The 57,671-nt window shown below is 63.4% G+C and carries 48 protein-coding genes (3 of these 48 cut by a window edge); 32 read left to right on the top strand and 16 right to left on the bottom strand.

The features are described from left to right. Positions 1-45: the 3' end of a translesion DNA synthesis-associated protein ImuA gene (gene imuA, locus FQ746_RS26070; protein WP_144112659.1), read on the top strand. It extends 666 nt beyond the left edge of the window; only the last 45 of its 711 coding nucleotides appear in the window; its start codon lies off the left edge, out of view; the stop codon is at positions 43-45. Next, positions 1-1,447: the 3' portion of a Y-family DNA polymerase gene (locus tag FQ746_RS26065; protein ID WP_186310837.1), read on the top strand. The gene continues 26 nt to the left of window position 1, outside the view; only the last 1,447 of its 1,473 coding nucleotides appear in the window; its start codon lies beyond the left edge, outside the window; it ends in the stop codon at positions 1,445-1,447. The genes imuA and FQ746_RS26065 overlap by 71 nt, the downstream gene beginning before the upstream one ends. 18 nt (positions 1,448-1,465) lie before the next feature. Beyond that, positions 1,466-4,615: an error-prone DNA polymerase gene (locus FQ746_RS26060; RefSeq protein ID WP_144112657.1), complete on the top strand. Its 3,150-nt coding sequence runs from the start codon at positions 1,466-1,468 to the stop codon at positions 4,613-4,615. Positions 4,616-4,662: 47 nt separating this feature from the next. Continuing rightward, the gene (locus FQ746_RS26055) at positions 4,663-5,622 is read left to right on the top strand and encodes an SOS response-associated peptidase family protein (RefSeq protein ID WP_144112656.1); all 960 of its coding nucleotides are present in this window, start codon (positions 4,663-4,665) and stop codon (positions 5,620-5,622) included. Between the two features lie 33 nt (positions 5,623-5,655). Here FQ746_RS26055 and FQ746_RS26050 read toward each other — a convergent pair whose 3' ends face one another. Beyond that, the gene (locus FQ746_RS26050; RefSeq protein ID WP_144112655.1) at positions 5,656-6,354 is read right to left on the bottom strand and encodes an aspartate/glutamate racemase family protein; all 699 of its coding nucleotides are present in this window, start codon (positions 6,352-6,354) and stop codon (positions 5,656-5,658) included. Between the two features lie 275 nt (positions 6,355-6,629). Between FQ746_RS26050 and FQ746_RS26045 the strand changes: the two genes are divergently transcribed. Beyond that, positions 6,630-7,922 carry an amidohydrolase family protein gene (locus tag FQ746_RS26045; RefSeq protein WP_144112654.1) on the top strand — a complete coding sequence of 431 codons (1,293 nt, stop codon included), beginning with the start codon at positions 6,630-6,632 and terminating at the stop codon, positions 7,920-7,922. 92 nt (positions 7,923-8,014) lie between these two features. Here the strand turns inward: FQ746_RS26045 and FQ746_RS26040 are convergent, their stop codons facing one another. Further along, positions 8,015-10,123 (bottom strand): M3 family metallopeptidase, encoded by a 2,109-nt coding sequence (locus FQ746_RS26040; RefSeq protein WP_144112653.1) that lies wholly within the window; start codon positions 10,121-10,123, stop codon positions 8,015-8,017. Between the two features lie 305 nt (positions 10,124-10,428). On the opposite strand from FQ746_RS26040, the gene FQ746_RS26035 reads away from it, so the two are divergent. Further along, positions 10,429-11,529 (top strand): acyltransferase family protein, encoded by a 1,101-nt coding sequence (locus FQ746_RS26035; RefSeq protein WP_144112652.1) that lies wholly within the window; start codon positions 10,429-10,431, stop codon positions 11,527-11,529. Positions 11,530-11,589: 60 nt separating this feature from the next. Here the strand turns inward: FQ746_RS26035 and folD are convergent, their stop codons facing one another. The 3 genes from folD to fixL all read right to left on the bottom strand — a co-directional run bounded on the left by folD (position 11,590) and on the right by fixL (position 15,845). Then, entirely contained in the window at positions 11,590-12,468 is an 879-nt protein-coding gene (gene folD / locus FQ746_RS26030; RefSeq protein WP_144112651.1) for a bifunctional methylenetetrahydrofolate dehydrogenase/methenyltetrahydrofolate cyclohydrolase FolD, read from the bottom strand. Positions 12,469-12,687: 219 nt separating this feature from the next. After that, a complete protein-coding gene (gene fixJ / locus FQ746_RS26025) occupies positions 12,688-13,332 on the bottom strand; it encodes an oxygen response regulator transcription factor FixJ (protein WP_144112650.1) in 645 nt (214 codons plus the stop codon). Beyond that, the gene (gene fixL / locus FQ746_RS26020; protein WP_144112775.1) at positions 13,329-15,845 is read right to left on the bottom strand and encodes an oxygen sensor histidine kinase FixL; all 2,517 of its coding nucleotides are present in this window, start codon (positions 15,843-15,845) and stop codon (positions 13,329-13,331) included. Before fixL ends, fixJ begins: the two co-directional genes overlap by 4 nt. A gap of 276 nt (positions 15,846-16,121) precedes the next feature. Between fixL and aceE the strand changes: the two genes are divergently transcribed. The 3 genes from aceE to lpdA all read left to right on the top strand — a co-directional run bounded on the left by aceE (position 16,122) and on the right by lpdA (position 22,529). Further along, positions 16,122-18,818, top strand: a complete 2,697-nt coding sequence (gene aceE / locus FQ746_RS26015; RefSeq protein WP_144112649.1) for a pyruvate dehydrogenase (acetyl-transferring), homodimeric type — start codon at positions 16,122-16,124, stop codon at positions 18,816-18,818. 84 nt (positions 18,819-18,902) lie between these two features. Next, a complete protein-coding gene (gene aceF, locus FQ746_RS26010; RefSeq protein WP_144112648.1) occupies positions 18,903-20,564 on the top strand; it encodes a dihydrolipoyllysine-residue acetyltransferase in 1,662 nt (553 codons plus the stop codon). A 150-nt stretch (positions 20,565-20,714) separates the two neighbouring features. Next, positions 20,715-22,529: a dihydrolipoyl dehydrogenase gene (gene lpdA / locus FQ746_RS26005; RefSeq protein ID WP_144112647.1), complete on the top strand. Its 1,815-nt coding sequence runs from the start codon at positions 20,715-20,717 to the stop codon at positions 22,527-22,529. A gap of 264 nt (positions 22,530-22,793) precedes the next feature. Here the strand turns inward: lpdA and FQ746_RS26000 are convergent, their stop codons facing one another. Further along, positions 22,794-23,366: a phasin family protein gene (locus FQ746_RS26000; RefSeq protein ID WP_144112646.1), complete on the bottom strand. Its 573-nt coding sequence runs from the start codon at positions 23,364-23,366 to the stop codon at positions 22,794-22,796. 691 nt (positions 23,367-24,057) lie between these two features. Here FQ746_RS26000 and pbpG point away from each other — a divergent pair. Continuing rightward, complete coding sequence (gene pbpG, locus FQ746_RS25995) at positions 24,058-25,257, top strand: D-alanyl-D-alanine endopeptidase (protein WP_144112645.1); 1,200 nt, start codon at positions 24,058-24,060, stop codon at positions 25,255-25,257. Between the two features lie 109 nt (positions 25,258-25,366). Here pbpG and FQ746_RS25990 read toward each other — a convergent pair whose 3' ends face one another. Beyond that, positions 25,367-26,173 carry an IclR family transcriptional regulator gene (locus FQ746_RS25990; protein ID WP_144112644.1) on the bottom strand — a complete coding sequence of 269 codons (807 nt, stop codon included), beginning with the start codon at positions 26,171-26,173 and terminating at the stop codon, positions 25,367-25,369. 179 nt (positions 26,174-26,352) lie between these two features. Between FQ746_RS25990 and FQ746_RS25985 the strand changes: the two genes are divergently transcribed. Together FQ746_RS25985 and FQ746_RS25980 are read left to right on the top strand one after the other, a co-directional pair. Beyond that, the gene (locus FQ746_RS25985) at positions 26,353-27,084 is read left to right on the top strand and encodes a (Fe-S)-binding protein (protein WP_144112643.1); all 732 of its coding nucleotides are present in this window, start codon (positions 26,353-26,355) and stop codon (positions 27,082-27,084) included. A gap of 3 nt (positions 27,085-27,087) precedes the next feature. Then, entirely contained in the window at positions 27,088-28,503 is a 1,416-nt protein-coding gene (locus FQ746_RS25980) for a lactate utilization protein B (protein ID WP_144112642.1), read from the top strand. 44 nt (positions 28,504-28,547) lie between these two features. Here FQ746_RS25980 and FQ746_RS25975 read toward each other — a convergent pair whose 3' ends face one another. After that, the gene (locus tag FQ746_RS25975) at positions 28,548-29,123 is read right to left on the bottom strand and encodes a hypothetical protein (protein ID WP_144112641.1); all 576 of its coding nucleotides are present in this window, start codon (positions 29,121-29,123) and stop codon (positions 28,548-28,550) included. A 223-nt stretch (positions 29,124-29,346) separates the two neighbouring features. On the opposite strand from FQ746_RS25975, the gene FQ746_RS25970 reads away from it, so the two are divergent. The 10 genes from FQ746_RS25970 (at position 29,347) to iscX (ending at position 36,491) form a co-directional block, all read left to right on the top strand. Next, the gene (locus tag FQ746_RS25970) at positions 29,347-29,586 is read left to right on the top strand and encodes a hypothetical protein (RefSeq protein WP_144112640.1); all 240 of its coding nucleotides are present in this window, start codon (positions 29,347-29,349) and stop codon (positions 29,584-29,586) included. A 112-nt stretch (positions 29,587-29,698) separates the two neighbouring features. Then, a complete protein-coding gene (locus FQ746_RS25965) occupies positions 29,699-30,196 on the top strand; it encodes a low molecular weight protein-tyrosine-phosphatase (RefSeq protein WP_144112639.1) in 498 nt (165 codons plus the stop codon). A 132-nt stretch (positions 30,197-30,328) separates the two neighbouring features. Next, positions 30,329-30,859, top strand: a complete 531-nt coding sequence (iscR, locus tag FQ746_RS25960; protein ID WP_144112638.1) for a Fe-S cluster assembly transcriptional regulator IscR — start codon at positions 30,329-30,331, stop codon at positions 30,857-30,859. Positions 30,860-30,948: 89 nt separating this feature from the next. After that, a complete protein-coding gene (locus FQ746_RS25955) occupies positions 30,949-32,172 on the top strand; it encodes an IscS subfamily cysteine desulfurase (protein WP_144112637.1) in 1,224 nt (407 codons plus the stop codon). Between the two features lie 63 nt (positions 32,173-32,235). Continuing rightward, positions 32,236-32,652: a Fe-S cluster assembly scaffold IscU gene (gene iscU / locus FQ746_RS25950; RefSeq protein WP_144112636.1), complete on the top strand. Its 417-nt coding sequence runs from the start codon at positions 32,236-32,238 to the stop codon at positions 32,650-32,652. A gap of 112 nt (positions 32,653-32,764) precedes the next feature. Continuing rightward, a complete protein-coding gene (iscA, locus tag FQ746_RS25945; protein ID WP_144112635.1) occupies positions 32,765-33,088 on the top strand; it encodes an iron-sulfur cluster assembly protein IscA in 324 nt (107 codons plus the stop codon). 155 nt (positions 33,089-33,243) lie between these two features. Further along, on the top strand, positions 33,244-33,771 hold the full coding sequence (gene hscB, locus FQ746_RS25940) for a Fe-S protein assembly co-chaperone HscB (RefSeq protein ID WP_144112634.1): 528 nt from the start codon (positions 33,244-33,246) through the stop codon (positions 33,769-33,771). Positions 33,772-33,913: 142 nt separating this feature from the next. Continuing rightward, positions 33,914-35,785 (top strand): Fe-S protein assembly chaperone HscA, encoded by a 1,872-nt coding sequence (hscA, locus tag FQ746_RS25935; RefSeq protein ID WP_144112633.1) that lies wholly within the window; start codon positions 33,914-33,916, stop codon positions 35,783-35,785. Positions 35,786-35,936: 151 nt separating this feature from the next. Beyond that, complete coding sequence (gene fdx / locus FQ746_RS25930; RefSeq protein ID WP_144112632.1) at positions 35,937-36,278, top strand: ISC system 2Fe-2S type ferredoxin; 342 nt, start codon at positions 35,937-35,939, stop codon at positions 36,276-36,278. Between the two features lie 15 nt (positions 36,279-36,293). Continuing rightward, positions 36,294-36,491 (top strand): Fe-S cluster assembly protein IscX, encoded by a 198-nt coding sequence (iscX, locus tag FQ746_RS25925; protein WP_074764412.1) that lies wholly within the window; start codon positions 36,294-36,296, stop codon positions 36,489-36,491. Between the two features lie 91 nt (positions 36,492-36,582). Here the strand turns inward: iscX and FQ746_RS25920 are convergent, their stop codons facing one another. The 5 genes from FQ746_RS25920 to FQ746_RS25900 form a co-directional block, all read right to left on the bottom strand. Continuing rightward, positions 36,583-37,269, bottom strand: a complete 687-nt coding sequence (locus tag FQ746_RS25920; protein WP_144112631.1) for a glycine zipper 2TM domain-containing protein — start codon at positions 37,267-37,269, stop codon at positions 36,583-36,585. A 252-nt stretch (positions 37,270-37,521) separates the two neighbouring features. After that, positions 37,522-39,063, bottom strand: coding sequence for a lysine--tRNA ligase (gene lysS / locus FQ746_RS25915; protein ID WP_144112774.1), 1,542 nt, complete (start codon positions 39,061-39,063; stop codon positions 37,522-37,524). Positions 39,064-39,192: 129 nt separating this feature from the next. Then, positions 39,193-40,297 (bottom strand): peptide chain release factor 2 gene (gene prfB, locus FQ746_RS25910; RefSeq protein WP_144112630.1). Its coding sequence is split into 2 segments (ribosomal slippage): positions 39,193-40,215 and positions 40,217-40,297, totalling 1,104 coding nucleotides; the frame shifts between segments, so codons are not numbered across the junction. A gap of 128 nt (positions 40,298-40,425) precedes the next feature. Continuing rightward, a complete protein-coding gene (gene recJ / locus FQ746_RS25905; RefSeq protein ID WP_144112629.1) occupies positions 40,426-42,132 on the bottom strand; it encodes a single-stranded-DNA-specific exonuclease RecJ in 1,707 nt (568 codons plus the stop codon). A 40-nt stretch (positions 42,133-42,172) separates the two neighbouring features. Continuing rightward, on the bottom strand, positions 42,173-43,291 hold the full coding sequence (locus FQ746_RS25900; RefSeq protein WP_144112628.1) for a regulator: 1,119 nt from the start codon (positions 43,289-43,291) through the stop codon (positions 42,173-42,175). Positions 43,292-43,588: 297 nt separating this feature from the next. Between FQ746_RS25900 and FQ746_RS25895 the strand changes: the two genes are divergently transcribed. From FQ746_RS25895 to ftsB, 9 genes are all read left to right on the top strand, one after another. Next, positions 43,589-44,842, top strand: coding sequence for a lipoprotein-releasing ABC transporter permease subunit (locus tag FQ746_RS25895; RefSeq protein ID WP_144112627.1), 1,254 nt, complete (start codon positions 43,589-43,591; stop codon positions 44,840-44,842). Further along, positions 44,835-45,578 carry a lipoprotein-releasing ABC transporter ATP-binding protein LolD gene (gene lolD, locus FQ746_RS25890; RefSeq protein WP_186310835.1) on the top strand — a complete coding sequence of 248 codons (744 nt, stop codon included), beginning with the start codon at positions 44,835-44,837 and terminating at the stop codon, positions 45,576-45,578. The genes FQ746_RS25895 and lolD overlap by 8 nt, the downstream gene beginning before the upstream one ends. A 12-nt stretch (positions 45,579-45,590) precedes the next feature. Continuing rightward, on the top strand, positions 45,591-46,379 hold the full coding sequence (locus FQ746_RS25885; protein ID WP_144112626.1) for a TatD family hydrolase: 789 nt from the start codon (positions 45,591-45,593) through the stop codon (positions 46,377-46,379). Between the two features lie 116 nt (positions 46,380-46,495). Next, positions 46,496-49,123, top strand: a complete 2,628-nt coding sequence (locus FQ746_RS25880; RefSeq protein ID WP_144112625.1) for a DNA internalization-related competence protein ComEC/Rec2 — start codon at positions 46,496-46,498, stop codon at positions 49,121-49,123. Between the two features lie 53 nt (positions 49,124-49,176). After that, complete coding sequence (locus FQ746_RS25875) at positions 49,177-49,980, top strand: alpha/beta fold hydrolase (protein ID WP_144112624.1); 804 nt, start codon at positions 49,177-49,179, stop codon at positions 49,978-49,980. Positions 49,981-50,110: 130 nt separating this feature from the next. Continuing rightward, entirely contained in the window at positions 50,111-51,784 is a 1,674-nt protein-coding gene (locus FQ746_RS25870; protein ID WP_144112623.1) for a CTP synthase, read from the top strand. Then, a complete protein-coding gene (gene kdsA / locus FQ746_RS25865) occupies positions 51,781-52,635 on the top strand; it encodes a 3-deoxy-8-phosphooctulonate synthase (RefSeq protein ID WP_144112622.1) in 855 nt (284 codons plus the stop codon). Before FQ746_RS25870 ends, kdsA begins: the two co-directional genes overlap by 4 nt. A gap of 113 nt (positions 52,636-52,748) precedes the next feature. After that, positions 52,749-54,032, top strand: a complete 1,284-nt coding sequence (gene eno, locus FQ746_RS25860; RefSeq protein WP_097389692.1) for a phosphopyruvate hydratase — start codon at positions 52,749-52,751, stop codon at positions 54,030-54,032. A 106-nt stretch (positions 54,033-54,138) separates the two neighbouring features. Continuing rightward, positions 54,139-54,570, top strand: a complete 432-nt coding sequence (ftsB, locus tag FQ746_RS25855) for a cell division protein FtsB (RefSeq protein WP_144112621.1) — start codon at positions 54,139-54,141, stop codon at positions 54,568-54,570. A gap of 89 nt (positions 54,571-54,659) precedes the next feature. Here ftsB and FQ746_RS25850 read toward each other — a convergent pair whose 3' ends face one another. The 3 genes from FQ746_RS25850 to FQ746_RS25840 form a co-directional block, all read right to left on the bottom strand. Beyond that, the gene (locus FQ746_RS25850) at positions 54,660-55,046 is read right to left on the bottom strand and encodes a hypothetical protein (RefSeq protein ID WP_144112620.1); all 387 of its coding nucleotides are present in this window, start codon (positions 55,044-55,046) and stop codon (positions 54,660-54,662) included. Between the two features lie 48 nt (positions 55,047-55,094). Further along, positions 55,095-56,045 (bottom strand): Hsp33 family molecular chaperone HslO, encoded by a 951-nt coding sequence (hslO, locus tag FQ746_RS25845; protein WP_144112619.1) that lies wholly within the window; start codon positions 56,043-56,045, stop codon positions 55,095-55,097. 64 nt (positions 56,046-56,109) lie between these two features. Then, positions 56,110-56,634: a gamma carbonic anhydrase family protein gene (locus tag FQ746_RS25840; RefSeq protein WP_144112772.1), complete on the bottom strand. Its 525-nt coding sequence runs from the start codon at positions 56,632-56,634 to the stop codon at positions 56,110-56,112. A 268-nt stretch (positions 56,635-56,902) separates the two neighbouring features. Here FQ746_RS25840 and FQ746_RS25835 point away from each other — a divergent pair, with 268 nt between their 5' ends. After that, positions 56,903-57,671, top strand: the 5' portion of a protein-coding gene (locus FQ746_RS25835) for a ferritin-like domain-containing protein (protein ID WP_144112618.1). The gene runs 152 nt beyond the window's last position; the window shows 769 of its 921 coding nt (coding positions 1-769); its start codon is at positions 56,903-56,905; its stop codon lies beyond the right edge, outside the window.

The following is a 57,671-nucleotide window of genomic DNA, read 5'->3' as shown; positions in this document are numbered from 1 at the left end:
GCCCCGGTTGCAACTCGAGGTCTTCCGGCCAAGGTGGCTGCCTGAGCCCGAGCACGGCAGCGTGGTGCTCGAGCGCGACAAGGTGCTGATTGCGGACGGCGTCGCAAGGTCGGCGGGTATCCGCCCCGGCATGAAACGCGGCGGCGTGCTGACGCTCGCGCCGGAGGTCGACATGCACGAACGCGACCCGGCTCGCGAACACGCCGCGCAACGCGAAGTCGCGGTGGCGCTCATGCAGTTCTCGCCCGACGTGGCCGTGCTCGACGAAGCCGTCGTGGTGGCCGACATCGGCGCGAGCCTGCGTCTGTTCGGCGGGCTGCTTGCGATCTGCCGGCAGGCGAAAGCCATTCTGGCGGCGTTGGGCTTCACCGCGCGCATCAGCGCGGCGCCCACCGGGCAGGGCGCGTGGCTGCTCGCCAAACACCGCAACCGGCGGGTGTTGAAACTCGACTCGCTCGACCGGCAACTGTCCGCCTTGTCGTTGCTATCTGTCCCGGAAATAAGACCGTTCGCAGACTGGTTCACGGGACTCGGCTGCGGATCGATCGCCGATGTCCGCAGGCTGCCGCGCGCGGGCTTGCAGCGTCGTTGCGGCGAGCATCTGCTCGATTCGCTCGATCGCGCATTCGGCACGGCGCCCGAGTTGTTCGACTGGCTGGAATTGCCGCCGACCTTTGCCGCGCGGATCGAAATGCCGGATCGCATCGAACACGCGGAGGCGGCGCTGTTCGGTGCGCATCGGCTGATCGTGCAGCTTTGCGGCTGGCTGTGCGCGAAACAACTGGCGCTGACGGGCGCGACGCTGTTTCTGGAGCACGAGCGCGGCAGGCACGCGATCGAGCCCACCTCGATCTCGATCGCGCTCGGCGAGCCGACCTGGCGGGAAGAACACCTGGTGCGTCTGATCAAGGAGCGGCTCGGTCGCATCGAGGAACTGAGTGCGCCGATCATCGCGCTGCGGCTCGTCGCCGCCACGGTTCAGCCGGCCATTCCCGAGTCCGACACGCTGTTTCCCGAGCCGGGCGGCACGGCCGAGGATCACGCCCGGCTGGTCGAACTGCTGGTCGCGCGGCTAGGCGAGGACAACGTGCTGCGGCCCGCGCCGACCGCCGATTACCGGCCGGAAATCGCGAACCGCTGGGTGCCGGTGGCGAGCGCGTCGAAAGGCACGGCGCTGCCGCACGGACTTCCGCGGCCCACCTGGCTGCTGGAAAAACCGGTGCGCCTGCTGATGCGCCAGCATCGCCCGTTCTATGGCTCGCCGCTTCGCATGGTGTCGCCGGGCGAACGCATCGAGTCCGGCTGGTTCGACGGCGAACTGATGACGCGCGATTACTTCGTCGCGCAAGGTGTGGACCAAAGCTGTTTCTGGATCTATCGCGAGCGCGTCAGCAGCCGCGACGCCGAAGACGACCAGCGGTGGTTTCTCCACGGCCTGTTCGGTTAGCGCGCCGGATAACCCGCCATGGATGCCACTTTCTCCACGCTGCCGGATTACGCGGAACTGTTCTGCTTTTCCAATTTCACGTTTCTGCATGGCGCGTCGCATGCGGAAGAACTGGCGCAGCGCGCGGCGCAACTCGGCTATGCCGCGCTGGCGATGACCGACGAATGCTCGCTCGCCGGCGTCGTGCGGGCCCACGTCGCGGCGAAGGAGTCGAAGCTGCCGTTTATCGTCGGTTCCTATTTCCGCCTGACCCACGCCGACGGGTCGCCGGCTTTCGGACTGATCCTGCTCGCCAGAAACCGCGAGGGATACGGCAACCTGTCCGAACTGATCACGCTGGCGCGCACCCGCGCGCCGAAGGGCGAGTACCGGCTTTCGCCCCACGATCTCTCGCGGCCGGACAAGGAGAACCGGCATCTGCTCGGCATGCCGGATTGTCTGGCGATCCTCGTGCCCGACTTCCCGGCGAAAGAGGACGTGCTGGACGCGCACCTCGAATGGCTCGACGAGACATTCACCGGTCGCGCCTGGGTAGGGCTGGTGCTGCATCAGCGCGCGATGGACGACATCCATCGCGGCGCGGTCGAGTTCGTCGCCCGCAATCGGGACGTGCCGGTCGTGGCGCTGGGTCATGTCGTCATGCACGTGCGCTCGCGCAAGCCGTTGCAGGACACGATGACGGCGATCCGCGTGCGCAAGCCCGTGCACGAATGCGGCTACGAGCTCGCGCCGAATGCCGAACAGCATCTGCGTTCCCGATTGCGGCTCGCCAATCTCTATCCGGACGACGCGCTCGCCGCGACGCTCGACATTGCCAGCCGCTGCACGTTCTCGCTGGACGAGTTGCGCTACGAGTATCCCGACGAACTGGTGCCGTTCGGCATCACGCCGACCGCGTATCTTCGCCAGGAGACTTACATCGGCGCGCAGCGGCGCTTTCCAGCGGGCATCCCGCACAAGGTTCAGGAGCAGCTCGAACACGAACTGGAACTGATCGCCGAGCTCGAATACGAGCCATATTTTCTGACCGTGTACGACATCGTGCGTTTCGCGCGCAGCCAGCACATTCTGTGTCAGGGACGCGGCTCGGCGGCGAATAGCGCGGTCTGCTATTGCCTCGGCGTGACCGAGGTCGATCCGGCGCGCGGCAACATGCTGTTCGAGCGGTTCATCTCGAAGGAGCGCGGCGAGCCGCCCGATATCGACGTCGATTTCGAGCATCAGCGGCGCGAAGAAGTCATCCAGTACATCTACGGCAAGTACGGGCGCGATCGCGCGGCGATTGCGGCAGCGGTCTCCACTTACCGGCCGCGCGGCGCGTTGCGCGAGACGGGCAAGGCGCTCGGTGTCGATCCGCAGATCGTGGACGCGGTGGCGAAGTCGCATCACTGGTTCGATACGAGTCAGGACCTGCTCAAGCGCTTCACGGAGTCGGGCCTCGATCCGGACAAGCCGCTGATTCAGGCGTGGGCCCGGCTCGCGTCGCAGTTGCTGAATTTTCCGCGTCATCTGTCGCAACACTCGGGCGGCTTCGTCATTAGTCGCGGCAAGCTCACGCGGCTCGTGCCGGTCGAGAATGCCGCAATGGTGGATCGCTCGGTCATCGAGTGGGACAAGGACGATCTGGAATCGCTTGGATTGCTCAAGATCGACGTGCTCGCGCTCGGCATGCTGTCGGCGATCCGGCGCGCGCTCGATCTCGTGTCGGAAAAGCGCGGCGAGCGTTTCGAGATGCAGGACATTCCGGCCGAGGACGAGGCGACCTACGACATGATTTCGGCGGCCGACACGGTCGGCGTGTTCCAGATCGAATCGCGCGCGCAGATGAGCATGCTGCCGCGCATGAAGCCGCGCAGGTTCTACGACCTCGTGATCGAAGTCGCCATCGTGCGGCCGGGGCCGATCCAGGGCGGCGCGGTGCATCCGTATTTGCAGCGTCGCCAGGGCTTCGAGCCGGTCAGCTACCCGAGCCCCGCACTCGAAACCGCCTTGGGTCGAACGCTCGGCGTGCCGATTTTCCAGGAGCAGGTGATGCAGGTCGCGATTCTGGCAGCGGGTTTTACCGCCGGCGAAGCGGACCAGTTACGCCGCGCGATGGCGGCCTGGAAACGCAAAGGCGGTCTGGAAAAATACTACGACCGCATCGTGCTCGGCATGCAGCAGCGCGGCTATCAACTCGCGTTCGCGGAGGCGATTTTCGAGCAGATCAAAGGCTTCGGCGAGTACGGTTTTCCCGAGAGTCACGCGGCCAGTTTCGCGCTGCTGGTCTACGCGAGCAGCTGGCTCAAATGTCATGAGCCGGAGGCGTTTCTGGCCGCGATGCTGAACAGTCAGCCAATGGGTTTCTATTCGCCGTCGCAACTGGTTCAGGATGCGCACCGGCACGGCGTCGAGGTGCTGCCGGTCGACGTGACCGTCAGCGGTTGGGACTCGTCGCTCGAATATGGCGAAGGCGCGGCGCAACCCGCGGTGCGGCTCGGTCTTTCGTTGCTGCGCGGCATGAAAGACGGTGCAGCGGAGCGGATTGAAAACGCGCGCGCGGTTCGTCCCTTCACGACCGTCAACGACCTCGCGCGGCGCGCGCAACTGGACCGCAAAGACCTGCACGTTCTCGCCGACGCCAATGCGCTGGCGTCGCTCGCGGGCAATCGCCGCGAGGCGCTCTGGCAATCGGTCGCGGCCGTGCCGGACAAGGACATGCTGTGCGCCGCCGCGATCGACGACGAGACGCCGGAGCTGGGCGCGCCGACCGAAGCCAACGACCTGGTCGCCGATTACCGCTCGTTCGGGTTGACGCTCGGCCGGCATCCGCTGGCGTTGCTCAGGCCGCAATTGCAGGCGAACCGCCTGATGCCGGCCTCGACGCTGCGCACGTATCGCGACGGACGGCTCGCGCGAGGCTGCGGGCTCGTGACCGTGCGCCAGCGTCCCGGAACCGCCAAGGGCGTGATGTTCGTCACGCTCGAAGACGAGACGGGTAACGTCAACGTGATCGTGTGGCCGGGTCTGCTGGAAAAGCAGCGCAAGGAAGCGCTCGGCTCGAGCCTGCTCGCCGTGTACGGGACGTGGCAGTCGCAAGGGGAAGTGCGCCACCTCGTGGCGCACTTCCTGGTCGATATGTCTCATCTGCTGGGCGGCCTGCACTCGGTAAGCCGGGACTTTTTCTAGCCGGATGCGGGTTGTCGGTATCATCGGACCAGCGAACGGAGGCGTCCATGTGCTATTCGGCTCAGATTCAGGCGGACTTTCGGCAATACGTCAGGATGTTCGGCGCGCAGATGAGCATCGAGGAATTCGCGCGACTTTTCTTCGAACGCGCCGAGGGCAGCAAGGCGAAAATTCCAAAGGGCATGGAAGACGCGTTTCGCGCGCCGCAATCCGATGCCGAGCGCGACATCGCGGCGCTCATCGCGAGCTTCGATACACAGCAGACGGCGCAACTGGAGCAAGACCTGTTCAGGCAGCGCACCCGTCTCGCGGATGCCGAGCGCACGCTGCAAACGCGAGTCACGAAGGCGGCCACCGAAAGCCGGCGGATTGCGACGGACAAGATCGCGTGGACGCTTGGCCGTCTGGACGATTTGAAGCGAACCGAGCCGCAGCTTCGCGACTCACGCATTTTCCCCGGTCATTACGCGCCGGTGATGGTCATGGAAAACGGCTGGCGCGTGATCCGGCCGATGCGCTATCAATGCCGTCCCGCCGGAAAGCCCGCGTTTTACGATGTCAAATTCCCCGGCACGTACAACGCGCGGCGCGACAACCTCGAAGGATTCTGGAAGCCGCTGTTCGGTTACTTGCACGGAGTCATGATCGTGAGCGCGTTCTACGAAAACGTCTCGCGCGCGAGGCTGGAAGGCCGCGAACTCGCGGCAGGAGAGCAGGACGAGAACGTCGTGCTCGAATTCCGGCCGGACCCGCCGCAGGACATGCTGGTCGCCTGTCTCTGGTCGCACTGGACGAGCAAGGGCGAAGCGGACCTGCTGTCGTTTGCGGTTATTACCGACGACCCGCCGCCCGAAATCGCGCTGGCCGGTCACGACCGCTGCATCATTCCCATCAAGCCGGAAAACGTCGATGCATGGCTAAATCCCGAGCCCGGCAATCTGGCCGCGGCGTATGCGATTCTCGACGATCGGGAACGCCCGCGTTATGAGTACCGGCTGGCGGCCTGAGCGGCCTCTGCGGCCTCAGCGGCGTTAGCGCTGTCATGCCGCATCGATCGCCCATTGAACTGCCGCCTGCGCATGCAGCGCGGTGGTGTCGAACACGGGCAGCGCGGAGTCGTCCGGTTTGATCAGCAAGGTAATCTCCGTACAACCGAGAATGACGGCTTGCGCGCCGCGTGCCGCCAGGGTGTCGATGATCCGTCGATACACTTCGCGCGACGCATCGCTCACCACGCCATGGCACAGCTCGTTGTAAATGATGCGATGCACGTCGTGACGTTCGGCTTCGGTGGGAATCAGGACATCGAGCCCATAGCGCTCGCGCAGACGGTCTACATAGAAAGCCTGTTCCATCGTATAGCGCGTGCCGAGCAGACCGACGCGACCGATGCCCGCCGCGCAAAGCGCAACACCCGTCGGGTCGGCAATGTGCAGGAACGGTATGCTCACGGCCTGCTCGATCGAACTCGCCACGCGATGCATCGTGTTGGTCGCGAGCAGAACGAGATCGGCGCCGCCACGTTCGAGTTGCCGCGCGGCGTCGGCCATCTGCTCGCCGAGCGCGGGCCAGTCGCCGGCGCGCTGTGCGGCTTCGATCGTCGCGAAGTCGAGCGTGAGCAACAGGCTGCGCGCATTGTGATGGCCGCCGAGCCGGTCCTTCGCATAGCGGTTCAGAAGCCGGTAGTACTCGGTGGACGATTCCCAACTCATTCCGCCGATCACGCCGATGGTTTTCATGTGTCTGTTCCGCGAAGAGAAACGCTAGCCGGTGGCGCACGAGTATAGGTCGGCATGCGACGCCGGCGCCGGTACGGATAAGCCGCCGCGCGCCGGTACACGAGGCGGGCGTTTTGGTCCGGACGCATGTCCGAAGCACAACAGAAGCAGACCCGAAGCAAACCCGAAGCACGCCCGAAGCCGAGAAAACCCGCCGCACGTTTTCTGACGCCGATAGAATCGACAGCACTTAGAAGCCGCTCGAACGAATGAGACCGGCTCAACAGGAGCGATACATGGACCTGATCATCCGCCACGCGATGCTGCCGCCGAGCGCCGCATCGCACCAGAAACACCCGGTCGACATCGGCATCGAGGCCGGTCGCATCGTCGCCGTCGAGCCGACTCTGGCCGCGAGCGCACGCGAAGAAATCGACGCGGCGGGCTCGCTCGTCACGCCGCCATTCGTCGATCCGCACTTTCATATGGACGCCACGCTGTCGTACGGTTTGCCGCGCGTGAATGCGTCGGGCACCTTGCTCGAGGGCATCGCGTTATGGGGTGAGCTGAAGCCGGACCTCACCCAGCAAGCGTTGATCGAGCGCGCGTTGCAGTACTGCGATTGGGCGGTCGCGCGCGGGCTGCTCGCCATCCGCAGTCACGTGGACGTCTGCGATCCGCGATTGCTGGCCGTCGAGGCGCTGGTCGAAGTAAAGCGGCGGGTCGCGCCGTATCTCGACTTGCAACTGGTCGCCTTTCCGCAAGACGGCATCCTGCGCAGCGCCGGCGCGTTCGACAATCTCAAGCGGGCGATTGCACTGGGCGTCGACGTGGTCGGCGGCATTCCGCACTTCGAGCGCACGATGGCCGATGGCGCGCAGTCCGTGCGGCTGCTGTGCGAATACGCGGCAGAGCAGGGCCTGCGCGTCGACATGCATTGCGACGAATCGGACGACCCGATGTCGCGTCACATCGAAACGCTCGCGGCCGAAACGCATCGGCTCGGTTTGCACGGGCGCGTGACCGGTTCGCATCTGACGTCCATGCATTCGATGGACAACTACTACGTCAGCAAACTGTTGCCGCTGATGCGCGAGAGCGGCGTGGCGGCGATTGCCAATCCGCTGATCAACATCACGCTGCAGGGGCGCAGCGATACGTACCCCAAGCGGCGCGGCATGACCCGCGTACCGGAGATGATGGCGGCCGGCATCACGGTCGCATTCGGCCACGATTGCGTGATGGACCCGTGGTACAGCCTCGGCTCGGGCGACATGCTCGAAGTCGCTCACATGGGCTTGCACGTGGCGCAGATGACGGGCGTCGACGGAATGCATGCGTGTTTCGATGCGGTGACGGTGAACGCGGCGCGCATTCTGGGGCTGGAAGGCTACGGTATCGCGCCGGGCTGCGCGGCCAATCTGGTCGTGCTCGACGCGCGCGATCCGGTCGAAGCAATCCGCCTGCGCGCCGCGCGTCTCGCGGTGGTGAGCCGCGGCAAGGTGGTGAGCCGCGCGCCGGCGGCGCGGGCGAGTTTGTCGCTGGAAGGACGGCCGCAGCAGGTCGATTTCAAGCTGCATCGCGGGTAGTGTTTTTGCGGACGCGACGATGAAAAAAGCCGGCGCCTGTTTGCACAGGTCGCCGGCTTTTGCGTTGCCACCTACGATGCGTCAGGCCACGCTCAATGCGCCGCGCCCGGCGTCATGCCGTTATGACGCAGCAGCGCGTCGATATTCGGCTCGCGGCCGCGGAACGCCTTGAACGATTCCATTGCCGGGCGGCTACCGCCCACTTCCAGAATCTCCTTGCGATACCGCATGCCGGTCGCCTGATCGAGCACGCTGCCGCTCGCGTTCTGCGCGGCTTCTTCGAACGCCGCGTAGGCATCCGCGGACAGCACTTCGGCCCACTTGTAGCTGTAGTAACCCGCCGCGTAACCGCCCGCGAAAATATGGCTGAACGTGTTCGGCCAGCGCGAGAACGACGCTTGCGGAATGACGTGGAAGCGTTCGTTGATCTCGCTCGCGAGTTCGGTTGCGCTCTTCGTGCCGCCTGCATCGAAGTCGATATGCAGTTGCATGTCGAACATCGACAGCACGATCTGGCGCAGCGTGCCGAGACCGCTCTGGAAGTTCTTCGCGGCGAGCATCTTGTCGAACAGGTCGCGCGGCAGCGGTTTGGCCGTTTCGACATGCGAGGTCATGTCGGAGAGCACGTCCCACTCCCAGCAGAAGTTCTCCATGAATTGCGACGGCAGTTCGACAGCATCCCACTCCACGCCGTTGATACCCGACACGCCCAGTTCGTCGACGCGCGTGAGCATGTGATGCAGACCATGCCCGAATTCGTGAAACAGCGTGATGACTTCGTCGTGCGTGAAGCAGGCCGGCTTGCCGCCGACCGGTGCGGAGAAGTTGCAGGTGAGATACGCGACCGGCGTTTGCACGCGGCCCTGCGTGTGCTTGTGACGGCCGCGCGCGTCGTCCATCCATGCGCCACCGCGTTTGCCTTCGCGTGCGTACAGGTCGAGATAGAACTGCGCGACGAGCCCGCCGTCCTGGTTTTCGACGCGGAAAAAGCGCACGTCCGGATGCCACACGGCCGCTTCGTCACGGCGGATGCGCACGCCGAACAGCGTCTCGGTGACCTTGAAGAGACCCTTGAAGACGGCGTCTTCCGGGAAGTACTGTTTGACTTCGTTTTCGGAGAACGAGTAACGCTTCTGACGCAGACGCTCGGCGGCGTAGGTCGTGTCCCACGGTTGCAGGTCGGTCATGCCGAGTTCGTTCGCGGCGAACTCGCGCAACTCTTTCCAGTCCTGTTCGGCATGCGGACGCGCGCGGGTCGCGAGGTCTTCGAGGAAGGCCATGACCTGCGCCGGCGATTCGGCCATTTTCGGTGCCAGCGAGACTTCGGCGAAGTTCGCGTAGCCGAGCATGTGCGCTTCTTCGGCGCGCAGCTTCAACTGGTCGGCGAGCACCTGCGTGTTGTCCCATTCGGGCTTGCCGTTGCCGTATTGCGCGCCGAGTTCGGACGCACGCGACACGTACGCGCGATACATCGCTTCGCGCATTGCGCGATTTTCCGAATACTGCAGCACGGGGAAATACGACGGGAAATGCAGCGTGAACTTGTAGCCGGTCTTGCCTTCGCGTTCGGCGGCTTCCTTCGCGCCTTCGATCACGTCTTCCGGCAAACCGGCCAGTTGCGCTTCGTCACCCGCGGCGACCAGATACGCGTACGCGTTCGTCGCATCCAGCACGTGATCGGAAAACGCTTTGGACAACGCGGCCTGGCGTTCCTGCAGTTCGGCGAAACGCGGTTTCTGGTCTTCCGGCAATTCGGCGCCCGACAGACGGAAATCGCGCAGCGCATTGCCGAGGATTTTCTTGCGCTCGCCGGTGAGGGCCGCGAAATCGTCGGCGGCGTTCAGGGCCTTGTATTTGTCGTAGAGCGCCAGGTTCTGGCCGACGCTCGACCAGAATTCGGTCACGCGCGGCAGGTTTTCGCCGTAGGCGGCGCGCAGTTCGGGGGTATCGGCGACCGCGTTCAGGTGGCCGACCACGCTCCAGGCGCGCGAGAGCGGTTCGGTGGCGCGTTCGACCGGCTCGACCACGTCGGCCCATGACGCAGGCGTGATCGGCAGGGCCGCGCGTTCGACGGCGGCGCTGGCATCGGCGAGCAGCACATCGAGGGCGGGCGTGACATGTTCGGGACGGATTTCGCCAAAGCGCGGCAGGTCGGAAAAATCGAGGAGCGGATTGTCGTGAGTCGAGGGGGTAGTGGACATAAGGCTTCCTGTCTGACGCGGGTGAATGACGCGCATGCTCGACGCGATTGATACGAGTAGGGCGACGTGCGGTTGATCGGCGGCTCGCCCGGCTTTTCGCCCGACGAAACGCCCGATAGGGACAGTATTGGGGCGGGTAGGCCGATTCCAATCCGTTGGCCGACAAATTATCAGATGTCGGGGCGGTGCGGGGGCCAGCCTGTCTCGCCGGCGTGCTTTGTGCGACGGCGAACGGTCCGGATTGCTGCCATGCCGCATTCTGGGGTCTCGCTGACGCTTTGCGGCGCCCACTGTCCGAGGTATCGATGAACCCGCTTTCGCACGCTCTCTCGCGCAAGGGCAACAATTTCGACCTGGTGCGGCTGCTGGCGGCCATCGCGGTCGTTTATGGCCATTCGTACATTCTGCAGGCGCCCGACGGCGCGACCGACTGGGTTGAACGCGCGCTCGGCTTCGACGGCTTGGGCGCGCTCGGCGTCTACGCGTTTTTTCTGCTGAGCGGCATGCTGGTGACGGCCAGCTTCGATCGCCAGCGTTCGGTGGCGCGCTTCGCCGCATTGCGTATCGCACGGTTGTGGCCGGCGGTGGCGCTCGGCTCGCTCGTGACCGTGTTCATCATCGGGCCGCTGTTCACGACGCTGCCGCTGCGCGAGTATTTCGCCGACGGCATGACGTGGGCGAATCTCGACAACTTTTCCACCATCGTGCTCAAGGCCGGTTGGGCGCTGCCCGGCGTGTTCGAGCACAACCGCTTTCCCGTCGATATCTGCGCGCCGCTGTGGACGCTGCCGCTCGAAGTGCGCTGCTATCTGATCGTCATGCTGACGGGCTTCGTCGGGCTGCTGTCGAGCCCGCGCGGCATCGCGCTCGCGGCGCTGCTCGGCTGTGCGGCGTTCGTGCTGCGGGTGCACGTGCCGCATCTGGAGATCGGTTTGCGCGATTTCAGCGAAACGCCCGGCGGCTATTCGTTCTGGCCAGAGCCCTTCTTCATGCTGGGCATGCTGCTGTATGGATGGCGCGAACGGATCGATATCAACGGGCTGACGGCGCTGGCGTTCACCATGGTGTTTCTGGTGTTCCGCGATACGGCCGGCGGCCAGCCGCTGTTTTATCTGGCGTTCGTGTATGGCGTGCTGTGGGTCGGCACGACGCCGCTGCTGCGGCGTTTCGTGCCGCGGCATGACTACTCGTACGGCATTTATCTGTACGGTTTCATGGTGCAGCAGTGCATCGCGAATCTTGCGCCGCAGTGGAGCCATGTGACGGCGCTGCTAGTGGCTGCGCCGTGCATTCTGGCTTGTGCTGCGCTGTCGTGGCACGGCGTGGAGCGGCCGGTGCTCAAATGGTGCCGGGCGCGCCTCGCGCGCCGGTCCGGTCCGCTGGGTGCGGAGGTGGCGGCGCGCTGAGGTAGTGGGCTGAAGCGGTGGGCTAAAGCGGCGCGGAGGTTTTCGTGCCGCCTTGCTGCTTCAGTTCGTCGCGGTGTTGGCTTCGGCCTGATCGGCTTCGCGTTCGGCCGCTTCGACCGTATTGACCAGCAGCATCGTAATGGTCATCGGGCCGACGCCGCCCGGCACCGGCGTGATGTAGCCGGCCACTTCCTTCACACCGGCGAAATCCACGTCGCCGCACAGCTTGCCGGCGTCGTCGCGATTCATGCCGACGTCGATCACCGCCGCGCCCGGCTTCACCATGTCCGCGGTGAGCACGTTGCGCAAGCCAGTGGCGGCCACCACGATATCCGCGTTGCGCGTGTGCGAGGCCAGATCGCGGGTCTTGCTATGGCAGATCGTGACCGTCGCGCCGGCTTCGAGCAGCAGCAGCGCCATCGGCTTGCCGACGATGTTCGAGCGGCCGATCACGACAGCGTTCGCGCCTTGCAACGGAATGTCGTACGCGGCGAACATTTTCATCACGCCGTATGGCGTGCAGGGACGAAACAGCGGCCGGCCGGTCATCAGCGCACCGGCATTGGCGACGTGAAAGCCGTCCACGTCTTTTTCCGGCGCGATTGCCTCGATCACCTTGTGACTGTCGATATGTTTGGGCAGCGGCAACTGCACCAGAATGCCGTGGATGGCCGGATCGTTATTCAGTTCGTCGATGCGTGCGAGCAACTCTTCTTCCGGCAGATCGGCCGGGTAGCGGTCGAACGACGAGCCAAGACCGTTGTCGTGACAGGCCTTGACCTTGTTGCGCACATACACTTCGCTGGCCGGATTGTCGCCCACCAGCACCACGGCGAGGCCCGGTTGATGGCCACGGGCAGTGAGGGCGGCGGCGCGCGTGGCGAGGTCGGCGCGCAGGGTCTTGGAAAGGGCTAGGCCGTCGATCAGTTTGGCAGTCATGGTCGGTCGAGAAGGGCAGATTGGAAAGCGGAGGCACGCCGTGAGCGCGGCAGCGGAGTCGGGCACCGTTGCGAAGTGCGACATTATACCGGCCTCGTCGTGCGGCTTAAGCGGCAATCGCGGGCGAGGGCGGGGAAGAAAAGCAGGCAAAAAGAAAGCCCACGACTGCTCGTGGGCTGCGGCACGCGGCGCGCCCTGACGGGCACGCCGGCTCTACGTTTACTGCGCGGCTTGCGGCTTGTTCGACAGCGCCAGACGCAGCAGGTCGGCGACGGTGTTCACGTTCAGCTTCTCCATGATGTTGGCGCGATGCGCTTCCACCGTTTTGATGCTGATGCCGAGGTCGTCGGCGATCTGCTTGTTCAGACGGCCGGCGATGATGCGCTCGAGCACCTGGTGCTCGCGTGCGGTCAGCTTGCCCAGACGTTCCGCGGCGGCGCGCTGTTGCTGGACGCTGCTGCTTTCGCTGCGCGCCTTGTCCAGCATGCGCTCGACCAGCTTGCGCAGTTCGGCCTCGTCGAACGGCTTTTCGATGAAGTCCATCGCGCCTTTCTTCATGGTCGACACGGCCATCGGCACGTCGCCGTGACCCGTCACGAAGATGATCGGCAAAAGCGTGTTGTCGGCGATCAGGCGTTCCTGCAGTTCGAGACCGCTCATGCCGGACATCCGCACATCGAGGATCAGACAGGCGATCTGGCCCGGATGCTGATGCGGCTGCCACGCGTCGATGAACTGCTCGGCGCTGGAGAAGCATTGCACGCGGTAGCCGTTCGCCTCCAGCAGCCAGCGCAGCGAATCTCGCACGGCCTCGTCGTCGTCGACGACAAAGACTGTTTCCTGTGTGGTGACTGGGCTGTTCATAGCTCTCCCGTAACGGTTTGTGGTGTCGGCGCCCGTGACCCGCCGTTGCTCGGGTCGTCAGGCTCTCCAATGGGCAGACTGCAATGGAACGTGGCGCCTGTGATATGGCCGTCGGATTCGACGTTGTTGACGACCCACAGACGGCCACGGTGCGATTCGATGATCGAACGGCAAATGTTCAGCCCCATGCCCATGCCATCGGACTTGGTGCTGTAAAACGGTTCAAAGAGACGCTCGGCGGTCGCTTCGTCGACCCCCGGCCCCTGGTCGACGACGCTGATGCACACGAAGCCGTTCTCCAGTCGCACGACGACGCGAATGACCGGATCGACGGCGTTAGGGCGGGCTTCGGCCATTGCTTCGGCGGCGTTCTTCAGCAGGTTCACGAGCACCTGTTCGATCAGCACCGGGTCGACGTGAATGACCGGCAGCCGCGAGCGCAGATCGGTGACGATACGGATGCGCCGCTTGCGCGCTTCGATTTCTGCGAGACCGATGGCGTCCGCGACGATATCGGACACGCGCGCGGCCTGGCGCTTCGGCTCGCTGCGTTTGACGAACTCGCGAATGCGCTTGATGATCATGCCTGCTCGCACGGCCTGCTGGGCGGTTTTTTCCAGCACCGGCAGCAGATTGTCGGGCGTGGTGCGCCCCGATTTGACCAGTGCGACGGTGCCCGAGCAATAGTTGTTGATGGCGGCGAGCGGCTGGTTGAGCTCATGCGCGAGCGACGAGGCCATTTCGCCCATTGTCATGAGCCGGCTGGTGAACTGGAGCTTTTCGTCCTGCTGACGCGACAGTTCCTGAGCCTGCTTGCGCGTGGTGATGTCGGTCGCGATCTGCATCTGCGCGAGGTGGCCGTCCACCCACTGGATGTACTGACGGCGCACTTCGAACCATTTCTGGATGCTTTCCACGTAGATTTCCTGCGCATCGGCGGTACTTTCGGTCAACGCGGCCGCGGGTAGCCCGGCATAGGTATCCACCATATCGATGGAATCGGACGACGCCTGTGCGCTATCGAACCCGCCGCCCGCTAATTCCAGATGCCCGTCCGGGCGAATGCCGAACAGATGCCGGTAGTAGCGGTTGGCGAACAGCAGTTCGGCTTCGTCGGCGGCCAGCACGGAGACGGCGGCGTCCAGGCTTTCCAGCACCGTGGTGAAGCGTTCGTGCGCGGCGGCCAGTTCTTCGCGCGCGCGTTTCGGCTCGGTGATGTCGGTCATCGACGACATCCAGCCGGTCTGACGGCCCGAGCTGTCGATCAGCGGCGAGACGTAGAGGCGCGCGTGGAACGACGAACTGTCTTTGCGGCGCACGCGCAGTTCGAACCCCGAGGAGGGCGCCTTGCCGCGCAGCGTCATGTCGAGCTGGCGCTGCATTTCCGGATAAGCGTCGCGCGGCCAGTAAGCGAACGGCGCGTGCTTGCCGACCAGATCGCTTTCATCCCAGCCCGTCATGCGGCAAAACGCCGGATTGACGTGGGTGATGCGGCCGTGCATGTCGAGCACGCGCATGCCGATCAGCACCGAGTTTTCCATCGCGCGGCGAAAGAACGCTTCGGCGTACAGCGCCTGCTGCGCTTCGAAGCGTTGCCGCGTGTGTTTCCACAGACTCCAGAGACTCCACAACACGAAACACGACAGGCCGGCGACGAGCCAGACCAGCGTGTTGTTGGTGAAGTTGGTCATCTGCGGATACGCGTACACGCGCACCGAGACGCCCTGACCGGGCGGGTCGAGCGGCAGGTCGTAGAACATGTCGCGCGGCAGGCGCGGACGGGTGGACGTGGTGGTCAACTCGCGGTTGTTCACGTCGATGATCGAAATCTTGTACTTCGCCGACAACTCAGCTGGAATGTCGTGCTTCAGGATGCCTTCTACCGAGAACACGGCGGCAATCGTGCCGAGAAATTCGCGGTCGCGATACACCGGGGTTTGCAGCGTGATGTAGCCGTTATGCAGGTCGTCGTAGATGAGCGGCGAGTAGACCTGGCGGCGCGTCGTGCGGGCTTCGGTAAAGGCCGCCTTGACGGCTTCGTCCATCTGCGCGTCGTTGGGTTTGGCGAGCCGCTGGCCGAGTACCGGCAGCGGGGTATTCGGCCAGCGCGGCTGCTGCTGGCTCGTGTACCAGTTCATGTAGAGGATCTCGGGATGACCCTGCATGATGTCCGCGGTCGTCGTCTGGAACGACTGCGGGTCGCCGTGGCCGGCGACCAGGTCGCGGGCAAGTGCCTGAACCTGTTCCTGCGCGCCTGTCATGGACAGGCGGATTTGCTGCTGCGCCCACGCGACGTTGCGGTACAGCGTGTCTTCCTGTTGCTGCTGCTCGCGCCGGTTCAGACTCCACAAAATCAGGCTCATGACGACCAGAAAAACGAGGATCGACAGCAGCGGCGTGAGCAAATAGGAGTTCGACCACCATGGTCCATGGTGCCAGCGGGAGGACGGCGTCGAATCCGCCGGCGTACCGGCGGTGCGCGCCGAGCGAGCGAAAAGCCGTTCGGTCAACATGCGTGGCATTGTAGCGCAGCGTGTGCCTGGCAAATGGCGCAAAAAAGCGCAGAAAGTCAGGTTATTCGGCGCAAACTAGCCGATGTATCTGTCGATCGGCAGTCAAATCAGGTTGCGCCGCAACAATTTTCCGCATTGTGAGAAGTGATCTCGTAATTCGAAAATTTTGTTGCACGGACGTCGGGACCCCTTTTACAATTCGGCCGAAGCTGCCGCGGCCGTGCTTTGTCCGCGTCGTCTGTTCAAAGAGCGTTCCTCTATATCCAGGAGACGAGCATGTCCGCTGTACCTGATGAAGTCATGAAATATGTCGCCGCCGAAAAGGACGACGATCCCCAGGAAACCGGCGAATGGCTGGAAGCGCTGGATGGCGTGATTTCTGCTGTGGGCCCCGACCGCGCTCACTACCTGATCGAAAAGCAAATCGAATTCGCCCGCGTGCACGGCGAACACCTGCCTTTCTCGGCAAACACCCCCTACATCAATACGATTCCGGTCGCGCGTCAGGCGAAGATTCCCGGCGACCAGGACATCGAACACCGCATTCGCTCGTACACCCGCTGGAACGCCATCGCGATGGTGTTGCGCGCCGGCAAGGAAACCAACGTCGGCGGCCATATCGCCTCGTTCGCCTCCGCCGCGACGCTGTACGACGTCGGCTTCAACCACTTCTGGCATGCGCCGTCGCCTGAACATGGCGGCGACCTCGTGTTCGTGCAGGGCCATTCGTCGCCGGGTGTGTACTCGCGCGCGTTCCTGCTCGGCCGTCTGAAAGAAAGCCAGCTCGACAACTTCCGTCAGGAAGTGGGCGGCGAGGGCATCTCCTCGTATCCGCACCCGTGGCTGATGCCGGACTTCTGGCAGTTCCCGACCGTCTCGATGGGCCTCGGCCCGATCATGGCCATCTATCAGGCGCGCTTCATGAAGTACATGCAGGCGCGCGGTATTGCGAAGACCGAAGGCCGCAAGGTCTGGGCGTTCCTCGGCGACGGCGAAACGGACGAACCGGAATCGCTCGGCGCGATCGGGATGGCCGGGCGCGAGCGTCTGGACAACCTGGTGTTCGTGATCAACTGTAATTTGCAGCGCCTCGACGGTCCGGTGCGCGGTAACGGCAAGATCATTCAGGAACTCGAAGGCGAATTCCGCGGCGCGGGCTGGAACGTCATCAAGATCGTCTGGGGCAGCCGTTGGGACTCGCTGTTCCAGCGCGACAAGTCGGGCGCGCTGATGCGCCGCATGATGGAAGTCGTCGACGGCGAATATCAGACGTACAAGTCGGAGTCGGGCGCGTTCGTACGCGAGCACTTCTTCAACACACCGGAACTGAAGGCGCTGGTCGCCGAATGGTCCGACGACGAAATCTGGAACCTGAACCGCGGCGGTCACGATCCGCACAAGATCTACGCGGCGTTCACGGAAGCCACGCAAGCCAAGGGTCAGCCGACCGTCATCCTCGCGAAGACGATCAAGGGCTACGGCATGGGCGAAGCCGGCCAGGCCATGAACATCACCCACCAGCAGAAGAAGATGCAGGTGGAGCAGCTGAAGAAATTCCGCGACCAGTTCCGTCTGCCGATCGCCGACGAAGACCTCGTCAACCTGCCGTATCTGAAGTTCGACGAAGGCTCGAAGGAACTCGAGTACATGCGTGCGCGTCGCCAGGAACTCGGCGGCTATCTGCCGGCGCGTCGCCAGAAGGCGGACTCGCTGCCGGTGCCGGCGCTCGACGTGTTCGAGCCGCTGCTCAAGGGTACGGGCGAAGGCCGCGAGATTTCCACGACGATGGCGTTCGTGCGGATTCTCAACATCCTGCTGAAAGACAAGGCGCTCGGTAAGCGCGTCGTGCCGATCGTGCCCGACGAGTCGCGTACCTTCGGTATGGAAGGCCTGTTCCGCCAGATCGGTATCTGGAATCAGGACGGCCAGAAGTACGTGCCGGAAGACTCCGATCAGCTGATGTTCTATCGCGAATCGGAAACCGGTCAGATTCTGCAGGAAGGGATCAACGAAGCCGGCGGTATGTCGGACTGGATCGCCGCCGCGACGTCGTACTCGACGCACGGCGAGATCATGATTCCGTTCTACATCTTCTATTCGATGTTCGGCTTCCAGCGCATCGGCGATCTGGCATGGGCGGCGGGCGACATGCGCTCGCGCGGCTTCCTGCTGGGCGGCACGGCCGGACGCACGACGCTGAACGGCGAAGGTCTGCAACACGAAGACGGTCACTCGCTGCTGTGGGCGGCTTCGGTGCCGAACTGCATCAGCTACGACCCGACGTTCGGTTACGAACTCGCGGTCATCATGCAGGACGGTCTGCGTCGCATGGTCGCCGACCAGGAAGACGTGTACTACTACATCACGGTGATGAACGAGAACTACGAACACCCGGCGATTCCGCAGGGCGAGTCCGTAGCGGCCGACATCATCAAGGGCATGTACGCGTTCCGCAAGGCCGAAGCCGACAGCAAGGCGCCGCGCGTTCAGTTGATGGGCGCGGGCACGATCTTCAACGAAGTGATCGCCGCCGCCGAACTGCTGAAGAACGACTGGGGTGTCGCCGCCGATCTGTGGAGCGTGCCGAGCTTCACCGAACTCGCGCGCGAAGGTCATGAAGTGCAGCGCTACAACCTGCTGCACCCGACCGAAGAGAAGAAACTCTCGCACGTCGAGAAGCTGCTGAAGGACGCGCAAGGTCCGGTCATCGCGTCGACCGACTACGTGCGTGCGCTCACCGAGCAGATTCGCGCTTTCGTGCCGCAGAAGTTCGTCGTGCTGGGCACCGACGGTTATGGCCGTTCGGACACCCGCGAAAAGCTGCGCCACTTCTTCGAAGTGGACCGCTACTGGGTCACGGTTGCGGCACTGAACGCACTCGCAGACGAAGGCACGATCGAACGCAAGGTCGTCGCCGAGGCGCTCAAGAAATACAACCTTGATCCCGCCAAACCCAACCCGATGACCGTCTAAGGCATCCTTCCCCGTGTGCTGCAGCGCGTGTTGGCCCCTGATCGACAGGGGCTGGCCGCGTGCGCGGCCCAGGAGACACTAACAATGAGTCAAGCGATCGAAGTCAAGGTGCCGGACATCGGCGATTACAAGGACATTCCTGTGATCGAGGTGCTGGTGAAGGCGGGTGATACCGTCGAGAAAGAGCAGTCGCTCGTGACGCTGGAGTCCGACAAGGCGACGATGGACGTGCCGAGTTCGGCGGCCGGTGTGGTGAAGGAAGTGAAGGTCAAGGTCGGCGACAACGTGTCGGAAGGCGTGTTGATCGTCGTGCTGGAAGGGGCCGAGGGTGTTGCTGCTGCGCCGGCTCCCGCTGCGGCGCCGGCTCCCGCAGCGGCTCCCGCACCCGCCGCTGCACCGGCCCCCGCCGCTGCGCCCGCGCCCGCTGCCGGTGGCGGCGTGCAGGACATCAAGGTGCCGGATATCGGCGACTACAAAGACATTCCTGTCATTGAAGTGTCGGTGAAGGTCGGCGATCGCGTCGAAAAAGAGCAGTCGCTGGTGACGCTCGAGTCCGACAAGGCGACCATGGACGTGCCCAGTTCGGCCGCCGGTGTCGTCAAGGAAGTGAAGGTCAAGGTCGGCGATAACGTGTCGGAAGGCTCGGTCATCGTCGTCCTGGAATCCGAGGGCGGTGCTGCTCCGGCGCCCGCTCCCGCTGCGGCACCGGCTCCCGCTGCCGCGAAGCCTTCGGATGCGCCTGCGGCACCGTCGCCCGCTCCGGCCGCACCGTCCGCGCTCGCTCAGGCGCCGTCGATTCCGGCTGGCGAAGGCGGGGCGCGTCATGCGAGCCACGCGTCGCCGTCGGTGCGCAAGTTCGCGCGCGAACTCGGTGTCGATGTCACGCAGGTGCAGGGCACGGGTCCCAAAGGCCGCATTACGCAGGCCGACGTGACCGCGTTCATCAAGGGTGTGATGACCGGTCAGCGCAATGCGCCGGCGGGTGCGGCACCCGCTGCGGCCGGTGGCGGCGAGCTGAATCTGCTGCCTTGGCCGAAGGTCGACTTCACGAAGTTCGGACCGGTCGATCCGAAGCCGCTGTCGCGCATCAAGAAGATCTCGGGCGCGAACCTGCATCGCAACTGGGTGATGATCCCGCACGTCACGAACAACGACGAGGCCGATATCACCGATCTCGAAGCGCTGCGCGTGCAGTTGAACAAGGAAAACGAAAAGGCCGGCGTGAAGATCACGATGCTGGCGTTCGTGATCAAGGCGGTCGTCTCCGCGTTGAAGCAGTTCCCGACGTTCAATGCCAGCCTCGATGGCGATAACCTGGTGTTCAAGCAGTACTTCCACATCGGATTTGCTGCGGATACGCCGAACGGGTTGGTCGTGCCGGTTATTCGCGATGCGGATAAGAAAGGCCTGATCGATATCGCGAAGGAAATGACCGAGCTGTCCAAGGCTGCGCGTGACGGCAAGCTCAAGCCGGATCAGATGCAAGGTGGATGCTTCTCGATCTCCTCTTTGGGTGGGATTGGCGGGACGCATTTCACGCCTATCATCAATGCGCCTGAAGTCGCCATTCTCGGGTTGTCGCGCGGTGCGATGAAGCCGGTCTGGGATGGGAAGCAGTTTGTGCCGCGGTTGGTGTTGCCGTTGTCGTTGTCCTATGACCATCGGGTGATCGATGGCGCGGCGGCGGCTCGGTTTAATGCGTATCTGGGTGCGATTCTTGCCGATTTTCGGCGTGTGATTCTTTGATCGACGGTTGTCTGTAGAACTTGAGGCGCTTGTGGTCTGCCTGGGTTGCCCCTGCGCGGGGCGACACCTGCTTTTCTTTGTCCCACGGGATTACGGCCGCAATCCTGCCTCGGTTCTTCATCGTCACGATCAATATCAGAAGGGGACACTATGAGTCTCGTCGAAGTAAAAGTGCCGGATATCGGTGACTTCAAAGATGTCGATGTCATCGAAGTCAATATCAAACCGGGCGATGTCATCGAGAACGAACAGGCGCTCATGACGCTCGAGTCCGATAAGGCCTCCATCGAAGTGCCCAGCGATACCGCCGGCACCGTCAAGGAAGTTCGCGTCAAAGCCGGCGATAAAGTCTCGCAAGGTACCGTTATCGCTCTCGTCGAATCGTCAGCCGATGCCGCGCCCGCTAAGGACAATGCTCCGGAGGCGCCCGCGCAAACCGAAGCGAAACCTCAAGCTGCTCCGGCCGTTGCTGCGCCCGCCGCTGCGCACGCCGCTACGCACGTGCCCAAAGCCGCAGCGCCCGCTCCGCAAGCCGGGAGTTTTTCCGGTAACGCCGACATCGAGTGCGATACGCTCGTGCTCGGTTCAGGTCCCGGCGGCTATTCGGCCGCGTTCCGCTCGGCCGACCTGGGGATGAAGACGGTGCTCGTCGAACGCTATGCAACGCTCGGCGGCGTCTGTCTGAACGTCGGCTGTATTCCGTCCAAGGCGCTGCTGCACACCGCACTCGTCATCGACGAAGCGGAGGCGCTCGGCGCCCACGGCATCACGTTCGGTAAGCCGCAAATCGATCTCGACAAGCTGCGCGACTTCAAGTCGGGCGTCGTCAGGAAACTCACCGGCGGTCTCGCCGGGATGGCCAAGGCGCGCAAGGTCGAAGTGGTCACGGGCACGGGTTCGTTCGTCGATCCGCATCACCTCGAAGTGCAAACGGAAGGCGGCAAGAAGGTCGTCAAATTCAAGCAGGCCATCATCGCGGCCGGCTCGGAAGCCGTGAAGCTGCCGTTCATTCCGGAAGACCCGCGTGTCGTCGATTCGACCGGCGCGCTCGAACTGCGCCAGATTCCGCAACGCATGCTCGTGATCGGCGGCGGCATTATCGGCCTGGAAATGGCGACGGTGTACGCAACGCTCGGCGCGAAAATCGACGTGGTCGAAATGCTCGACGGCTTGATGGCCGGCGCGGATCGCGATCTGGTCAAGGTCTGGGAAAAGTACAACAGCAAGCGTTTCGCCAACGTCATGCTGAAGACAAAAACCACCGCGGCCGAAGCGAAAGACGATGGCATCTATGTGTCGTTCGAAGGCGAAAAGGCCCCGGCCGAAGCGCAACGCTACGACCTCGTGCTGGTCGCCGTCGGCCGCACGCCGAACGGCAAGAAAATCGGCGCGGATAAAGCCGGCGTGACGGTGACGGAGCGCGGCTTCATCGATGTCGACAAGCAGATGCGCACGAATGTGCCGCATATCTTCGCTATCGGCGACATCGTCGGGCAGCCGATGCTCGCGCACAAAGCCGTCCACGAAGGACACGTTGCCGCCGAAGTCGCTCACGGCGAGAAGGCATACTTCGACGCGCTGCAGATTCCGTCGGTGGCCTATACGGATCCGGAAGTGGCATGGGCCGGCAAGACCGAAGATCAGTTGAAGGCAGCAGGCGTCAAGTTCGGCAAGGCCGTGTTCCCGTGGGCCGCGTCGGGCCGCGCGATCGCCAACGGCCGCGACGAAGGCTTTACGAAGCTGCTGTTCGACGAGGAAACGCATCGCGTGATCGGCGGCGGAATCGTCGGTCTGAATGCGGGAGACCTGATCAGCGAAGTGTGTCTCGCCATCGAAATGGGTGCGGACGCAACGGATATCGGCAAGACTATCCACCCGCATCCGACGCTGGGCGAATCGATCGGGATGGCCGCCGAGTTGTACGAAGGCGTATGTACCGACCTGCCGCCGCAGAAGAAAAAGTAATCTGCGCAGACTCATCGAAGCGCAAATAAAAACGGCGCACCCTGGTTTTGGGGTGCGCCGTTTTTCTATCCGCAAGCCGATCACAACAAAGAACCACGAAGGCCAAAAAAAATCCCGGCCATGCGCCGGGTGAACGAGATGTCGATCGACATCTCGGAGCGTTCGGCCAATTGAACCCGTGTGAGCGGCAACGGCACGACGCTGTTGCTTACGAAAACGCCGGCTCGCGAACGAGCCGGCGTGTAGACGACGAGACTAAATTTTTTAGACTGCCTTCTTGGCCGAGCGCGATGCTTGTGCAGCGGCTTGCGAAGCAGCCTTCGAGGCGGCCGTTGCTGCTGCGTTGAAGTTGCTTTCGGCGATTTCAACGGCTTGCTTCGATGCCTTGTGAACCGTTTCGTACGTGGTGTTGGCCGCGGTGATCGCCGACTTGATCACTGCAACGGCGGTTTCCGAACCAGCAGGTGCGTTCTTCGCGACGTTTTCGACGAGCGACTGGACCTTACGGTTTTGCTCTTCGAACTGGGCTTCAGCAACGCGGGTGAACTCGCCCTGCGTTGCCGATACGATTTCATAAACATGGCGGCCATACGACAGCGCTTTTTCGGCAACCGGTTGGGCGAGGCTAGCCTGCAATGTCAGCAGTTCTTGTGCGTCCTTGACGGACAACGCGCGTTGCGCATTTTCCTGGCTTTCTGCGAGTGTCGATTTCACGACTTGCAGATTCAACTCGACCAGTTTCTCCACACCTTCGAATGCTTTGGTTGTCAGGCCGAACAGCGTGTCAAAGTTGGCTTTCTGGGCTGCGGCGAATTGCTCGGGGGTCAGCAAAGTCATGTTTTACGCTCCTGAATGGCGGCCTGTCTGCGCGGACCGCTTGGGTGGGTGGTAAGACGCTTGAGCCGTTGCTCGATCCGCCTTCCTAGCCACGATGTTTTGTGCATCGCAGCAATGGTGACCATTTTAAGATGGTGAAGTTGAATGTCAAGGGCTTTTTGTGCATCGCACCATCTTAAGAAAGCGCTGAAAAAACAATGCGTTATGCAGCAGGCATTACAGACGGAATGAGGCAGTCGTTTTGTCTGCCTGTGGCATACGGCCGGCACAAGCGAGGCAATTAATACCGGTTTAGCGCGCGATTCAAAATGCGAGACGGCGATTATTGCGGTAAACCGAAAACTGTCACGGAACGTTAATGATGGAGAAATGTCGAAAGCGCTCTGTCAGTCTCCGGCGGGTATTTAAAAGACTGCGACTTTTGGCTCCTTGACGGATTCACTTCAGGGATCAAGGTTGCGCCGAACCTGCCGTTATGCAGGAAGAATCTCTGTCCTCGTCGAAAAGCGGTGCCAAGCATGACCGTTTTTCCGCGATCGTTTTTTTCGATCGGACTTTGGCACTTATTCGTGTTTTTGCGATCGTAGCTTACAAGCCAGTTTAAGGAGCGCGTATAAGTGCTTCAAATTGCTAATTTTTCGTTGTTTTACTACACTTGCGAAACCCTCTGGCCGCTCCCTACAGAACATCCATGAAAACTGACATGTTTTCGTCGCTAAAAGCGATCCACGGCGCGGCACGCGCCACCGCTCTATCGGTGGCGGCCTCCATGGTCATCGCAGCGGCATTTGCCGCGCCGGTCGACGCAATCGCGGCTCCCACTGCTGCAAATGCAAAATCTTCGAAACACGCAAAACTAGCTAAACAGCCCGCTGCCACCACTGCGAAGGTGGCGGGTAAAGCGGGCCGGTCCGCAAAGCTTGCCAAAGCCGCGGCTACTTCGAAGGCCGTCGCCTCCGACGATGCGCCGCGTGCGGGTGTCAAGCACAGACGCGAGCGCGTGACGTTCGCGGCCAACGGACGACGCCACTCGGTGGTGCGGCGGGTCGCCTACGAACCGCGTCAGCCGACGGTAGGCCAGGCGTTCGGGCTCCACGAAACACCGGACGCGTTGATGCTCCGTTCGAGCGTCGCGTACGTCATCGACCAGAACACCGGCGAGTCGCTGTTCGACAAAAACTCGCGCGCCGTCGTCCCCATTGCTTCCATTACCAAGCTGATGACCTCGATGGTCGTGCTCGATTCGAAAGAGCCGATGACCGACCAGATCGAAGTCACCGACGAAGATCGCGATTACGAGAAAAATACCGGCTCGCGTCTGTCGGTCGGCTCGGTGCTCTCGCGTGAAGACATGCTGCATATCGCGTTGATGGCGTCGGAAAATCGCGCAGCCGCCGCGCTGTCGCGCTACTTCCCGGGCGGCCGCCCCGCATTCCTGGCGGCGATGAACGCCAAGGCCAAGCAACTCGGCATGACCGACACGCACTTTGAAAACCCCACGGGTTTGACGAGCCAGAACGTGTCGAGCGCGCGCGATCTGGTCAAGATGGTGAACGCGGCCTATCAGTACCCGCTCATCCGCAAGTTCTCGACCGATCACAGCTATGAGGTGTACACCGGCAAGCGTTCGCTGGCGTACAACAGCACGAATGCGCTGGTGCGCAATCCGACCTGGGACATCGGTCTGCAAAAGACCGGTTTCATCAACGAAGCGGGTGAGTGCCTCGTCATGCAGGCCAATATTCACGGCAAGCCGATGATCATGGTGCTGCTCGACTCGTCGGGCAAATACTCGCGTTTCGCAGATGCAACGCGTCTGCGCACGTGGCTCGACAATGGCGGCGACCAGGCGCGTATTACCAGCGCGGACGCCGGCGGCGCGGGGACCTGATTACAAAAGAGCGAAGGCCGCAATCGGCGACTTCCAGCCTGAAAAAAAGCCTCGCGAAATTCGCGAGGCTTTTTTTATTGCGCGCAGCCGAATAAAAGCGGGGTGCCGTCTAGGCGTGTTGCGTATGCCCGTGATCGTGAGGCGCGGGCGGCCGGTAACCCAATGCACCGGAGATTTCCAGCGCGGTCTGGCTGACCTGACCCAGCCAGGAATCCTGCAACCGGTCGGCCGGCGCCGATAGCGATAAGCCCGCCACCAGTTTGCCGGTGTCGTCGTAAATACCGGCGGCGATACAACGCACTCCCAATTCCAGCTCTTCGTTATCGCGCGCACATGCCTGTTGCCGGACGTGCAGCAGTTCGCGCTCCAGTTTGCCGAGGTCAGTAATGCTGTTCTGCGTGTGCCCCGACAGGCCAGTGCGGGTGGCATACGCGCGCACGCGGTTGGATTCGTCGGCGGCGAGAAAGAGCTTGCCCACCGAAGTCAGATGCAAGGGAGCCCGGCCGCCGATGGCGCGCACCACTTGCATGCCGGAGCGCTCGGAATAGGCGCGCTCGATATAGACGATTTCGTCGCCCTGGCGCACCGAGAGGTTGACCGTCTGGCCGGTCTGACGGTGCAACTCGCGCATCGGAGTGAGTGCGGCGTCGCGCACGGAGAGTCGCGCTTTGACCAGATTGCCGAGTTCGAGGAGACGCATGCCGAGGCGGTACGTGCCGGGATCGGAACGGTCGACCAGCCGGCACATCACCATATCGTTGAGGATGCGGTGGGCGGTGGACGGATGCAGTTCCGTGCGGATGGCGAGTTCTTTCAGGCTAACCGGATCGCTGTGCGCAGCCAGTGCGTCGAGCAGGCGCATCATGCGTTCGATTACCTGGATCGACGTTTTGGGATCCGGATTCGTTTCGCTCATGGGAGGAATCGGTTGACGCGTCAAACAGCGGAAACCGATTGTATCCCGTATGGTGAAAAGATGGAAAGCGCTTCGAAGGCCTCCTCGAATTTCGAGACGGTTTCGTCCTATGCCTTCCGGCCGTTGGTATTGTCCGCCAAACAGCGGATAATCAGGCACGTTTTCCCGGAGGAGGGCTCATGCGAGTCGGATTGTTCGTCACCTGCCTGATCGACCTGATGCGTCCCGAGATCGGTTTTTCGGTCATCAAACTGATCGAAGGCGCCGGTTTCGAGGTGGTCGTGCCGCCGGCGCAAACCTGCTGCGGGCAACCTGCGTACAACTCGGGCGAGCGCCGCATCGCACGCGATCTCGCGGAGAAAACATTGCGCGAGTTCGAACAGTTCGACTACCTCGTCGTGCCGTCCGGGTCCTGCGGCGGCATGATCCGCAGCCATTACGGCGACCTGTTCGCCGACGACCCGGAACTGATGAACCGCTTCGGCCGCCTGCGCGCCAAGGTGTTCGAGTTGACCGATTTCCTCGTGAGCGTGGCGAAGGTTCGACTGCAACCGGGCGAGCCGGGCAAATTCGCCGGCGACGTGACCTATCACGATTCCTGTTCGGGCCTACGCGAGCTCGGCGTCAAGGCGCAGCCGCGCGAACTGCTGGCGCAAGTTGGCGTCGGCGTGACCGAGATGAAGGATTGCGAACATTGCTGCGGCTTCGGGGGCACCTTCGCGATCAAGTACGGCGACATTTCGACGGCGATCGTCGACGAAAAGTGCGCGAATATCCACGCAAGCGGGGCTGCTGCGGTGGTGCTCGGCGACCTCGGCTGCATGCTCAATATCGAGGGCCGCTTGCGGCGCACGGGCGACGCGACCACACGCGTCCTTCACATCGCGCAGGTACTCGCCGGAGACGTTTGAGCCATGCAGATCCAGACCATGCAGTTCAAGGCACGCGCCGGTCAGAAACTCGCCGACCAGCGCTTGCAGCAGAATCTCACCAAACTGTCGACCAAGTTCGTGTCCGCGCGCGCCGCGGCCATTACGGCAATCGATTTCGCGGCCACCCGCGCCGCATTGAAAGATCGCCGCGACCGGGCATTGCAGAATCTCGACGTCTGGCTGGAAACGTTCGAGCGTGAGGCGAGCCGGCGCGGTGTCACCGTGCTGTTCGCCGAGACCACGCAGGAAGCGGCGCGCCTCGTCGGCGATATCGCACGGCGGCACGACGTGAAGAAGGTGATCAAGACCAAGTCGATGGTCACCGAAGAAATGCGCCTGAACGAAGTGCTTGGCCAGATGGGCGTGCAGTCCATCGAAACGGATCTCGGCGAGTACATCCTGCAGATCAACGACAACGAGCCGCCGAGCCACATCATCGCGCCGGTCGTCCATAAAGATAAGGACGAGATCGCCGATCTGTTCGCCAGAACGCACGGCCGCCCGCGTCTGACCGAGATTCCGGACATGACGCGCGAAGCCCGCGAGATGTTGCGCCCGCATTTCATGACGGCCGACATGGGCGTGACGGGCGGTAATTTCGTGGTGGCCGAGACGGGCTCGGTGGTGCTCGTGACGAACGAGGGCAACGAGGGGATGTGCACGGTGATGCCGCGCGTCCACGTGGCGGTCACGGGTATCGAAAAGGTGCTGCCCACACTCGAAGATCTCGCCACGGCCATGCGACTGCTGCCGCGCTCGGCAACCGGCCAGGCGACCTCGAACTACTTTTCGCTATTGACCGGACCACGCGGCGCGGACGACCAGGATGGTCCGGAGCACATGTATGTCGTGCTGGTCGACGGCGGGCGCACGGGACTGATCGGCGGAGATTTTCAGGAGATGCTGCGCTGTATTCGTTGCGGCGCGTGCATGAACCATTGCCCGGTGTATCAGAAGGTGGGCGGCCATGCTTATGGCTGGGTGTATCCTGGACCGATGGGCTCGGTTTTGACGCCGAGTTACGTGGGTATCGACAAGGCGCTGGATTTGCCGCAAGCAGCGACTTTGTGTGGCGAGTGCAATAGCGTCTGCCCGGTCGGCATTCCTCTATCGGATCTGTTGAGAAAACTCCGCGAGAAGCAGGTCGAGCGGCGGTTGAGGCCCTGGCAGGAGAGGGTGGGGTTGGCTGTCTGGGGGTTTCTCGCGTTGCATCCCGACGCCTATGCGCTATTCACCAAGCTGGCGGTCCGGGTGCTGGAGCGAATGGGCGGCCGGAACCGGTCGATCGCCCGTCTGCCTCTTGGCGGCGCGGGCTGGACCAATACTCGCGATATGCCGGCGCCGGTCGGTCGTACGTTCAGGGAGTTGTACGCGGCGCAGCGTAGTCATTTGGGCTAAACCGGGCGCTACGCCGCCGCTTACGCGCTTGATTTACTGATCGCTCAATGTTCGGTCGGTCCGCCCGACTGACGCCCCGGCACGCCGCGCGTTTGCGCCGAATTGCCATTACCCCGGCCGCCGCCTCCACCCTCAGCCTGTTGCGGCGGACGCGCCTGCTGGCCGCCACCACCACCGCCACCACCGGGGCGTTGACCGTTCTGTCCACCGCCCCCTTGCTGTTGCGGCGGGCCGCCATGCGAGCCGCCGTTGGGCTGATCGCGCCAATTGCCGCTGTTTCCATTGTTGCCACGGCCATTGCCGCCATGGTCACCGCGCCCGTTGTCGCCGCGATAGCCGTCGTTCGGGCGTCCACGGTCCTGGTAGCCGCCATTTCCGCGATAACCAGGCCCCGGCCCACCGTAGTACCCGGGGCCGCCGTAGTTGCTGTAACCCATGTAGACGTTGGTTTGCGGCACCACCGGCACGGCGGTCGCGTAACCGTCGTAGCCCTGCTGGTAGCCGCTGTAGCCACCACCGCCGTAGCTATTGCCGTAAGCGGGGGTGCCGTCCGGATAAACCGCGCAGCCACCGAGCAGGGCGGCAGCGGCGAGACCTGCGAATAGGGAAATTCGTTTCATCTGATCGACCCGTGCGAGAGTTTTATGTTTATAGGACAGTCATTATCACCGTCCGTCACGTGAGGTTTTGTATGTGTTTGTAAGGATTTCTCTCGACTGTTCCAGTACAGACAACGCTGTATCTCGATTCACCGGGTTTTTCCCGATTGGCGATATCTATAGGATACCGATTTTGCATAGTGGGCCGCAAGCTCATCTGCCCCCAATCGAAAGAACCAACATCATGACAAAGATAATATCGGTGTACTGGCCCTTGGCCATCGTCGTGCCGCTTGCAGCGGCCGCTTATTTGCATCTTGGTAGCGATGTCGCTTCGCGCGCCTCGCAGGCTCCGCTCCCCACGGATCAACTTAGCGCCGAGCTTGCGCGCGCAGTCTCGTATGGAATGGTGGGCGATGTATCGACGCTTCCCGCCAAGTCCTCTCGCGCCGTTCCCGCTGTGCCGGTAGCTGAAGCCTACTGAGCTGGCGTCATCCTCCGCAGCCGCGCCGGGCGAAATTTTTACTGTTTTTGTATAATCGCGGCACCGTTTTCCCCGCCACCTCTGGACCGCGTTATTTCGCACGATCTCTCCGATGAAAACCGTGTCCATCTGCTTCGTCTGTCTGGGAAACATCTGCCGCTCGCCGACTGCCGAAGGTGTGATGCGGCAGCTCGTCGACGAGGCGAAGCTGAAAGAGCGCATCCTGATCGACTCGGCCGGCACCGGCGACTGGCATATCGGCCAGCCTCCCGACCGGCGCGCACGGCAGGCGGCCGGACAACGCGGTTACAAGCTGGACGAATTACGCGGGCGGCAGATCGAACTCGCCGACTTCGAACGCTTCGACCTGCTGATCGCAATGGACGACAAGAACGTCGCCGCCTTGCGCGCGGTTTGTCCGCCCGCGCAGCGCGACAAAATCCGTCTGCTGCTGGAATTCGTGCCCGAGCGTGACGATCGCTGGAACGGTGCTCGCGAAGTGGTCGACCCGTACTTCGGTGGCGAAAGCGGCTTCGAGCAGGTGCTGGATCAATGCGAAGCGGCCTGCCGCGGGCTTATCGCGGCATTGCGCCCCCAATTGCTGGCCTGATTGCCGGTCTGGCCAACAAAAACAGCCCGCGACTATTAAGTAATGACCCAAATCGCAATAGGGATACTTGACTAATTCACTCATGTATTTATACTTGACCAAACTTGTCGAGAATTGCGGTCCCCACACCCTATGAGACTCACTACGAAAGGCCGTTTCGCCGTCACGGCGATGATTGACCTGGCACTGCGCCAGGAGCAGGGCCCGGTGACGCTTGCGGGTATCAGCCAGCGCCAGCATATTTCCCTGTCCTACCTCGAGCAGCTGTTTGGCAAGCTGCGTCGTCATGAAATCGTCGAGTCCGTGCGCGGACCGGGCGGCGGCTACAATCTCGCGCGCCGTGCCGAAGACGTGACCGTGGCGGACATTATCATCGCGGTGGACGAACCGCTCGACGCAACACAATGCGGCGGCAAGGGTTCGTGCGAAGGCACCAAGCAGCACGACGGTCATTGCATGACGCACGAACTATGGTCGACGCTGAACCAGAAGATGGTCGAGTACCTGGATTCGGTCTCCCTGAAAGATCTGGTCGATCAACAACGTTCGCGTGAAGGCGCGCCGGCGGTCTTGCGCGACAGGCGCAATGAAGCCGCAGCGGTCGAGCCGGTACGTGTCGCGCCGAAAGGGCCCAATTCCGTTTTCAACATGGCCGGTTCTTAGGGCTCGTCGCCGGGAGTCGTCTACGCGACTCCGCCACAGCCCGATCAGAAACCCAGAAGCCAGAGCATATGACGTCCCCGGAGCAATTGATGAACAACGACTCTCTCCATCTGCCCATTTACATGGACTACAGCGCGACGACGCCGATCGACCCGCGCGTAGTGGACAAGATGATTCCGTACCTGCGCGAGCAGTTCGGCAACCCCGCCTCGCGCAGCCACTCGTATGGCTGGGACGCGGAGCGCGCGGTCGAAGAAGCGCGCGAGAACGTCGCGGCGCTGGTCAATGCCGATCCGCGCGAAATCATCTGGACGTCCGGCGCGACGGAGTCGGACAACCTGGCTATCAAGGGTGCTGCGCACTTCTACAAGAGCAAGGGCAAGCACGTCATCACGGTCAAGACCGAACACAAGGCCGTGCTCGATACTTGCCGCGAACTCGAACGCGAAGGCTTCGACGTCACGTATCTCGACGTCAAGGACGACGGTTTGATCGACCTCGACAAATTCAAGGCGGCGCTGCGTCCCGACACCATTCTGGTGTCCATCATGTCGGTGAACAACGAAATCGGCGTGATTCAGGACATCGAGGCAATCGGCGAAATCACTCGTGAAAAAGGCATTATTTTTCACGTCGACGCCGCGCAGGCCACCGGCAAGATCGCTATCGACCTGCAGAAGCTGAAGGTCGACCTGATGTCGTTCTCGGCGCACAAGACGTATGGTCCGAAGGGCATCGGCGCGCTGTACGTGCGTCGCAAGCCGCGTATCCGTATCGAAGCGCAGATGCACGGCGGCGGTCATGAGCGCGGTATGCGTTCGGGCACGCTGGCGACGCACCAGATCGTCGGCATGGGCGAAGCGTTCCGTATCGCACGTGAAGAAATGGCGACGGAAAACGAACGCATCCGTATGCTGCGCGACCGTCTGCTAAACGGCCTGTCGGAAATGGAAGAAGTGTATGTGAACGGCGACATGGAAAAGCGTGTGCCGCACAACCTGAACATCAGCTTCAATTTCGTCGAAGGCGAATCGCTGATCATGGCGGTCAAGGACGTCGCGGTGTCGTCGGGTTCGGCGTGTACGTCGGCCTCGCTGGAACCGTCTTACGTGCTGCGCGCGCTGGGTCGTAACGACGAACTCGCGCATAGCTCGATCCGCTTCACGGTGGGTCGTTTCACGACCGAGCAGGACGTCGACTACGTGATCAACCTGCTGAAGAACAAGATTGCCAAGCTGCGCGATCTGTCGCCGCTGTGGGACATGCACAAGGAAGGGATCGATATTTCGAGCATTCAGTGGGCAGCGCACTGACGCGCTATCTGAACGTCGTCGAATTCATCGGATTGCAAAGCAAACGAATCAAGGAGTGACATCATGGCTTATAGCGACAAGGTTCTGGACCACTACGAAAACCCGCGCAACGTCGGTTCGTTCGCGAAAGACGACGACGCGGTCGGCACCGGCATGGTCGGCGCACCGGCTTGCGGCGACGTGATGAAGTTGCAGATCCGCGTGGGCGCGGACGGCATCATTGAAGACGCGAAGTTCAAGACATACGGCTGCGGTTCGGCCATCGCGTCGAGCTCGCTCGTTACCGAATGGGTGAAGGGCAAGACGCTCGATCAGGCCATGTCGATCAAGAACACGCAGATCGCCGAAGAACTGGCGCTGCCGCCGGTCAAAATCCACTGCTCGATTCTCGCGGAAGACGCGATCAAGGCAGCAGTCGCCGACTACAAGCAACGTCACGGCGAAGCGGCCTCGGTCGCAGCCGACCAGCAGCACGCTTAAGGAAGCCGGCGAGGGCGAGCCCCTCTCCAACGATATCTGATGCAGGCAGGGCAGTCGCGCGTCGCGGGTCATGAAACACGATCCGACGAAGCGCGGCGCAATGAGAAACGCTATGGCAATTACGTTGACCGATAAGGCAGCACAACACGTCCAGAAGTATCTGATCCGTCGCGGCAAAGGCGTCGGCCTGCGCGTGGGCGTGCGCACGACCGGTTGTTCCGGTCTGGCCTACAAGCTCGAATACGTGGATGAACTCGCGCCCGAAGACGAAGTGTTCGACTGCAACGGCGTGAAGATCATTGTCGACCCGAAGAGCCTCGCGTACATCGACGGAACCGAACTCGATTTCGCGCGCGAAGGGTTGAACGAAGGCTTCAAGTTCAACAACCCGAACGTGAAGGACGAATGCGGTTGCGGCGAGTCGTTCCGCGTCTGAACCGGATCATTTCCGCGCGAAGCGGACTCAAGGCGGCGCGTGCCGCCTTTTTAATTTGTCCGCGACGTCGCTGCCTGTTTGCGCACTCTTCGCTCGCTTCGCTATTTGCATACCCAGCACTCCGGTGCGCCTTCTGAACGGAATCCAATCACTCGATGGCCTCGCTGAACGACAGCCACTTCGACCTGTTCGATCTGCCGGCGCAATTCGCACTCGACGCAGCGGCGCTCGATCACGCTTACCGCACCGTGCAGGCGCAAGTGCATCCCGACCGCTTCGCCGCGGCCGGCGACGCGCAAAAGCGCATCGCGATGCAGTGGGCGACCCGCACCAACGAGGCTTATCAAACGTTGCGCGACCCGTTGAAGCGCGCGACCTATCTGCTCTCGCAACGCGGCATCGACGTCGGCGCGGAGAACAATACCGCGATGGAGCCGGCCTTCCTGATGCAGCAGATGGAATGGCGCGAAGGTATCGAAGACGCCGCGGCGGCGAAAAACGTCGATGCGCTCGACGCGTTGCTCACCGAGTTGCGCGATGAAGAGCGCGTGCGCTTCACGAAGCTCGGCGCGTTGCTTGACAGCGGCGCGAATCAGGCGGCGGGCGAGGCGGTTCGTCAGTTGATGTTCATCGAAAGAGTGGCGGCTGAAATCGACACGCAGATCGAGCGGCTCGACAATTAGCGTTCGATTTGCCCGGAGCGCAGCACCGCCCAGCAGCACCGCAGCAAAGCAGCAAAGCAGCAAAGCAGCAACACCAAAACAACAGCAACGCACCCAGCAACGCGAATTCAGGACGGAGCCCAGCGGCTCCGAGAAGATCCAGATGGCCTTACTGCAAATCTCCGAACCCGGCATGGCGCCGGCGCCCCATCAGCGGCGTCTCGCGGTCGGTATCGATCTCGGCACCACCAATTCCCTCGTCGCCGCCGTGCGCAGCGGCGTGCCCGACGTGCTGCCCGACGAGGACGGCCACGCGCTGCTGCCGTCGGTGGTGCGGTACCTGGAAAAGGGCGGCCGCCGTATCGGTCGCGCCGCGAAAGCGGAAGCGGCCACCGATCCGCGCAATACGATCGTGTCGGTCAAGCGCTTCATGGGCCGCGGCAAGTCGGAAGTGGAGGGCGCCGAAAACGCGCCCTACGATTTCGTCGACGCGCCCGGCATGGTGCAGATCCGTACCGTCGACGGCGTGAAGAGCCCGGTCGAAGTGTCGGCGGAAATTCTCGCGACGCTGCGCCAGCGTGCGGAAGACTCGCTCGGCGACGAACTGGTCGGCGCGGTGATCACCGTGCCGGCGTATTTCGACGAAGCGCAACGCCAGGCCACCAAGGACGCGGCGCGTCTGGCCGGTCTGAACGTGCTGCGTCTGTTGAACGAGCCGACCGCGGCCGCCATTGCCTACGGGCTCGATAACGGTTCGGAAGGCCTGTATGCGGTCTACGACCTGGGCGGCGGCACCTTCGACCTGTCGATCCTGAAATTGACGAAAGGCGTGTTCGAAGTGCTCGCAGCCGGCGGCGACTCCGCCCTTGGCGGCGACGATTTCGACCATGCGCTGTACCGTTACGTCCTCGAGCAGGCCGGCATCGCCGCGCAAACGCTCACGCCGGAAGACGTGCGCCTGCTGCTGGACAGCGTCCGCGAGACCAAGGAGGCGTTGTCGCAGTCGTCCTCGGCTCCGCTGCAGGTCACGTTGTCGAGCGGCACCCAGGTCGATCTGACGATCGGCGAGGCGGCTTTCGAAGCCGTCACGCAAGCGCTGGTGCAGCGCACGTTCGGTCCGACGAAGAAAGCACTGCGCGACGCCAGGGTCACGACCAAAGAAGTGAAGGGCGTCGTGCTGGTGGGCGGCGCGACCCGTATGCCGGTAATTCGCCGCGCGGTCGAGTCGTTTTTCGGCCAGCCGCCGCTCATCAATCTCGACCCGGATCAGGTCGTCGCGCTCGGCGCGGCGATTCAAGCCGATCTGCTCGCCGGCAATCGGGGTGCGGACGGCGACGAATGGCTGCTGCTCGATGTGATTCCGCTGTCGCTGGGCGTCGAAACCATGGGCGGTCTGACCGAGAAGATCATCCCGCGCAACTCGACCATTCCCGTCGCGCGCGCGCAGGATTTCACGACCTTCAAGGACGGCCAGACGGCCATGGCGATCCACGTCGTGCAGGGCGAGCGCGAGCTCGTCAGCGATTGCCGCTCGCTCGCGCGCTTCGAGCTGCGCGGCATTCCGCCGATGGCGGCCGGCGCGGCGCGGATTCGCGTGACGTATCAGGTGGATGCCGACGGTCTGCTGTCGGTGTTTGCGCGCGAACAGGGTTCAGGCGTGGAAGCGTCGGTGGTCGTCAAGCCGTCGTACGGTCTCGCCGACGACGACATCGCGAAGATGCTCGAAGACAGCTTCTCGACCGCCGAGGTCGACATGCGCGCCCGCGCGCTGCGCGAAGCGCAAGTGGAGGCGCGCCGCCTGGTCGAAGCCACCGATGCAGCGCTGCAAGCCGACGCCGAATTGCTCGACGACAGCGAACGCGCCGAACTGGATACGTTGCTCGCCGCGCTGCGCTCGATCGCACAGAGCGAGGACGCCGACGCGATCGAAGCCGCCACGAAGACACTCGCCGAAGGCACCGACGAATTCGCCGCACGCCGCATGAACAAAGGTATTCGCCGCGCGCTGGCCGGCCGCAAGCTCGACGACATCTGAGCGAGACGTTGCGGCGCCAACGGCGGGCGGGCGCAGTTGCCCGAACCGACTCATCGCGTCATGCGGGCTCGTCGAAAAGTCCGCATGGCGCCAGTAAAATGGCACGGAGCCTGTTCGAGGCCGCCGTGCCGCAGACCCAAACGGAAAATGTATGCCTCAAATCGTTGTGCTGCCCCACGTCGAACTATGCCCTGACGGCGCGGTGATCGACGCCGTGCCTGGCCAGAGCATTTGCGACAGCCTGCTCGAGCACGGCATCGAAATCGAGCACGCGTGCGAGAAGTCGTGCGCATGCACCACGTGTCACGTGATCGTGCGTGAGGGTTTCGCCGCCTTGACGCCGTCCGGGGAAGACGAGGACGATCTGCTGGACAAGGCGTGGGGGCTCGAGCCTGCCTCGCGTTTGTCGTGCCAGGCGCTGGTGCCGGCAGAACAGGATCTGGTCGTCGAGATTCCGCGTTACACGATCAATCACGCGAAGGAAAACCACTAACAGGAGGATGCAGCCATGAAGTGGACCGATACGCAAGACATCGCAATGGCCCTGACCGACAAGCACCAGGACATCGATCCGCAACAGGTGCGCTTCACCGATTTGCACCGCTGGGTCACCGAGCTGGAAGGATTCGACGACGATCCCGAGCGCTCGAACGAAAAAATCCTCGAAGCAATTCAGGCTGCATGGATCGAAGACGCGGATTATTGAGCGGCTTCAAATTGAAAAAGGCGATTCGGTGGAATCGCCTTTTTTCATTTCTGCCGCGACTTTGCGGCGAGCTTCGTGGTTAGCCTCCCACTCAGCTAGCTACTAGCGTCCCGTTCTCGACCCGCACGCGCTGACCTTGCTGGAAGGGGGGCGCGTCGTGATACGTAAAGTAGCGGGTCTTGCCGTTTTCCATATGCACGCGCACCGAGTACGACGTCGTGCTGCGGATGTGCTTCTCCACCGAATTGCCCGCAAGACCGCCGCCGAGCGCGCCGAGCACGGTCATCGCCGTGCGTCCGCCGCCACCACCGAACTGGTTGCCGACTACGCCGCCTGCCACTGCGCCACCGACCGCGCCGATCCCCGTACCATGCCCCTCATGACGCACCGCCGAGACGGCGGCCACGGTGCCGCACGACTCGCAGTAAGCAGGCGCGGGCGGTGGTTGCTGGGCTTCCTGTTGGGCGGCCTGAGCCTGCTGCTGCTGGGCATATTGCTGCTGCTGTGCCGGCGTGGGAGCGACAGGCTGGGGTGCTTGCTGTGCCTGTTGTTGAACCGACGGATTCGCCGGCGCCGCGGAGTCGACCACGGCCGGTTGCGTGCCGACCTGTGCGGCCTGAGTCTGATCGTTCTGGGAGTTGCTGCTGGACGCGTGCGGGAAGAGACCGGTGACAGCGGCGGTCGCAACCAGGCTGGCGACGATCACCGCGCCCGCTGCGGTCGCGATGAGTGGGTGAAGACGACGCTGTTGCGTCGGTTGGGTGTTCGGGCTTTCCATGGTGGCCTCCGTCTCTGGCAGAGTCGAGTGTTGATAGGGCTAAGTGTCGGCCAGATGGATTCCGGCCGGGTTTCAATTTGTAACGATCTGGTAGCAATGTGCGTTCCCGCCTCGCGGGCAATCTAGTCGCCATCGAGCGCATACGATGTGCGGGCACGTCGGGACATCGAAGCTTTTACCGCTGGTTACAAACAAAAAGCCCGGCATCGTCGATACCGGGCTTTTTCTTTTCTCACCAGCTACGCGTCGGCTTCAATCTTCGCGACGCAGATGCGGGAACAGAATCACGTCGCGAATACTCGGGCTGTCGGTGAGCATCATCACCAGCCGGTCGATACCGATCCCGCAACCGCCGGCCGGCGGCATGCCGTATTCCAGCGCGCGAATATAGTCGGCGTCGTAGAACATCGCCTCTTCGTCGCCCGCATCCTTCTGGTCGACCTGCTTCCTGAAACGCGCTGCCTGATCTTCGGGATCGTTCAGCTCCGAGAAACCGTTGGCGATTTCGCGGCCCGTAATGAACAGCTCGAACCGCTCCGTGATGCCTTCGACCTTGTCCGACGCACGCGCCAGCGGCGACACTTCGACCGGGTAGTCGATGATGTACGTCGGCTCCCACAATTGCGATTCGGCGGTTTCTTCGAACAGCGCCAGTTGCAGCGAACCCACGCCCGCGTTCAGGAACTGCGGCTGCGACGCATCCACGCCGAACTTCTTGAGCTCCGTGCGCAGGAACGCGCCGTCGGCCAGCTGTTCGCTGGTGTATTGCGGCGCGTATTTCTGAATGGCCTGCGTGATGGTCAGGCGATGGAACGGCTTCGCCAGATCCAGCTCGCGACCCTGATACGTGATCGTCGCGGTGCCGAGCGCATCGACCGCGGCCTGACGGATCAACTGTTCGACGAAGTCCATCAGCCAGTGGTAGTCGGTGTAGGCTGCGTAGAACTCGATCATCGTAAATTCCGGATTGTGGCGCACCGAGACGCCCTCATTGCGGAAGTTACGGTTGATCTCGAACACACGCTCGAAGCCGCCCACCACCAGTCGCTTCAAATACAGCTCCGGCGCGATACGCAGATACATCTGCATGTCGAGCGCGTTGTGATGCGTGGTGAACGGTTTGGCTGCGGCGCCGCCCGGAATCGGGTGCAGCATCGGCGTTTCGACTTCCATGAAGTCGGCGTCCGCCATGAACTTGCGGATCGACGAAATCGCCTTGGTCCGCGCGACGAACGTCTTGCGCGTTTCCGGCGTGACGATCAGGTCGACGTAGCGCTGGCGGTACTTCATTTCCTGATCGGCGAGACCGTGGAATTTATCCGGCAGCGGGCGCAACGACTTCGCCAGCAGGCGCAGTTCGGTACAGCGCACCGACAGTTCGCCCTTGTTGGTGCGAAACAGCACGCCGCGCGTGGCGACGATATCGCCCATGTCCCACTTCTTGAACGCGTCGTAGGTTTCCTGACCGACGTCGGCCGGCGTGATGAAGAACTGGATCTGACCCGAGCCGTCGCGCACGGTCGCGAAGCTCGCCTTGCCCATGACGCGCTTGAGCATCATGCGCCCGGCGATCGCGACTTCGAGCGGATTCGCTTCGAGCGCTTCCTTGTCGCTGTGCTCGTACTGCGTCTGCAGATCGGCGGCGTGATGCGTGGGGCGGAAATCGTTCGGATAGGCGACGCCCTGGTCACGCAACTCGCGCAGCTTTTCGCGGCGCTCGGTCATGATCTTGTTGTCGTCCACTTCGGGGGCGACGCTCGCTGGGGCCGCGGTCGGCTGGGTCGGTTCGGTCATGATGATCTGGTATTCGGTGACCCGCATCGGAACACCACATGCGGGAGGCCATACGGTGAAAAAACTCAGGCGCTAAAAAGAGGCGTCGAAGAGGCGGCGCGGCTTTGCGTGCCGCGCCGGTCGCGCTGCTTACACGCCCTGTTTCAGGCTCGCGCTGATGAACGGATCGAGGTCGCCGTCGAGCACGCTCTTGGTATTGCTGATTTCGACGTTGGTGCGCAAGTCCTTGATACGGCTGTTGTCCAGCACGTAGGAACGGATCTGATGACCCCAGCCCACGTCGGTCTTGCCGGCTTCGAGCTTGTCCTGCTCGGCCTGACGTTTGCGGATTTCCGCTTCGTACAGGCGCGATTTCAGCATGGCCATCGCTTCGGCGCGGTTACGGTGCTGCGAGCGGTCGTTCTGGCACTGCACGACGATGCCCGACGGCATGTGCGTGATACGCACGGCGGAGTCGGTCTTGTTGATGTGCTGACCGCCCGCACCGGATGCGCGATACGTGTCGATGCGCAAGTCGGCCGGGTTGATGTCCACTTCGATCGACTCGTCGACTTCCGGGTACACGAAGACCGACGAAAACGACGTGTGACGTCCGCCCGACGAATCGAACGGCGACTTGCGCACGAGGCGGTGCACGCCGGTTTCGGTGCGCAGGAAGCCGTACGCGTATTCGCCTTCGATCTTGATGGTGGCGTTCTTGATGCCCGCGACGTCGCCGTCGGTCTGCTCCAGCACTTCGGTCTTGAAGCCCTTGCGCTCGCAGTAGCGCAGATACTGGCGCAGCAGCATGGCCGCCCAGTCGCACGCTTCGGTGCCGCCGGCGCCGGCCTGGATGTCGAGAAATGCGTTGTTCGGGTCGGCCGGATTCGCGAACATGCGGCGAAATTCCATGTCGGCGACGCGCGCTTCGAGTCCTTGTGCATCGGTTTCGCAGGAGATCAGCGTGTCGTCGTCGGCCTCTTCCCTGGCCATCTCGAACAGGTCCTGCGCGTCGCGCAGGTCGTTATCGAGCGAGGTGAGCTTGCCGACCGTGTCGTCGAGCAGTTTCTTTTCCCGGCCGAGGGCCTGGGCGTGCTTCGAGTCGTTCCAGACGTCCGGGTCTTCGAGTTCCCGGTTCACTTCGATTAGACGCAGTGCTTTGTCGTCGTAGTCAAAGATACCCCCGTAGCGAGTCCGCGCGCGTGCGCAGGTCCGCCAGAGAGGCTTCGATCGCGTTGAGACGTTCCGCTTCCATGTCGATCTTTATAGCTTCGTAAAAAGGGGGGAATTATAGCCGATCGGCGCGCCCGGCCGGACCGGCGGAGCGCGCGAAGGCCGGCCCGAACGAGCCGGCGGGGACCAGAAACGCCGGACCCGGCGCGTTCAGCTCGCCGCGTGCTCGACGATCAGTTGTACGCGCGACACGCCGTTCCACGTGTCGCTGGCGAGCCGGTAGGCGACCGTGGTGCGCGCCGGCAACGTGTCCGTGTGATTGAACCAGATGGCGTTGAAGCGCTGCCGCCCGCGAATGAGTTGCAGTTTCAGATGCTTGTCCTTCACCAGCGCCTGCGACGCGATATCGAATTCACCGGAAAACACCGGCGCCGGGAAACCCTGGCCCCAGACGGCCGCGTCGAGCATCTCGACGAACTGCGGCGTGAAATAGGCGTCTTCGAGTTCACCGTCGGTTTCGACCGTCCGCGACAGCGCTTCGGGCGACAGCCATTCACGGCCGACTGCTTCGAACGCAGCGGTGAAGCGCGGCACGTCGGCGGCCGCGAGCGTCAGGCCGGCGGCCATCGCGTGACCGCCGAACTTGACGATCATCCCGGGCTCGCGCTTCGAGATCAGATCGAGCGCATCGCGCAGATGGAATCCCGCGATCGAGCGGCCCGAGCCCTTGACCAGCACGCCGCTGTCGTCGGCGTGCGCGAAGGTGAACGAGGGCCGGTGGAATTTCTCCTTGAGCCGCCCGGCGACGATGCCGATCACGCCCTGATGCCAGCCGGGATTGAAGAGGGTGATGGTGGTGGCGTCGGCGGGGTCGATCGCCGACAGGTCGTCGAGCGCCTGCTGCTGCATGCCGGCTTCGATTTCGCGGCGCTCGCGGTTCATCGTGTCGAGTTGCTGCGCGAGGTCCCAGGCGCGGCCGATGTCGTCGGTGGTCAGGCATTCGATGCCGAGCGACATATCCGACAGCCTGCCCGCTGCGTTCAGCCGCGGCCCGAGCGCGAAGCCGAGGTCGAAGCCCGACGCGCTGCGCGCATCGCGCGCGGCGGCGCGGAACAGCGCGGCGATCCCCGGCTGCATCTTGCCTTTGCGGATGCGCTGCAAACCTTGCGCGACCAGCACGCGATTGTTGCCGTCCAGCTTGACCACGTCGGCCACCGTGCCGAGCGCGACCAGATCGAGCAGGCCGTCCAGCCGCGGCTCGGGAAACGCCTCATTGAACGCACCGCGGCGGCGCAATTCCGCGCGCAGCGCGAGCAGCACGTAAAACATCACGCCGACGCCCGCCAGGCACTTGCTCGGAAAGCTGCAGCCCGGCTGGTTCGGATTGACGATTGCGCGTGCCGCGGGCAACTCGTCGCCGGGCAGGTGATGGTCGGTGACCAGCACGTCGATACCGAGCGCGTTGGCCGCTGCCACACCGTCCACGCTGGCGATGCCGTTGTCGACCGTGATCAGCAGTTCCGGTTTGCCTGCCGCGTTTTGCGCCGCCAGCGCGACGATTTCCGGCGTCAGCCCATAGCCGTATTCGAAACGGTTCGGCACCAGGTACTCGATATTGCCGCCGAACATGCGCAGCCCGCGTACCGCGACGGCACAGGCGGTGGCGCCGTCGCAATCGTAGTCGGCGACCACCAGCATGCGGCGCTTGCCCTGAATGGCATCGGCGAGCAGGCCCGCCGCGGTTTCGCAGCCCTTCAGTTCGAGCGGCGGCACGAGGCGCGCGAGACCCGTTTCGATTTCGTCGGGCAGACACACGCCGCGCGCCGCGTACAGACGCGCGAGCACCGGATGCAGGCCATGGCGGATCAGAATTTCAGCGTCGACGGGAGAGGCGGCGCGGGTAACGATTCGGGTCATTCGGAAAGGCCGTGGTTCGTGCAGCGAGCGAGGCTGTCAGTCATTCGATGAAGAGCGAGGCAAATACGCGCCGGCGCCAGAATTTACGCAAGTCGCCGCGCGTGACGTTCAGCGTCACCGAACCGGTGTCGCCGCAGAGCGTGAGGCCGAGTTCGCCGAGACGGCCGTTTAGCAGCGCGTCCAGCGCGGGCGCGAACCAGTCGGTTTGCAACGCCGCGAACGCGTCGTTCCAGCGGGCCCAGTCCTGTCCGATATAAGGCGCGGAGAACGGATCGAGTTCGACGAGAGTGGTGTGAGCGGCGCCGGCCGCAGGCGCTGCGGCATCGGGAGCGGCCAGCAACGCGTCAAACGAGGCTGGCGGCGCGCCGGTCGCCACGCCGGCCGCGAGGGCGAGCCCACGCGTGGCGGGGGCGTGCGACGACACCCGCGCGAACGGGCTGCGCACCGGCTGCATCGCGCCCTGTGCGTGAAACCAGATCGAATTGACGGCAGGCAAGCCGCGCGCTTCGCGCGCCTCGTTGACCGGATGCTCGAACCACGCCATCTGCACTTCGTTCTGCAACTTCATCCACGCGCGCGAGCGTTCGCCCGAATGCGCTTCGTGCGGCAGCCAGATTTCGATGTTGCGGCCGCTCGCGCGCAGCGGCGAGGCGCCGGCCAGCGTGCCGAAGCCGTCGCCCGACAGATACCAGCGCGCGGGTTTCGGCGCTTCGATGCGTACGCCGAGTTCTTCGATCAGCGGGCGCGCGACCGCCAGCAACGTGGCGGCTTCCTGATCGGACAGGTCGAGCGAGGCCGGGTCGATCAGCACCAGATGGTCATGCGCGATGCGCACGTGAACCGGCTGCACGCAGGCCCAGGTGGCGGTGCCGGGCTCGCCGCCGTCGGCGCGCAGCATGTAGGGCGCGAGCGGCGCTTCGTCGGACGCGCCCGCCGAACCGCCTGCTAAAGCGCCGAACTGCCGGGCGACCCAGCGTTCGTGCGGCAGCGTGCGCTGGAAATCTTCGCCGATCACCCGTTCCACCAGTGTCGCGCGCGCGATCAGCCGGTCGAGCGCGGGGCTCTGGATGCCGTGCAGGGCGGTAGTGGCGTCAGCTGCGGCGGGCAGCGCGAAGGGCAGGAGGAGATGGAGGCGGTCGACGGGCATGATGCTGCGCATTGTAGGGCAAGCGCTCGCGCAAGCGGGCCGCTAATCCCGGCCCGTCGACGGCCATGACCTCGCGCGGAGCCCGGTTTGCGCGAGCGGGCGGGATTGTATGGCAAACTTCGCGCTTGATTGAAGGCGATGGCGGCCACGGGGGGCGGCATCGGTGGCGCAGGGTTTTTCTGCGGCGCTGCTGGCGGCCAGCCGGAACTTCCCGTTCGCCACGACACCCAGAATCACGACGCTCATGCCGCAGGACCGGCGCGCCCGCCATGGGCGGCATGAAGCCGAAGAACGCAGACAAGGATTCGCTTGAAATTTCCCTACGAATGGCAGATTGGCTGGCGCTATACCCGCGCCGGCAAGCGCACGACCGGTAACGGCTTTATCTCGTTTATCGCGCTCGTGTCGATGTCGGGCATCGCGCTCGGCGTGGCCGCGCTGATCGTCGTGCTGTCGGTCATGAACGGCTTCCAGAAAGAAGTGCGCGACCGGATGCTGTCGGTGCTGGCACACGTTGAAATTTTTTCGCCCACGGGTTCCATGCCCAACTGGGAATTGACCGCGAAGGAAGCGCGCCTGAATAAACAGGTGATCGGCGCTGCGCCGTATGTCGAAGCGCAGGCACTCCTGACGCGCCAGGACGCCGTGAGCGGCGTCGCCTTGCGCGGCGTGGAACCGACGCTCGAGCCGGAAGTGTCCGACATCGGCAAGGAGATGAAGGGCGGCAAGCTGACCGATCTGGTGCCGGGCGACTTCGGCATCGTGCTGGGCGCCGACCTCGCCACCAATCTGGGCGTGCAGGTCAACGACAAGATCACGCTGGTCGCGCCCGAGGGCACCATCACGCCGGCCGGCATGCTGCCGCGTCTGAAACAGTTCACGGTGGTGGGCATCTTCGAGTCGGGGCATTACGAATACGACAGCACGCTCGCGCTGATCAACATCAAGGATGCGCAGGCGCTGTTCCGGCTACCCGCGCCGACCGGCGTGCGGCTGCGTCTCACCGACATGCAGCGTGCGCCGGAGGTCGCGCACCAACTGGCGCGCAGCCTGTCGGGCGATCTCTACATCCGCGACTGGACCCAGCAGAACAAGACCTGGTTCTCCGCGGTGCAGATCGAAAAACGCATGATGTTCATCATTCTCACGCTGATCATCGCGGTGGCGGCGTTCAACCTCGTGTCGTCGCTGGTGATGACGGTGACCAACAAGCAGGCCGACATCGCGATCCTGCGCACGCTCGGTGCGCAGCCGCGTTCGATCATGAAGATTTTCGTCGTGCAGGGCGTGACGATCGGCTTCATCGGCACGGCGACCGGTGTCGCGCTGGGTTGCCTGATCGCGTGGAGCATTCCGTGGCTCGTGCCGATGATCGAGCATGTGTTCGGCGTGCAGTTCCTGCCGCCGTCGGTGTACTTCATCAGCGAATTGCCGTCGGAACTGATTCCGGCCGACGTCGCGCGCATCGGCATCATTGCCTTCGTGATGTCTTCGCTGGCCACCTTGTACCCGAGCTGGCGCGGCGCGAAAGTCCGTCCGGCGGAGGCGCTGCGTTATGAATGACCGTTCCGCTACCTTATCTATGGCCACCCAGGACACCGCGCGACATCCGTACGTGCTCGAAGCCACCGGCATCTCCAAGTCGTTCGTGCAGGGCGGTCTCAATGTGCAGGTGCTCAAGGACACGCAACTGAGCGTGCGGCGCGGCGAGAAGCTCGCGATCGTCGGTGCGTCCGGTTCGGGCAAGAGCACCTTGCTGCACGTACTCGGCGGTCTCGACGATCCGAGCGCGGGACAGGTGTCCGTGCTGGGCAAGCCGTTCACCAGGCTGTCCGAGCGCGAACGCAACGACCTGCGCAATCGCGCGCTCGGCTTCGTGTATCAGTTTCACCATCTGTTGCCGGAATTCACCGCGCTCGACAACGTCGCGATGCCGCTGCGGATTCGCCGCATGTCGACCGACGCCGCGCGCCGCGAAGCGCTCGACGTGCTGGAGCGCGTGGGCATGGGCCATCGCGCGAAACATCGGCCGGGCGAACTGTCGGGCGGCGAGCGGCAGCGCGTGGCGATTGCCCGTGCGCTGGTCACCAAGCCGGCTTGCGTGCTGGCCGACGAGCCGACCGGTAATCTCGACGGCGGCACCGCCGACACGGTCTTCAACCTGATGCTCGAACTGTCGCAGACGCTCGAGACCAGCTTCGTGATCGTCACGCACGATCCGGAACTGGCGGGCCGCTGCGACCGCATCATGCGGCTGCGCGACGGCGTGTTGTACGAAGAGCCGGCGCTGCCGGTCTGACGCCGGGCCGCCATGTGGATCGATACCCACTGCCATCTCGACGCGTCGGAGTTCGACGCCGACCGCGATGACGTCGCGGCCGCGGCGCGGCGCGCGGGAGTGGGGCGTATCGTGATTCCGGCCATCGGCCGGGAGAACTTCGCGACGGTGCGTGAACTGGCGCATCGCATCGACGGCGGCGCGTATGCGCTGGGTATCCATCCGTTGTTCACGCCGTCCGCGCAGGAGGGCGACCTCGATCTGCTGCGCCTCGAAATCAAAGCGAGTCTCGACGATCCGCGCTTCGTCGGCATCGGCGAAATCGGGCTCGACTATTTCGTCGCCGGGCTCGACGATGCACGCCAGCAGTTCTTCTACGACGGTCAACTGCAACTCGCGCGGCAATTCGGTCTGCCGGTCATCTGCCACGTGCGCAAATCGCAGGACAAGGTGATTGCGGGACTGCGGCGGCATCAGATTCATACCGGCATCGCGCATGCTTTCAACGGCAGTTTCCAGCAGGCGCAGGCTTATATCGATCAGGGACTGCATCTCGGTTTCGGCGGCAACCTGACGTTCGAACGCGCGCGGCAGATTCGCCGCCTCGCGGAGCAACTTCCCTTCGATGCGCTGGTGGTCGAAACCGACGCACCGGACATCGCCCCTTCCTGGCTCTACAAGCAGCGCAATTCGCCCGAGCAGATTCCCGGCATCGGCGCGGGACTCGCGCAGTTGCGCCACCTGTCCGCCGACGAGACCGCCCTAGGCACAACGGCTAACGCGCTCGCCGCGCTGCCTCGGCTCGCCCTTTCCTCTGCATAATTGTCCGCGCTGGTTTGAGTGGTTCGCGCCGGGCGCAACTCACGCCCGGCGGGCGTTCGCCTGTCCGGTTCGCGCGTGGGTGCCAGCTTGCTCGTGCGCAGAGGGCGGGAGGGGGCATGCGAGCGTGGTGGTGCGGATTTGCGTTAGGTGTGATCGCGTTGCAGCGGCAGGCTGCGTTGCCGGATCTGGCGGAGTGGCTTTGCCTGGTGACGGGCGTCGTGGTGGCCTTGGGTGTGGCTGTTTGGCGTGTTGCTTCGAAGGCCCCGGTTGGGTTTGGCGGGCAGTCTGTAAAAGGCAGGTTCGTTGGCTGGAGCGCATTGTGGCTGGCGGCCTGCTGCGTCGGGTTTGGCTATGCGGCCTGGCGTGCCGAAGCACGCCTCGCGGTGAGCCTTCCTGTTGCGTGGGAAGGCCGTGAGATCACTGTGGTCGGCAGTATCAAAGGGCTGCCGGCGCGTAACGAGCAGGGCACGCGTTTTCTGTTGGCGCTCGAGTCGGTGCTGCCGGCGGGCGATGCTATTCCGAGCGATGCGGACACGGCAGCGCGTCGGGCGTTTCCACGCGTGCTGCAACTTTCGTGGATCGCCGACGCTGCGCCTGCGGCTTTGCCCGTGCCCGCGCTTCAACCGGGCGAACGCTGGCGTCTGAACGTACGGCTCAAGCGTCCCCATGGCAATGCGAACTTCGGCGTGCGCGATGCCGAGGTCGCGTTGCTCGCACGCAATGTCCGCGCGACCGGTTACGTCAGTACGCCCGCGCAGGCGCTCCGGCTGAGCGGCGAGGCGGGCGGCATCGGCGTGCTCGTCGACCGATGGCGCGCGGCGTTGCGCGCGCGAATCGACACGGTGCTCGGCGACGCGCCGCATCGCGGGATCGTGGTGGCGCTCGCTATCGGCGCGCAGGATCAGGTCAGCGTGGCGGACTGGTCGCTGATGCGTGCCACGGGCACGAGTCATCTGGTGGCGATCTCCGGCTTGCATATCGGTTTTGTCGCGGGACTAGCGGGCTGGTTGCTGGGCGCGATCTGGCGGCGCTCCAGATGGATGGGAGTCGACGGACCGTTGCTGCTGCCCGCGCAGATCGTCGCGGTGACCGGTGGTGTGCTATGCGCCGCCCTGCATGCGGCGCTGGCCGGCTTTAACGTGCCCGCGCAGCGCGCATTGTGGATGGCGGGCGTGGTCGCGCTCGCCTTCGTCGGCGGACGCGAGATCCCGCGTTCGGCGGTGCTCGCGTGGGCGTTGGGACTGGTGCTGCTGATCGACCCGTGGGCCGTCACGGCAGCCGGTTTCTGGCTGTCGTTCGGCGCGGTCGCGGCGATTCTCTTTGCGATGTCGGGGCGGCCTTCCCAACGGGATCGCGATGCCGCCGGCAACGCAAGCCTGCCGGACGGCGTCGATGAGGAACCGCCCACACGTTTCGCCCGGTTGCGTGCGATAGCGCGGCATCGCCTCGGGCGTATCGCCGCACGATTGCGTAGCGCCGCACAGGTGCAGTTCGCGGTGACGGTCGCGCTTGCGCCGCTCACTGTCTACTGGTTCATGCAGATTCCGCTGATCGGCCCGCTGGCGAACGCGCTGGCGATTCCCTGGGTGAGCGTGCTGGTGACACCCGCCGTACTGGCCGGCGTCGCATTGCCCGCGCCCTTTGACGCCGAAGCGTTGCGCGTCGCCCATCTGCTGCTCGGGTTGCTGGCGCAAGGGTTGCAAAAACTGAGCGGTCCCGCATGGACGCTATGGCGTTTGCCGCAACCGGACCCATGGACGCTCGGCGCAGCGGCCATCGGCGTGCTCTGGTGTCTCGCGCCGCGCGGCTGGCCGCTGCGCTGGGCTGCACCCTTGACGTGGTTGCCGCTGCTGTTGCCGGCGTCGCATGGACCGCCGCACGGCGGCTTCCGGTTGAGCGCACTCGATGTCGGGCAGGGCAGCGCGGTGCTGGTGGAAACCGCGCATCACACCTTGTTGTTCGATGCCGGGCCGGGACCGGAATCGACCCATGCAGGCGAGCGCGTCGTCGTGCCGTTTCTGCAGGCGCAGGGCGTGACGGCGCTCGACATGCTGATCGTCAGTCACGCCGATTCGGATCACGCGGGCGGTGCGCCGGCAGTGCTGGACGCGCTCGCGGTTCATCGACTGGTCGCGGCATTGCCGTCCGATCACGCGTTGTGGTCGAACGCGCGCGAACGTGGCGCGGATACGGTGCCCTGCGCGGCCGGTCAGCGCTGGCAATGGGATGGCGTCGAGTTCGCGATGCTCTGGCCGGACGCCGGTCCGCTGCAGGGCAAACCGAACGCGCATTGCTGCGTGCTGCGGATCGGGACGGTGTCGTCTTCGGAGTATCGGGCGGGCGCTGGGTCCGATCTCATACTGCCGTCGCCGACGACCGCTTTACTCAGCGCGGATATCGAAGCGCCGGTCGAACGGATCCTGCTCGCCCGGGATAAAGCGGCCTTGCGCGCGCAGGTGCTGGTGGTCCCGCATCACGGCAGCAAGACCTCGTCGACCGAGCCGTTCCTCGACTCCATCGAACCGCTCGTCGCGTTATTTCAGGTAGGCTACCGGAACCGTTTTCACCACCCGAATGCCGGTGTGTTCGAGCGTTACAAGGCGCGGCATATCGAACTCGGGCGTAGCGACGTCGACGGCGCGGTGCGAGTCGAGCTCGCGCCCGAGGACGCGACGCAGGGCACGGCGCCGCTCACGCTCGAACGTTATCGCGACACCCGGCGCCGCTACTGGATGGACCGTTGAACCCCGTCAACCCCCCGGACCGGATCATAAAAACAGCACGGAGATAGCCGCAGTTGAAAAACATCATTCACTTCTCGCACGCGAACGGCTTCCCGGCGTCTACCTACCGGACCATCTTCGCCGAACTCGCCGACGACTACGATCTGCGCTTCATCGAACGCATTGGCCACGACTCGCGCTATCCGGTTACGCAGGACTGGCCGCATCTGGTCGAACAGTTGCTGAACGACATCGGCCGCGCTTACGAGCGTCCGGTGTGGCTGGTGGGGCATTCGCTCGGCGGCTATCTGTCGCTGATGGCCGCGCTGAAGAAACCGCAATGGGTGCGCGGCGTGGTGATGCTCGATTCGCCGGTGATCGCCGGCTGGCGCAGCAGCATGCTGCGCGTGTCGCAATGGACCGGCCTCGACGAGCGGCTCTCGCCGGCCGCCGCGACCCGCACCCGCCGCATGCAGTGGGCCAGTCGCGACGAAGCATGGCGGCACTTCCATTCGAAGCCGGCGTTCGCGCGCTGGGACGAGCGCATGCTGTCCGACTACATCGACTTCGGCATTCCGCAAAGCTCGCCGGACGGCACGCGCTCGCTCGCGTTCGACCGCGGCACCGAATACCGGATCTACCGGACCCTGCCGCATACGCTCGGTTCGCGGCTCGCGCACGGCGCGCCGGTGCCGGTGGGTTTCATCGCCGGGACACGCTCGAAGGAAATCCGTCAGGCCGGGCTCGATGCCACGCGCCGCGCGACCGGCGGGCATCTGGAATGGATCGAAGGCAGCCATCTTTACCCGATGGAAAAGCCGCTCGAAACGGCACGCGCCGTCCAGCGGATGTTGCGCGAACTGGAACAGCGCGCCTGACGGCGAGCGGCTGTCAAGGCGTGCGCATGACGCCGCCCGGTGGGAATGCCGGACGGATTTCGCTGGGTGATTTTGCTGGGTAGGGCAGTTCCTTTACGGTATAATCCGTTTTTCCCGCGAGCATCCAGCGATGACCAAATATGTTTTCGTCACCGGCGGCGTAGTTTCTTCCCTCGGCAAGGGTATTGCCGCCGCTTCCCTCGCCGCGATCCTCGAATCGCGCGGTCTCAAAGTCACCCTCCTCAAGCTCGATCCCTACATCAATGTCGACCCCGGCACGATGAGTCCGTTTCAACACGGCGAAGTGTTCGTGACGGAAGACGGAGCGGAGACGGACCTCGACCTCGGCCATTACGAGCGCTTCATCAGCACGAAGATGCGCAAGGCCAACAACTTCACCACCGGCCAGATTTACGAATCGGTTATCCGCAAGGAACGCCGCGGCGATTATCTCGGCAAGACGGTGCAGGTCATCCCGCACATCACCAACGAAATCCAGGCGTTCATCGAACGCGGCGCAGCGTCGGCCACGTGTGGCGAACCGGACGTCGCAATCGTCGAAGTGGGCGGCACGGTGGGCGACATCGAGTCGTTGCCGTTCCTCGAAGCCGCACGTCAAATGAGCCTGCGCATGGGCCGCAACAGCGCGTGCTTCGTGCACCTCACGCTGGTGCCCTGGGTCGCCACCGCCGGCGAACTGAAGACCAAGCCCACGCAGCACAGCGTGCAGAAGCTCCGCGAAATCGGTATCTCGCCGCACGTGTTGTTGTGCCGTGCCGACCGCCGCATTCCCGACGACGAGCGCGCGAAAATCTCGATGTTCTCGAACGTGCCCGAAGACGCGGTCATCTCCGTGTGGGACGCCGACAGCATCTACAAGATTCCGCAGATGCTGCACGACCAGGGTCTCGACGCGATCATCTGCGAAGAACTCAAGCTCGCGCCGAAGCCGACCGATTTGTCCATGTGGTCGAGTCTCGTCGAAAAACTCGAAAACCCGAAGCACGAAGTCACCATCGGCATGGTCGGCAAGTATGTCGATCTGACCGAGTCGTACAAGTCGCTCATCGAGGCGCTGCGTCATGCGTCCATGCATACGTCGACCAAGGTGAACATCGAGTACATCGACTCCGAAGAAATCGAAACGCACGGTGTCGAAAGCCTCAAACATCTGGACGCGGTGCTGGTGCCGGGCGGCTTCGGCCGGCGCGGGACCGAAGGCAAGATTGCCGCCATCCGTTATGCGCGTGAAGCGAAGGTGCCGTATCTCGGCATCTGTCTGGGCATGCAGCTCGCGGTCATCGAATTCGCGCGCGACGTGGTCGGCCTGAAGAACGCGAACAGCACCGAGTTCGATCAGGAAACCGAAAATCGCGTGGTCGCACTCATCACCGAGTGGTACGACCGCGAAGGCAAGGTCGAGAAACGCACGGAAGCATCGGACCTCGGCGGCACGATGCGCCTCGGTTCGCAACGTTGCCCGATCAAGCCCGGCACGATGGCCGAAGAGATTTATGGCAAGGACGTGAACGAACGTCACCGCCATCGTTATGAAGTCAATAACCGCTTCGTGCCCCAGCTCGAAGCCGGTGGCCTTATCATCAGCGCCCGTACGCCGAGCGAAGATCTGCCGGAAATGATGGAGCTGCCGCGCAGCATGCACCCGTGGTTCGTCGGTGTTCAGTTCCACCCGGAATTCACGTCCACGCCGCGCGACGGTCATCCGTTGTTCAGGTCGTTCGTCGAAGCCGCGTTCGCGCATCAGCAGTCGCGCACTACGAAAGAAGTCGGGGCACAAGCATGAAACTGGGCGATTTCGAAATCGGGCTCGACAAGCCGTTTTTCCTGATCGCCGGCACCTGCGTGGTCGAGTCTGAACAGATGACCATCGACGTGGCCGGCCGGTTGAAGGAAATCTGCGCGAAGCTGAATATCCCGTTCATCTACAAATCGTCGTACGACAAGGCCAATCGCAGCAGCGGCAAGTCGTTTCGCGGTCTGGGTATGGACGAAGGTTTGCGCATCCTGTCGGAAGTGAAGCGTCAGCTCGGTTTGCCGGTGCTGACCGACGTTCACGCCGAGCACGAAATCGAGCAGGTCGCATCGGTCGTCGACGTGTTGCAAACGCCGGCGTTCCTGTGCCGTCAAACGGATTTCATTCACGCATGCGCGCGCTCGGGCAAACCGGTCAACATCAAGAAAGGCCAGTTTCTCGCGCCGCACGACATGAAGAACGTGATCGACAAGGCGCGTGACGCCGCGCGTGAAGCGGGTTTGTCGGAAGACCGCTTCATGGCGTGCGAGCGCGGTGTGTCGTTCGGGTATAACAACCTGGTGTCGGACATGCGCTCGCTTGCAATCATGCGCGAAACCGCTGCGCCAATCGTGTTCGACGCAACGCATTCGGTGCAGTTGCCGGGCGGCCAGGGCACGAGCTCCGGTGGTCAGCGCGAGTTCGTGCCGGTGCTGGCGCGTGCGGCGGTGGCCGTGGGCGTGTCGGGTCTGTTCATGGAAACGCATCCGAATCCTTCAGAGGCGAAGTCGGACGGTCCGAACGCAGTGCCGCTCAATCGCATGGCCGACCTGCTGGAAACGCTGGTCACGCTCGATCAGGCCGTCAAGCGCACACCGTTTCTGGAAAGCGATTTCAACTAATCGCACGCAATGGTCGTCGAACGTATCGGTGCACAGGTTGTCTGTCGGGGAGACCGGCAAGTGCCCGATACCGCGTCACAGTAAAGAATTCAACGTCATTTCTTGAGGAAACCATGAGTGCTATCGTAGATATCATCGGTCGAGAGATTCTCGATTCGCGAGGCAACCCCACCGTCGAATGCGACGTGCTGCTCGAGTCGGGCACGATGGGCCGCGCTGCGGTTCCGTCGGGTGCATCGACCGGTTCGCGCGAAGCGATCGAACTGCGCGACGGCGAAGCCGGCCGTTACGGCGGCAAGGGCGTGCTGAAGGCCGTCGAGCACATCAACACCGAAATCTCCGAAGCGATCATGGGTCTCGACGCTTCCGAACAGGCTTTCCTCGACAAGACTTTGCTGGAACTCGACGGCACCGACAACAAGTCGCGCCTCGGCGCCAACGCGATGCTGGCCGTGTCGATGGCGGTGGCGAAGGCCGCCGCTGAAGAAGCCGGCCTGCCGCTGTATCGCTACTTCGGCGGCTCGGGCGCGATGCAACTGCCGGTGCCGATGATGAACATCGTCAACGGTGGCGCGCACGCGAACAACAGCCTGGACATCCAGGAATTCATGATCGTGCCGGTCAGCCAGCCGACCTTCCGCGAAGCACTGCGCTGCGGCGCCGAAGTGTTTCACGCGCTGAAGAAAATCCTGAGCGATCGTGGCATGAGCACGGCAGTGGGCGACGAAGGCGGCTTCGCGCCGAACTTTGGCAGCAACGACGAATGCCTGTCGACCATTCTGCAAGCCATCGAGAAAGCAGGCTATCGCGCCGGTGAAGACGTGCTGCTCGCACTCGACTGCGCCGCGAGCGAGTTCTACCACGACGGCAAGTACCAGTTGGCGGGTGAAGGCCTGCAACTGTCGTCGACGGAATTCGCCGACTACCTGGCGAACCTGGCCGACAAATTCCCGATCGTGTCGATCGAAGACGGCATGCACGAAAGCGACTGGGCCGGCTGGAAAATTCTCACCGACAAGCTCGGCAAGAAAATCCAGCTAGTGGGTGACGACCTGTTCGTGACCAACACGCGCATCCTGAAAGAAGGCATCGAGAAGGGCATTGCCAACTCGATCCTGATCAAGATCAACCAGATCGGCACGCTGACCGAAACCTTCGCCGCCATCGAAATGGCTAAGCGCGCGGGTTACACGGCGGTCATCTCGCATCGCTCGGGCGAAACCGAAGATTCGACCATCGCCGACATCGCAGTCGGTTTGAACGCCGGTCAGATCAAGACGGGTTCGCTGTCGCGTTCGGACCGCATCTCGAAGTACAACCAGCTGCTGCGCATCGAAGAAGACCTCGGCGATATCGCCAGCTATCCGGGCAAGTCGGCGTTCTACAATCTGCGCTAAGCGGCAAACCGCAGCGCTGACCGATGAGCCGGTTCTCCCTCGTTTCTGATTGACCCCGCCGCCCTGCGTATAGCGCAGGGCGGCGTGTATTTATTGTGCTTACTTCATGCGGCTCGTCACTGCTGTCCTGATCGTTTTACTGGCGCTGATCCAGTACCCGCTCTGGTGGGGCCACGGCGGCTGGTTGCGCGTGCACGAGTTGCAACAGCAACTGGCGCAGCAGCTCGGGAAGAACGCCGATGCGAAGGTGCGCAACGAACGCATCGGCGGGGAAGTCCAGGATTTGCAGAACGGCACGGCCGCAGTCGAAGAGCGGGCCCGCTACGAGATGGGCATGGTCAAGGACGGCGAAGTGTTCGTGCAGTTCGTCGCACCGAATGCGCCTTTGCCGAGCGCCAATACGCCGTCGGTGACGACGTCGACCCGCGGCGAAGTGTCGGCCGCGCCGCTGCATGTCGTGCCGAATCCGGTATCGCGCGCGAAGCCGGATCGCAAGCACGGTGGAAAGACGGAGAAAGAGAAGAAGGGCGCGCATTGAGTAACGGCGCGTAACCGCTTGCTCGATGACGAATAAAAAAGCGCGGACTCGATTCAGAGCCGCGCTTTTTTATTTGCGTTTTCACGCAGTTACCAGCCCAAGTAAGACCCGTAGCCGACACTCACGCCTGTTCCCCAGCCGCCTCGTCCCCAGCCGCCGCCGTAATAGCCGCCATAGACGCTCACCGGCGGCGAGTAGTAACGCGAGTAAGCCTGCGCGGCATTGTCCGCAGCGATCGCCTGATCCTGCTCGGCCATCACCTGTCGATCGATCGCGTCGTAGCGCTGGCGCTCGGCGGGTGTCAGCGGTTGCGCCGGGCCGCCGATACCGGATTGATCCGCCGGCAGCCGGCTATAGATCGGCGAAGGTCCCGGCGGATCCATCATGCAGCCGGCCAGCGCTGCGCTGCCCGCCGCGACCACCACGAATAAGGCCGTCGGGGAGATAAAACTTTTCGAAGAAGCCGCGTATTTCATGATGGATCTCCAGTCGCACCGTCGCACGCACGCGTGGGCTTTCTGCGCTCAATGCCGCTGGTCGGCCGCCGGCGAAATGCCTTGCGAGAGCGCGTTGGCGACGAAGAGTTGGGCGACATCCACGGGATCGAACTCGTAGCGCTGGTTGCAGAACTCGCAATGAATCTCGACGTGACCGCGCTCTTCTATCACGCTGTCCACTTCTTCGCGGCCGAGCATCTTGAGCATCGCGCCGACCTTTTCGCGCGAGCAGGTGCATTCGAAACGCGCGCTGGCCGGCTCGAAATGCTGGACGTTTTCCTGCCAGAACAGACGCCGGAAAATCGTCTCCGGCTCTTCCTTCAGCAGTTCGTCCTGCGACATCGTGCTGCCGAGCGTGCAGACGCGCTCCCACGTGTCCGCATCCAGGTCGCCGGGGTGCGGGACGATACCGCCGTCACCGGGCAACTTCTGCAGCAGCATGCCGACTGCGCGCTCGGTGTTCGCCGCGAGCCACAGGCGCGTGTCGAGCTGTTCGGAGTGATGCATGTAGTGCTCGAGCACTTCGGCCATCGACTTGAGCGGGCCGTCCACGCCCGACAGCGGCACGATACTTTGGTACGGCTGCTGACCGGGCTGCTTGTCGCGCGGATCGAGCGTGATCACGCAACGGCCGTGGCCGCTCGCGTTCAGCATGTCGATCATCGAGGTGGCGTCGCCGAGCGTCTCGGCGGTGTCGCCGGACAGCTTCGCCGTGGCACGCATCGACAGGTCGGAGCTGCACTGCACCACCAGCATCTTGACCGGGCCGTCGCCGAAAATCTGCATGACGAGCGTGCCGTCGAACTTGAGATTGGCGGACAGCAGCGCGCAGGCGGCCATCATCTCGCCCAGGATCGTGCGCACGGGCGCGGGGTAATCCCGGCGTGTCAGCACTTCCTGCCACGTATTGCGCAGCGAGACGATCTCGCCGCGTACGGGCGCCGCGCTGAACATGAATTTTTGCAACTGGTCGCTCACAACTTTTCCTCGGTCGATTGGCGCGGCGTGATGCCGCGCCTCGCGCGCCGCGCGCTCCGGCTGATTAGCCGATGCGCACGAGCTGCGCCTTGTAATAGTCGCGGCGCTCGGCGTAAGTGGCCGTGCCGCGTTGCATTTTGGCGATATCCGCCTCGGACAGTTCGCGCACCACTTTGGCGGGCGCGCCGAGGATCAGCGAATTGTCGGGAAATACCTTGCCTTCGGTGACGACGGCGCCCGCTCCGACCAGACAGTTGCGGCCGATCACCGCACCATTCAAGACCACGGCCTGAATTCCGATCAACGAGCCTTCCTTGATCGTGCAACCGTGCAGCATGACCTGATGGCCGATGGTCACGTTCGGCTCGACGACCAGCGGGAAGCCGGGGTCGGTGTGCAGCACCGAGCTTTCCTGAACGTTGCTGCCCGCGCCGATGGTGATCATTTCGTTGTCGCCGCGCAGCGTGGCACCGAACCATACGCTGGAATTTTCCTCCAGCGTCACTTTGCCGATGATATTCGCGGAGTCGGCCACGAACACGCTTTCGTGGATGGTCGGCGCGGCGTCGCCAAGCTTGTAAATGGTCACGGTGTCTCCTGTTGATCGGTCGCGGCGCGAGCGGACGAGCGGGAAGAGGCGGCGGTGAACGGCGCGCTCCCGCGCACGACGGGCGCCAGAAGGTAAGTCGAATCGAGTATTGTAAACGTTTGTGTGGTTCGGCTGCATGGCGTAGCGGCGGGGCGTGCGGGCTGTGCGGCGTATCTGGCGCGCTGGTTCTGCCGCCGTGCTCTGGCCTTCGGCTGTGGCTACTCTCAACCTCTTGCCCGCTCCCGCCCAATGCGGCGCTTCACTACTCATGGTTCTCTCCGCTGTGTCCGAATCGCCTGCTGTCGTTCCCGCCGATATTCCTGCCGACTCCGCCGATGCGACCGGATACGCCGTGGGCTGCGTCCGCGCGGCCGCTCTGGCGGCATTGCGCGAAGCCGACCCGCAGCTCAAGGCGGCTGCGGCGCGCGCGGTCTACGAGGCGGTTCTGGACGGCCGCATGATCTGCGACCCGGCGCTGCGCCTCGCCGAACCGCCCGGCCTGCCGGGCCGGCCCGCCAGTCCCGAACTGGTCGATCCGCGTCAGTTGAAACGCCGCAGCATGCAATCGCCGCAAGGCCGCGCGGTGCTGTTGCACGCTCTCGCGCATATCGAGTTCAACGCAATCAACCTCGCTCTCGACGCCGTCTGGCGCTTTGGCGACATGCCGGCGGGTTTTTACACCGACTGGCTCAAGGTCGCCGCCGAAGAGGCTTACCACTTCTCGCTTCTAAGCGCGCGTCTCGCGGAATACGGCCACGCCTACGGCGATTTCCCCGCGCACGATGGCTTGTGGGACATGTGCGAGCGAACCCGCGTCGACGTGCTCGCGCGTATGGCGCTCGTGCCGCGCACGCTGGAAGCGCGCGGCCTCGACGCGTCGCCGCCGATTCGCGCGCGTTTGCAGCAGGCGGGCGATCACGCCTCGGCGGCGATTCTCGACGTGATTCTGCGTGACGAAATCGGCCATGTGCTGATCGGCAACCGCTGGTTCCGGTATCTGTGCGATAGCGTCGGGCTCGATCCGCACGCCACCTACG

The organism is Paraburkholderia sp. BCC1886, from assembly GCF_900996245.1.
Taxonomy (GTDB): Bacteria; Pseudomonadota; Gammaproteobacteria; order Burkholderiales; family Burkholderiaceae; genus Paraburkholderia.
Note: the sequence above shows the minus strand (reverse complement) of the source record. Positions and strands in the feature narration are given on the sequence as shown.

Excerpts from the sequence above, each read along its gene's own strand:
- eno (WP_097389692.1), top strand. The coding sequence starts at position 52,749 with ATGAGTGCTATCGTAGATATCATCGGTCGAGAGATTCTCGATTCGCGA.
- FQ746_RS25870 (WP_144112623.1), top strand. The coding sequence starts at position 50,111 with ATGACCAAATATGTTTTCGTCACCGGCGGCGTAGTTTCTTCCCTCGGC.
- iscA (WP_144112635.1), top strand. The coding sequence starts at position 32,765 with ATGGCAATTACGTTGACCGATAAGGCAGCACAACACGTCCAGAAGTAT.
- aceF (WP_144112648.1), top strand. The coding sequence starts at position 18,903 with ATGAGTCAAGCGATCGAAGTCAAGGTGCCGGACATCGGCGATTACAAG.
- aceE (WP_144112649.1), top strand. The coding sequence starts at position 16,122 with ATGTCCGCTGTACCTGATGAAGTCATGAAATATGTCGCCGCCGAAAAG.
- FQ746_RS25985 (WP_144112643.1), top strand. The coding sequence starts at position 26,353 with ATGCGAGTCGGATTGTTCGTCACCTGCCTGATCGACCTGATGCGTCCC.
- FQ746_RS25880 (WP_144112625.1), top strand. The coding sequence starts at position 46,496 with ATGCGAGCGTGGTGGTGCGGATTTGCGTTAGGTGTGATCGCGTTGCAG.
- hscB (WP_144112634.1), top strand. The coding sequence starts at position 33,244 with ATGGCCTCGCTGAACGACAGCCACTTCGACCTGTTCGATCTGCCGGCG.
- iscR (WP_144112638.1), top strand. The coding sequence starts at position 30,329 with ATGAGACTCACTACGAAAGGCCGTTTCGCCGTCACGGCGATGATTGAC.
- lolD (WP_186310835.1), top strand. The coding sequence starts at position 44,835 with ATGAATGACCGTTCCGCTACCTTATCTATGGCCACCCAGGACACCGCG.
- FQ746_RS26045 (WP_144112654.1), top strand. The coding sequence starts at position 6,630 with ATGGACCTGATCATCCGCCACGCGATGCTGCCGCCGAGCGCCGCATCG.
- FQ746_RS26050 (WP_144112655.1), bottom strand. The coding sequence starts at position 6,354 with ATGAAAACCATCGGCGTGATCGGCGGAATGAGTTGGGAATCGTCCACC.
- fixJ (WP_144112650.1), bottom strand. The coding sequence starts at position 13,332 with ATGAACAGCCCAGTCACCACACAGGAAACAGTCTTTGTCGTCGACGAC.
- kdsA (WP_144112622.1), top strand. The coding sequence starts at position 51,781 with ATGAAACTGGGCGATTTCGAAATCGGGCTCGACAAGCCGTTTTTCCTG.
- fixL (WP_144112775.1), bottom strand. The coding sequence starts at position 15,845 with ATGTTGACCGAACGGCTTTTCGCTCGCTCGGCGCGCACCGCCGGTACG.
- FQ746_RS25850 (WP_144112620.1), bottom strand. The coding sequence starts at position 55,046 with ATGAAATACGCGGCTTCTTCGAAAAGTTTTATCTCCCCGACGGCCTTA.
- FQ746_RS25970 (WP_144112640.1), top strand. The coding sequence starts at position 29,347 with ATGACAAAGATAATATCGGTGTACTGGCCCTTGGCCATCGTCGTGCCG.
- FQ746_RS25990 (WP_144112644.1), bottom strand. The coding sequence starts at position 26,173 with ATGAGCGAAACGAATCCGGATCCCAAAACGTCGATCCAGGTAATCGAA.
- recJ (WP_144112629.1), bottom strand. The coding sequence starts at position 42,132 with ATGACCCGAATCGTTACCCGCGCCGCCTCTCCCGTCGACGCTGAAATT.
- fdx (WP_144112632.1), top strand. The coding sequence starts at position 35,937 with ATGCCTCAAATCGTTGTGCTGCCCCACGTCGAACTATGCCCTGACGGC.
- iscU (WP_144112636.1), top strand. The coding sequence starts at position 32,236 with ATGGCTTATAGCGACAAGGTTCTGGACCACTACGAAAACCCGCGCAAC.
- FQ746_RS25920 (WP_144112631.1), bottom strand. The coding sequence starts at position 37,269 with ATGGAAAGCCCGAACACCCAACCGACGCAACAGCGTCGTCTTCACCCA.
- lysS (WP_144112774.1), bottom strand. The coding sequence starts at position 39,063 with ATGACCGAACCGACCCAGCCGACCGCGGCCCCAGCGAGCGTCGCCCCC.
- FQ746_RS25900 (WP_144112628.1), bottom strand. The coding sequence starts at position 43,291 with ATGCGCAGCATCATGCCCGTCGACCGCCTCCATCTCCTCCTGCCCTTC.
- iscX (WP_074764412.1), top strand. The coding sequence starts at position 36,294 with ATGAAGTGGACCGATACGCAAGACATCGCAATGGCCCTGACCGACAAG.
- FQ746_RS25965 (WP_144112639.1), top strand. The coding sequence starts at position 29,699 with ATGAAAACCGTGTCCATCTGCTTCGTCTGTCTGGGAAACATCTGCCGC.
- FQ746_RS26000 (WP_144112646.1), bottom strand. The coding sequence starts at position 23,366 with ATGACTTTGCTGACCCCCGAGCAATTCGCCGCAGCCCAGAAAGCCAAC.
- folD (WP_144112651.1), bottom strand. The coding sequence starts at position 12,468 with ATGACTGCCAAACTGATCGACGGCCTAGCCCTTTCCAAGACCCTGCGC.
- FQ746_RS26040 (WP_144112653.1), bottom strand. The coding sequence starts at position 10,123 with ATGTCCACTACCCCCTCGACTCACGACAATCCGCTCCTCGATTTTTCC.
- FQ746_RS26035 (WP_144112652.1), top strand. The coding sequence starts at position 10,429 with ATGAACCCGCTTTCGCACGCTCTCTCGCGCAAGGGCAACAATTTCGAC.
- ftsB (WP_144112621.1), top strand. The coding sequence starts at position 54,139 with ATGCGGCTCGTCACTGCTGTCCTGATCGTTTTACTGGCGCTGATCCAG.
- lpdA (WP_144112647.1), top strand. The coding sequence starts at position 20,715 with ATGAGTCTCGTCGAAGTAAAAGTGCCGGATATCGGTGACTTCAAAGAT.
- FQ746_RS25975 (WP_144112641.1), bottom strand. The coding sequence starts at position 29,123 with ATGAAACGAATTTCCCTATTCGCAGGTCTCGCCGCTGCCGCCCTGCTC.
- pbpG (WP_144112645.1), top strand. The coding sequence starts at position 24,058 with ATGAAAACTGACATGTTTTCGTCGCTAAAAGCGATCCACGGCGCGGCA.
- FQ746_RS25980 (WP_144112642.1), top strand. The coding sequence starts at position 27,088 with ATGCAGATCCAGACCATGCAGTTCAAGGCACGCGCCGGTCAGAAACTC.
- FQ746_RS25885 (WP_144112626.1), top strand. The coding sequence starts at position 45,591 with ATGTGGATCGATACCCACTGCCATCTCGACGCGTCGGAGTTCGACGCC.
- FQ746_RS26055 (WP_144112656.1), top strand. The coding sequence starts at position 4,663 with ATGTGCTATTCGGCTCAGATTCAGGCGGACTTTCGGCAATACGTCAGG.
- hscA (WP_144112633.1), top strand. The coding sequence starts at position 33,914 with ATGGCCTTACTGCAAATCTCCGAACCCGGCATGGCGCCGGCGCCCCAT.
- FQ746_RS26060 (WP_144112657.1), top strand. The coding sequence starts at position 1,466 with ATGGATGCCACTTTCTCCACGCTGCCGGATTACGCGGAACTGTTCTGC.
- FQ746_RS25955 (WP_144112637.1), top strand. The coding sequence starts at position 30,949 with ATGAACAACGACTCTCTCCATCTGCCCATTTACATGGACTACAGCGCG.